The sequence below is a fragment of the Sphingomonas sp. TDK1 genome, from assembly GCF_001650735.1.
In the GTDB taxonomy this organism is placed as follows: domain Bacteria; phylum Pseudomonadota; class Alphaproteobacteria; order Sphingomonadales; family Sphingomonadaceae; genus Sphingomonas.
The window spans coordinates 488-54,521 of record NZ_LXVY01000011.1 but is presented as its reverse complement, the minus strand read 5'-3'; the positions used below and the strand labels follow the sequence as shown (position 1 = coordinate 54,521).

60 protein-coding genes and 1 tRNA gene (1 of these 61 only partly in view) are annotated in these 54,034 nt (G+C 68.8%); 13 read left to right on the top strand and 48 right to left on the bottom strand.

The features are described 5' to 3' along the window. Nucleotides 1-290, bottom strand: the start of a protein-coding gene (locus tag A7X12_RS09590; protein ID WP_064311421.1) for a dihydroorotase. Its footprint begins 1,036 nt before the window's first position; 290 of the gene's 1,326 nt are visible here — the first part of the coding sequence; it begins with the start codon at nt 288-290; the stop codon falls past the left edge of the window. Nucleotides 291-336: 46 nt separating this feature from the next. Between A7X12_RS09590 and ygfZ the strand changes: the two genes are divergently transcribed. After that, nucleotides 337-1,071 (top strand): CAF17-like 4Fe-4S cluster assembly/insertion protein YgfZ, encoded by a 735-nt coding sequence (ygfZ, locus tag A7X12_RS09585; RefSeq protein ID WP_064311420.1) that lies wholly within the window; start codon nt 337-339, stop codon nt 1,069-1,071. A 279-nt stretch (nt 1,072-1,350) separates the two neighbouring features. On the opposite strand, the gene A7X12_RS09580 is transcribed toward ygfZ, so the two are convergent. From A7X12_RS09580 to A7X12_RS09480, 21 genes are all read right to left on the bottom strand, one after another. Next, on the bottom strand, nt 1,351-2,472 hold the full coding sequence (locus A7X12_RS09580) for an OmpA family protein (protein WP_064311426.1): 1,122 nt from the start codon (nt 2,470-2,472) through the stop codon (nt 1,351-1,353). A 107-nt stretch (nt 2,473-2,579) separates the two neighbouring features. Then, the gene (locus A7X12_RS09575) at nt 2,580-3,080 is read right to left on the bottom strand and encodes a DUF2793 domain-containing protein (RefSeq protein WP_064311419.1); all 501 of its coding nucleotides are present in this window, start codon (nt 3,078-3,080) and stop codon (nt 2,580-2,582) included. Then, on the bottom strand, nt 3,077-5,251 hold the full coding sequence (locus A7X12_RS09570) for a phage tail protein (protein ID WP_064311418.1): 2,175 nt from the start codon (nt 5,249-5,251) through the stop codon (nt 3,077-3,079). Before A7X12_RS09570 ends, A7X12_RS09575 begins: the two co-directional genes overlap by 4 nt. Next, complete coding sequence (locus A7X12_RS09565; protein ID WP_064311417.1) at nt 5,251-5,634, bottom strand: hypothetical protein; 384 nt, start codon at nt 5,632-5,634, stop codon at nt 5,251-5,253. The genes A7X12_RS09570 and A7X12_RS09565 overlap by 1 nt, the downstream gene beginning before the upstream one ends. Beyond that, nucleotides 5,631-6,437: a DUF2163 domain-containing protein gene (locus tag A7X12_RS09560; protein ID WP_064311416.1), complete on the bottom strand. Its 807-nt coding sequence runs from the start codon at nt 6,435-6,437 to the stop codon at nt 5,631-5,633. The genes A7X12_RS09565 and A7X12_RS09560 overlap by 4 nt, the downstream gene beginning before the upstream one ends. Next, nucleotides 6,434-8,692: a DUF2460 domain-containing protein gene (locus A7X12_RS09555; RefSeq protein WP_064311415.1), complete on the bottom strand. Its 2,259-nt coding sequence runs from the start codon at nt 8,690-8,692 to the stop codon at nt 6,434-6,436. The genes A7X12_RS09560 and A7X12_RS09555 overlap by 4 nt, the downstream gene beginning before the upstream one ends. Beyond that, nucleotides 8,692-9,264, bottom strand: coding sequence for a hypothetical protein (locus A7X12_RS09550; RefSeq protein ID WP_064311414.1), 573 nt, complete (start codon nt 9,262-9,264; stop codon nt 8,692-8,694). The genes A7X12_RS09555 and A7X12_RS09550 overlap by 1 nt, the downstream gene beginning before the upstream one ends. Further along, nucleotides 9,257-9,451 carry a phage tail assembly chaperone gene (locus A7X12_RS09545; RefSeq protein WP_064311413.1) on the bottom strand — a complete coding sequence of 65 codons (195 nt, stop codon included), beginning with the start codon at nt 9,449-9,451 and terminating at the stop codon, nt 9,257-9,259. The genes A7X12_RS09550 and A7X12_RS09545 overlap by 8 nt, the downstream gene beginning before the upstream one ends. After that, entirely contained in the window at nt 9,448-9,762 is a 315-nt protein-coding gene (locus A7X12_RS09540; RefSeq protein ID WP_064311412.1) for a gene transfer agent family protein, read from the bottom strand. The genes A7X12_RS09545 and A7X12_RS09540 overlap by 4 nt, the downstream gene beginning before the upstream one ends. Next, nucleotides 9,759-10,166: a phage major tail protein, TP901-1 family gene (locus tag A7X12_RS09535; RefSeq protein WP_064311411.1), complete on the bottom strand. Its 408-nt coding sequence runs from the start codon at nt 10,164-10,166 to the stop codon at nt 9,759-9,761. The genes A7X12_RS09540 and A7X12_RS09535 overlap by 4 nt, the downstream gene beginning before the upstream one ends. A gap of 73 nt (nt 10,167-10,239) precedes the next feature. After that, nucleotides 10,240-10,644 (bottom strand): tail completion protein gp17, encoded by a 405-nt coding sequence (gp17, locus tag A7X12_RS09530; RefSeq protein ID WP_064311410.1) that lies wholly within the window; start codon nt 10,642-10,644, stop codon nt 10,240-10,242. After that, the gene (locus tag A7X12_RS09525) at nt 10,641-10,850 is read right to left on the bottom strand and encodes a hypothetical protein (RefSeq protein ID WP_064311409.1); all 210 of its coding nucleotides are present in this window, start codon (nt 10,848-10,850) and stop codon (nt 10,641-10,643) included. The genes gp17 and A7X12_RS09525 overlap by 4 nt, the downstream gene beginning before the upstream one ends. Then, entirely contained in the window at nt 10,835-11,401 is a 567-nt protein-coding gene (locus tag A7X12_RS09520) for a head-tail connector protein (RefSeq protein WP_064311408.1), read from the bottom strand. Before A7X12_RS09520 ends, A7X12_RS09525 begins: the two co-directional genes overlap by 16 nt. A 33-nt stretch (nt 11,402-11,434) precedes the next feature. Continuing rightward, nucleotides 11,435-11,701 (bottom strand): spike base protein, RCAP_Rcc01079 family, encoded by a 267-nt coding sequence (locus tag A7X12_RS09515; RefSeq protein WP_064311407.1) that lies wholly within the window; start codon nt 11,699-11,701, stop codon nt 11,435-11,437. 16 nt (nt 11,702-11,717) lie between these two features. Next, on the bottom strand, nt 11,718-12,743 hold the full coding sequence (locus tag A7X12_RS09510) for a phage major capsid protein (protein ID WP_064311406.1): 1,026 nt from the start codon (nt 12,741-12,743) through the stop codon (nt 11,718-11,720). 32 nt (nt 12,744-12,775) lie between these two features. Further along, a complete protein-coding gene (locus tag A7X12_RS09505) occupies nt 12,776-13,144 on the bottom strand; it encodes an HK97 family phage prohead protease (protein WP_064311405.1) in 369 nt (122 codons plus the stop codon). Then, nucleotides 13,141-13,449, bottom strand: a complete 309-nt coding sequence (locus A7X12_RS09500) for a DUF6127 family protein (RefSeq protein ID WP_064311404.1) — start codon at nt 13,447-13,449, stop codon at nt 13,141-13,143. Before A7X12_RS09500 ends, A7X12_RS09505 begins: the two co-directional genes overlap by 4 nt. Continuing rightward, on the bottom strand, nt 13,446-14,546 hold the full coding sequence (locus A7X12_RS09495; protein ID WP_064311403.1) for a phage portal protein: 1,101 nt from the start codon (nt 14,544-14,546) through the stop codon (nt 13,446-13,448). Before A7X12_RS09495 ends, A7X12_RS09500 begins: the two co-directional genes overlap by 4 nt. Further along, nucleotides 14,543-14,833, bottom strand: coding sequence for an EF-hand domain-containing protein (locus tag A7X12_RS09490; RefSeq protein ID WP_232318438.1), 291 nt, complete (start codon nt 14,831-14,833; stop codon nt 14,543-14,545). Before A7X12_RS09490 ends, A7X12_RS09495 begins: the two co-directional genes overlap by 4 nt. A 995-nt stretch (nt 14,834-15,828) precedes the next feature. Then, entirely contained in the window at nt 15,829-17,145 is a 1,317-nt protein-coding gene (locus A7X12_RS09485; protein WP_064311401.1) for a DNA-packaging protein, read from the bottom strand. Beyond that, nucleotides 17,142-17,654 (bottom strand): hypothetical protein, encoded by a 513-nt coding sequence (locus A7X12_RS09480; protein ID WP_064311400.1) that lies wholly within the window; start codon nt 17,652-17,654, stop codon nt 17,142-17,144. The genes A7X12_RS09485 and A7X12_RS09480 overlap by 4 nt, the downstream gene beginning before the upstream one ends. Before the next feature lie 410 nt (nt 17,655-18,064). On the opposite strand from A7X12_RS09480, the gene A7X12_RS09475 reads away from it, so the two are divergent. Together A7X12_RS09475 and A7X12_RS09470 are read left to right on the top strand one after the other, a co-directional pair. Beyond that, nucleotides 18,065-19,006, top strand: a complete 942-nt coding sequence (locus tag A7X12_RS09475; protein WP_064311399.1) for a winged helix DNA-binding protein — start codon at nt 18,065-18,067, stop codon at nt 19,004-19,006. A gap of 65 nt (nt 19,007-19,071) precedes the next feature. After that, a tRNA-Val gene (locus A7X12_RS09470) sits at nt 19,072-19,147 on the top strand. Nucleotides 19,148-19,156: 9 nt separating this feature from the next. Here the strand turns inward: A7X12_RS09470 and epsC are convergent. The 4 genes from epsC to A7X12_RS09450 form a co-directional block, all read right to left on the bottom strand. Further along, nucleotides 19,157-20,143, bottom strand: coding sequence for a serine O-acetyltransferase EpsC (gene epsC / locus A7X12_RS09465; protein WP_064311398.1), 987 nt, complete (start codon nt 20,141-20,143; stop codon nt 19,157-19,159). Then, nucleotides 20,106-21,398, bottom strand: coding sequence for a dicarboxylate/amino acid:cation symporter (locus A7X12_RS09460; protein WP_064311397.1), 1,293 nt, complete (start codon nt 21,396-21,398; stop codon nt 20,106-20,108). Before A7X12_RS09460 ends, epsC begins: the two co-directional genes overlap by 38 nt. A gap of 127 nt (nt 21,399-21,525) precedes the next feature. Beyond that, nucleotides 21,526-21,894 carry a hypothetical protein gene (locus tag A7X12_RS09455; RefSeq protein ID WP_064311396.1) on the bottom strand — a complete coding sequence of 123 codons (369 nt, stop codon included), beginning with the start codon at nt 21,892-21,894 and terminating at the stop codon, nt 21,526-21,528. A gap of 69 nt (nt 21,895-21,963) precedes the next feature. Further along, complete coding sequence (locus A7X12_RS09450; RefSeq protein ID WP_064311395.1) at nt 21,964-22,527, bottom strand: helix-turn-helix domain-containing protein; 564 nt, start codon at nt 22,525-22,527, stop codon at nt 21,964-21,966. 90 nt (nt 22,528-22,617) lie between these two features. Here A7X12_RS09450 and A7X12_RS09445 point away from each other — a divergent pair, with 90 nt between their 5' ends. Continuing rightward, nucleotides 22,618-23,058 (top strand): DUF6456 domain-containing protein, encoded by a 441-nt coding sequence (locus A7X12_RS09445; RefSeq protein ID WP_064311394.1) that lies wholly within the window; start codon nt 22,618-22,620, stop codon nt 23,056-23,058. Here A7X12_RS09445 and A7X12_RS09440 read toward each other — a convergent pair. Further along, complete coding sequence (locus A7X12_RS09440; protein WP_064311425.1) at nt 23,051-25,555, bottom strand: DUF2339 domain-containing protein; 2,505 nt, start codon at nt 25,553-25,555, stop codon at nt 23,051-23,053. The two genes, A7X12_RS09445 and A7X12_RS09440, sit on opposite strands and share 8 nt — an antisense overlap. A 99-nt stretch (nt 25,556-25,654) precedes the next feature. On the opposite strand from A7X12_RS09440, the gene A7X12_RS09435 reads away from it, so the two are divergent. The 4 genes from A7X12_RS09435 (at nt 25,655) to A7X12_RS09420 (ending at nt 30,161) form a co-directional block, all read left to right on the top strand. Further along, a complete protein-coding gene (locus A7X12_RS09435; RefSeq protein ID WP_064311424.1) occupies nt 25,655-26,320 on the top strand; it encodes a glutathione S-transferase family protein in 666 nt (221 codons plus the stop codon). Nucleotides 26,321-26,353: 33 nt separating this feature from the next. Then, entirely contained in the window at nt 26,354-27,307 is a 954-nt protein-coding gene (gene dapF, locus A7X12_RS09430) for a diaminopimelate epimerase (RefSeq protein WP_064311393.1), read from the top strand. A gap of 3 nt (nt 27,308-27,310) precedes the next feature. Then, nucleotides 27,311-27,685 carry a winged helix-turn-helix domain-containing protein gene (locus A7X12_RS09425; protein ID WP_064311392.1) on the top strand — a complete coding sequence of 125 codons (375 nt, stop codon included), beginning with the start codon at nt 27,311-27,313 and terminating at the stop codon, nt 27,683-27,685. 88 nt (nt 27,686-27,773) lie between these two features. Next, nucleotides 27,774-30,161 carry a TonB-dependent receptor gene (locus tag A7X12_RS09420; protein ID WP_064311391.1) on the top strand — a complete coding sequence of 796 codons (2,388 nt, stop codon included), beginning with the start codon at nt 27,774-27,776 and terminating at the stop codon, nt 30,159-30,161. Between the two features lie 27 nt (nt 30,162-30,188). On the opposite strand, the gene A7X12_RS09415 is transcribed toward A7X12_RS09420, so the two are convergent. The 4 genes from A7X12_RS09415 to A7X12_RS25055 form a co-directional block, all read right to left on the bottom strand. Further along, a complete protein-coding gene (locus A7X12_RS09415; RefSeq protein WP_064311423.1) occupies nt 30,189-31,664 on the bottom strand; it encodes an NAD(P)(+) transhydrogenase (Re/Si-specific) subunit beta in 1,476 nt (491 codons plus the stop codon). Between the two features lie 25 nt (nt 31,665-31,689). Beyond that, nucleotides 31,690-31,983 (bottom strand): proton-translocating transhydrogenase family protein, encoded by a 294-nt coding sequence (locus A7X12_RS09410; protein ID WP_064311390.1) that lies wholly within the window; start codon nt 31,981-31,983, stop codon nt 31,690-31,692. Between the two features lie 62 nt (nt 31,984-32,045). Beyond that, nucleotides 32,046-33,167: an NAD(P) transhydrogenase subunit alpha gene (locus A7X12_RS09405; protein ID WP_064311389.1), complete on the bottom strand. Its 1,122-nt coding sequence runs from the start codon at nt 33,165-33,167 to the stop codon at nt 32,046-32,048. A gap of 1 nt (nt 33,168) precedes the next feature. Next, nucleotides 33,169-33,306 (bottom strand): aa3-type cytochrome c oxidase subunit IV, encoded by a 138-nt coding sequence (locus A7X12_RS25055; RefSeq protein ID WP_084445288.1) that lies wholly within the window; start codon nt 33,304-33,306, stop codon nt 33,169-33,171. 160 nt (nt 33,307-33,466) lie between these two features. On the opposite strand from A7X12_RS25055, the gene A7X12_RS09400 reads away from it, so the two are divergent. Further along, nucleotides 33,467-34,900 carry a sigma-54-dependent transcriptional regulator gene (locus A7X12_RS09400; RefSeq protein ID WP_064311388.1) on the top strand — a complete coding sequence of 478 codons (1,434 nt, stop codon included), beginning with the start codon at nt 33,467-33,469 and terminating at the stop codon, nt 34,898-34,900. Here the strand turns inward: A7X12_RS09400 and folP are convergent. The 8 genes from folP to glmM form a co-directional block, all read right to left on the bottom strand. After that, on the bottom strand, nt 34,885-35,982 hold the full coding sequence (gene folP, locus A7X12_RS09395; RefSeq protein ID WP_064311387.1) for a dihydropteroate synthase: 1,098 nt from the start codon (nt 35,980-35,982) through the stop codon (nt 34,885-34,887). The two genes, A7X12_RS09400 and folP, sit on opposite strands and share 16 nt — an antisense overlap. 97 nt (nt 35,983-36,079) lie before the next feature. Then, the gene (locus A7X12_RS09390) at nt 36,080-37,210 is read right to left on the bottom strand and encodes a site-specific DNA-methyltransferase (RefSeq protein WP_064311386.1); all 1,131 of its coding nucleotides are present in this window, start codon (nt 37,208-37,210) and stop codon (nt 36,080-36,082) included. Between the two features lie 251 nt (nt 37,211-37,461). Beyond that, nucleotides 37,462-38,031, bottom strand: a complete 570-nt coding sequence (locus A7X12_RS09385) for a hypothetical protein (protein WP_064311385.1) — start codon at nt 38,029-38,031, stop codon at nt 37,462-37,464. 78 nt (nt 38,032-38,109) lie between these two features. Further along, a complete protein-coding gene (locus A7X12_RS09380) occupies nt 38,110-38,736 on the bottom strand; it encodes a ribonuclease HII (protein ID WP_064311384.1) in 627 nt (208 codons plus the stop codon). After that, nucleotides 38,729-39,889 carry a bifunctional hydroxymethylpyrimidine kinase/phosphomethylpyrimidine kinase gene (thiD, locus tag A7X12_RS09375; RefSeq protein WP_064311383.1) on the bottom strand — a complete coding sequence of 387 codons (1,161 nt, stop codon included), beginning with the start codon at nt 39,887-39,889 and terminating at the stop codon, nt 38,729-38,731. The genes A7X12_RS09380 and thiD overlap by 8 nt, the downstream gene beginning before the upstream one ends. A gap of 4 nt (nt 39,890-39,893) precedes the next feature. Continuing rightward, nucleotides 39,894-40,118 (bottom strand): DUF1272 domain-containing protein, encoded by a 225-nt coding sequence (locus A7X12_RS09370; RefSeq protein WP_064311382.1) that lies wholly within the window; start codon nt 40,116-40,118, stop codon nt 39,894-39,896. Between the two features lie 43 nt (nt 40,119-40,161). Continuing rightward, nucleotides 40,162-40,446 (bottom strand): hypothetical protein, encoded by a 285-nt coding sequence (locus tag A7X12_RS09365; RefSeq protein ID WP_064311381.1) that lies wholly within the window; start codon nt 40,444-40,446, stop codon nt 40,162-40,164. Nucleotides 40,447-40,475: 29 nt separating this feature from the next. Beyond that, nucleotides 40,476-41,816: a phosphoglucosamine mutase gene (glmM, locus tag A7X12_RS09360; protein WP_064311380.1), complete on the bottom strand. Its 1,341-nt coding sequence runs from the start codon at nt 41,814-41,816 to the stop codon at nt 40,476-40,478. A gap of 71 nt (nt 41,817-41,887) precedes the next feature. On the opposite strand from glmM, the gene A7X12_RS09355 reads away from it, so the two are divergent. After that, nucleotides 41,888-43,135, top strand: coding sequence for a dicarboxylate/amino acid:cation symporter (locus tag A7X12_RS09355; RefSeq protein WP_064311379.1), 1,248 nt, complete (start codon nt 41,888-41,890; stop codon nt 43,133-43,135). A 294-nt stretch (nt 43,136-43,429) separates the two neighbouring features. Here the strand turns inward: A7X12_RS09355 and A7X12_RS09350 are convergent, their stop codons facing one another. The 4 genes from A7X12_RS09350 to pgi all read right to left on the bottom strand — a co-directional run bounded on the left by A7X12_RS09350 (nt 43,430) and on the right by pgi (nt 47,677). After that, the gene (locus A7X12_RS09350) at nt 43,430-44,134 is read right to left on the bottom strand and encodes a GNAT family N-acetyltransferase (protein ID WP_064311378.1); all 705 of its coding nucleotides are present in this window, start codon (nt 44,132-44,134) and stop codon (nt 43,430-43,432) included. A gap of 301 nt (nt 44,135-44,435) precedes the next feature. Beyond that, on the bottom strand, nt 44,436-45,782 hold the full coding sequence (gene gorA, locus A7X12_RS09345; protein ID WP_064311377.1) for a glutathione-disulfide reductase: 1,347 nt from the start codon (nt 45,780-45,782) through the stop codon (nt 44,436-44,438). A 99-nt stretch (nt 45,783-45,881) separates the two neighbouring features. Next, nucleotides 45,882-46,184 carry an alkylphosphonate utilization protein gene (locus A7X12_RS09340; protein ID WP_064311376.1) on the bottom strand — a complete coding sequence of 101 codons (303 nt, stop codon included), beginning with the start codon at nt 46,182-46,184 and terminating at the stop codon, nt 45,882-45,884. Then, nucleotides 46,181-47,677 carry a glucose-6-phosphate isomerase gene (gene pgi, locus A7X12_RS09335; protein ID WP_064311422.1) on the bottom strand — a complete coding sequence of 499 codons (1,497 nt, stop codon included), beginning with the start codon at nt 47,675-47,677 and terminating at the stop codon, nt 46,181-46,183. The genes A7X12_RS09340 and pgi overlap by 4 nt, the downstream gene beginning before the upstream one ends. A gap of 105 nt (nt 47,678-47,782) precedes the next feature. Here pgi and lepB point away from each other — a divergent pair, with 105 nt between their 5' ends. From lepB to era, 3 genes are all read left to right on the top strand, one after another. Then, the gene (lepB, locus tag A7X12_RS09330) at nt 47,783-48,673 is read left to right on the top strand and encodes a signal peptidase I (RefSeq protein ID WP_064311375.1); all 891 of its coding nucleotides are present in this window, start codon (nt 47,783-47,785) and stop codon (nt 48,671-48,673) included. Nucleotides 48,674-48,675: 2 nt separating this feature from the next. Then, nucleotides 48,676-49,341, top strand: a complete 666-nt coding sequence (gene rnc / locus A7X12_RS09325) for a ribonuclease III (protein WP_064311374.1) — start codon at nt 48,676-48,678, stop codon at nt 49,339-49,341. Between the two features lie 256 nt (nt 49,342-49,597). After that, nucleotides 49,598-50,503 carry a GTPase Era gene (gene era / locus A7X12_RS09320; RefSeq protein WP_064311373.1) on the top strand — a complete coding sequence of 302 codons (906 nt, stop codon included), beginning with the start codon at nt 49,598-49,600 and terminating at the stop codon, nt 50,501-50,503. Nucleotides 50,504-50,556: 53 nt separating this feature from the next. On the opposite strand, the gene A7X12_RS09315 is transcribed toward era, so the two are convergent. From A7X12_RS09315 to A7X12_RS09295, 5 genes are read right to left on the bottom strand one after another with little or no spacing between them, the layout of a single operon-like run. Then, nucleotides 50,557-51,468 (bottom strand): hemolysin family protein, encoded by a 912-nt coding sequence (locus A7X12_RS09315; protein WP_064311372.1) that lies wholly within the window; start codon nt 51,466-51,468, stop codon nt 50,557-50,559. Between the two features lie 8 nt (nt 51,469-51,476). Then, the gene (gene ybeY, locus A7X12_RS09310) at nt 51,477-51,986 is read right to left on the bottom strand and encodes an rRNA maturation RNase YbeY (protein ID WP_064311371.1); all 510 of its coding nucleotides are present in this window, start codon (nt 51,984-51,986) and stop codon (nt 51,477-51,479) included. Continuing rightward, nucleotides 51,986-52,381, bottom strand: a complete 396-nt coding sequence (locus A7X12_RS09305; protein ID WP_064311370.1) for a type II toxin-antitoxin system VapC family toxin — start codon at nt 52,379-52,381, stop codon at nt 51,986-51,988. Before A7X12_RS09305 ends, ybeY begins: the two co-directional genes overlap by 1 nt. Next, entirely contained in the window at nt 52,378-52,629 is a 252-nt protein-coding gene (locus A7X12_RS09300) for a type II toxin-antitoxin system VapB family antitoxin (RefSeq protein ID WP_064311369.1), read from the bottom strand. The genes A7X12_RS09305 and A7X12_RS09300 overlap by 4 nt, the downstream gene beginning before the upstream one ends. Nucleotides 52,630-52,680: 51 nt before the next feature. Continuing rightward, nucleotides 52,681-53,685, bottom strand: a complete 1,005-nt coding sequence (locus A7X12_RS09295; RefSeq protein ID WP_064311368.1) for a PhoH family protein — start codon at nt 53,683-53,685, stop codon at nt 52,681-52,683. Nucleotides 53,686-54,034: the final 349 nt, after the last annotated feature.

Genomic DNA, 54,034 nt, shown 5'->3' with positions numbered 1-54,034 from the left:
TTGGGCTTGGTGTTCGGCATCTCGAACACCGCGGTCACCCCACCCAGCACCGCCGAGCGGCTGCCGCTCTCCAGGTCTTCCTTATATTCGAGCCCCGGCTCACGGAAATGCACCTGGCTGTCGATTACGCCGGGCAGCACGTCGAGCCCGGCGCAGTCGATCGTCTCGCCCGCATCGCCGACATCGCCGATCGCGACGATCTTGCCGCCGGAGACGCCGACATCCACCTCGGCGGGTCCGCTGGGGAGATGCACGCGTCCGCCGCGCAGCTTGAGTTCGACATTCGCCATGGCTTTGCCTCTTTCGTGAGCGTTCGCCGCGTCCTACCTGTTCGGCATGGACGATACCAGCACCTGGCTAGACGATCGCGCGCTGCTGCGCCTCACCGGCGACGATGTTCGCGGCTTCCTCCAGGGGCTGCTCACGCAGGACTTGGCAAGCGTCACGCCGGAGACGCCGCAATGGGCCGGGCTGCTCACCCCCCAGGGCAAGGCGCTGTTCGACTTTCTCCTCTGGGCCGATGGCGACGCGATCCTGATCGACTGCGAGGCGACCGCGCGGGATGCCCTTGCCCGCCGGCTGACCCTGTACCGCTTGCGCCGTGCGATCGCGATCGAGCCGATTGAGGGCGGCGTCCATTGGTCGCCTTCGACGCAGCCCGGTGCGGTTGCCGATCCGCGGCTGGCGGCGCTCGGCTATCGCTGGCTCGGCGATGCCACGGGGGATAGCGCCGCGCTCGCCTGGCGGACGCATCGCCTGGCGCTGGGGATCACCGAAGGCATGGACGAACTCGGCAGCGACAAGACGCTGTGGCTCGAATGCAATGCCCAGGAGCTGCACGGCGTCAGCTACACCAAGGGCTGCTATGTCGGCCAGGAGAATACCGCTCGGATGCACTACCGCGCCAAGGTCAACCGCCGGCTGGTCGTCGCGCCGCTCGGCGAACCGGGCGACCGCACCCGCGCCACCTATCCCGAGCTGGGCAAGATGGTCGAACTGCGCCGCGTCGAAGCGCTCGGCGACGCGCTGGTGCCGGAATGGCTCGCGGCGGCGCTCTCGCCGGAAGACTGACGGCGGCGCTGCGCTCGACCGCCCACCACCACGCTATCATCGCGGCGGAAACCGGGAGCCGTTGGGGGCTCCGTCGCCGCACGTGCCGATACCGAGAAGCAAATGGATCCCGGCTCCCGCCGGGAGGACGCGAGGTGAAATGATCCCCTCGCCCTGCCCCACTGCGTTGCCAAGCAACGGCCGTTTCCGCTCCCCGCGCGGGCGCAGCGCACAAAAAGAAAGGGAGACCGGTTGCCCGATCTCCCCTCTTTGCTTCCATCCCTTGCGGGAAGGCGGCAATTACATGCCCGAACCCGGACCGTAGGTGATTTCCACGCGACGGTTCTGGAGTTCGCGAACGCCGTCGGCGGTCGGAACGCGCGGGTTGCTTTCACCGAAGCCCTGGGCCGTCATAGCGGCGTCGGGAATACCCTTGCCACCCATGTAGCTGCGGACGGTGTCGGCGCGACGCTGCGACAGGCCAACGTTGTAGCTCGCCGAACCCGAACGGTCGGTGTAGCCGGCGATGACAACCTTGGTGTTGCTGCAATCGGCGTAGTTGCTGATCGCATTGTCCAGGATGCTCGCTGCTTCCGGCGTGATGTCCGACTTGTTCCAGTCGAAGAACACGATGTACGGCCCAGGCGTGCAGACCTTTGCTTCCGGAGCCGGGGGCGGCGGAGGCGGCGGAGCCGGCTCAGCAACCGGCGGCGGCGGCGGCGGCGGCGGCGGAGCTGCAGGCTCTTCCGGCGCACCGAAGTTGTAGGTCAGACCCACCAGCAGGCTGTGCGAGCGGTAACGGCCCTTCCACTGGTTGCCACCGATGTCGACCAACTTGACGTCGGGCGCGTTGAAGAAGCGATACTTCAGCGACACGTCGACATTCTTGTTGATCGGCGCGCGGACGCCGGCGAGCGCCTGCCAAGCGAACACGGTGTCCGAGTCGTTGACGGTGTCGTTCGCGCCGACGCGCAGACGATTCTTCACGCGGGCGACACCCGCACCGCCGCCGACGAAGCCCTGCAGGCCGTTGTCGTCGCCGAAGTCGAGCAGGCCGTTGACCATGAACGACAGCGCCGAGGTGCTGCCGCTGGCCTGTTCATAGCTGCCCGCGGGGGCAACGAGGCCCGGGCCGCTCGGAAGCAGCAGGGCGGTACGTGCGCTGTCGACGCGCGAGCGACGATAGCTGACTTCGGCTTCCGCGCGGAACGGACCGAAATCGTAACCGACTTCACCACCAACGTCGTAACCGACATGGTTGTTCTGCGTCACAGCATCCTTGTTGGCGCCAACGTCGAAGTGAATGTCCTCGACCAGCATCGCGCCGCCTTCAACACCCACGTACCACGAGTTATCGCGGGCGAGGGCGGGCGTGCTCAGCGCGGTCGTGGCGAGCGCCAAAGTGACGGCAAGCTTCCGCATCATAATCCCCTTTCATGGTCGTCCTAACGGACAGCCCAAACTCACTACTCAAACCAAAGTTTCGGCGCAAGCGCACAAAACCGCGGTATGTTGCACAAACGTCACAGTTAATCGCTCTCGATCAGTCCGTGACGGCGCAACGTTTGCAAGACCGCGGTAATCGCCCTTCTCGCCTCCGCGTCAACCGTCGCGCCGCCTGCAGGTTCCACGATATTTGGAGCTCTTGGGCCAACTGTTTGACGTCCCTCGATAAAAAGTCTTCCAAAGGTACGCCCTTGGTACCATTGCCCCTGATGGTGCACCGCAAAAGCCATGTCGGCGGCAATCCAGACGGTCATCCCTTCATTGGGTTCGAGAAACCGCCATCCTCCATCCGTCCAACCCGCCAGCGCGGCGGCGTGTCCCACCCAGGCGCCCTCCGGGGCCGCACCGACAACCCAGCATTGGCCAGGCTGCGGCGTGGTCGGGGGCGTGTTTTGCACTGCAGCGGCGCTCGCCTGGCTGGCAATATCCAGCAGCGCCAGCGCTTCGTTGTGGAACATCTCCTTCTGCGCCTGGCCCGGCTCCAGAAGCGGCAGCGCAAGGCGCGGCGTGGGCGAGAGAGTCATAGCGTCACCTCCTTGATACGAACCGTGCATTCCGCTGCCGGCGAGAGCCCGTGCATGCCCATTTGCCGAACCTTTATGGTTAACGATGTGTTTATGCCGGTAGCCGGGATCGTAAGTTCCGGCGCGGTCGTCTCGACCAACTGCGGGTTGCCGTCCCGCAAAATCTCCACCTGATAGCGCTCCGTCTCCTCGCCTAGCGCGGCATCGACTCCGTCCCGCCACGACCAGTCGACCCTGCTGCGGCGGGCCCAGCGCACCTGCAACGCCTGCGATCGGACACGAATCGTCAGCTGCACCGGGGACGGCGGCAGCAGGGAGATGCCGCTGCTCACAAGTTCCACGGGGGCAGTATCGGCAGGATCCTCCACGCCCTGGGCCAGCAGTCGCACCGCCCCGCCGATCGCCGGCACCGGCGCGATCGGCTTCAGCGATTCGCGGGCCACCAGCACGAAGCGGTCGCCCGGCCGCTGGGCGCCGATTGCCGCCTCGGTGCCGCGACGGCCGCGCCACAGCTCGGATAGCCGCCAGCGCCCCGCGCCCAGCGGCTCGGCGCGACCGAACTGCACCAGCTCGTCGCCCAGCATCGCCAGGTTCGCGCCTGCGTCGAGCGCCGCCATGGTCGCATTGGCAAGCGCACCGTCCGCCTGCACCAGATCGACCTCCGCGACGCTCGCCCGGTCGATCAGCGCCGCCCGGCCGCCGCCCGGCGGCGTGCGGACCGTGCCGAGCACGGCGGGATAGGCGGTTTCGCCGATTGCCGACCAGCTACCGCCATCCACGCTGGCCAGCAGCGCGGCCCGGCGCCAGCCGCTGCCGGTGCCCGCCGCCGCCACCACGATGCGGGGTGTCGTCGCCGGCACCTCGTCGATCGGCGGCAGCTCGAACGGCGCCAGCACCGTCCGCCCTTGCCGCGCATCGGGCGCCGCCACGGATCGCCCGGGGCTCGCCGGTGCCGCCATCGGGGCCGCGGTGATCGGCACGCATTCCAGCTTCACCACCATCTGTTCGAAGGTCCAGCGATCGACGCGCCACTGGCCGGGGCTGTTCGCGATGGTGATCCGCATGCCCGGCGCCAGCGTCAGCGCTTCCCAGCCGAGCGTCAGGGTCCGGCGCTCGCGCGCCAGTTCCGCGCGGGCGAGCGCACCGGCGGCCATCGCCTTGGCGGCGCCGGCATCGAGCACCGCGGGCAGGTCGATTCGCGTCTCGCGGGTTCCGGCGGCGCGGCGGGTCGCCTGCTGCACCCCTGCCTGATAGTCGCGCGCGGGATCATAATAGCCGATGCTCAGGCGGCGGGGCACGCTGTCCGCGGCTGCCAGCGTGCGCGCGCTGCGCCCGCCCCGTGCGGCGCCGGCTCCGGGTTCGGTTCCGGCACCGTCGTCCGGCACCGCCGCCGCATTGCCCAGCCCGGCGACCATGGCGAAGCGGTCCTCCCCCGCCCGCAGCCACGCGCCGCTCGCCGCGCAGAGCGCATCCAGCGTGGTGCGCACCGATTCCTGCGCCGAGAAGCCCGCGAGCGGCAGATCCAGCCCCTCGACCGCGACCCCGCCGATCGTCCGCGCGATCGTCCCCGCCGCGACGGGTTCGGGGTCGGCGATCACTTCGAAGGTGAGCTGCGGGATGCGGTTGCCGAAGCTCGCCAGCTCCAGGTCCTCGAACACCGCATAGGCCAGGCCGCGATGCGCCGGCGCGCGGCCGGCCCCTTCCAGCGCGGCGATCAGCGGATCGACCGGCTGATCCTCGCCGCCTGTATAGAGCCGAAAGCCGGTGCGGACCTTGAAGTCGCCCGCCGCGCCGCGCAGCAGCTGTCCGTCCGCCCAGATGCGGCCGATGCCGTGGATCCGCCGGGTCGAGAAGGCCACCGCGAAGGAAGCCGTATAGCTATAGGCGGTGGTCGAGGGCCGGCCCTTGCCGCCGCCCTCGGTGGCGCGGTGTTCGGTCAGGTCGGTCGCCCAGATCACGCATCCCGCCACCCGCACCGTGCCGAACAGCTTGGGGATAGCGCTGCCATAGCTCGAGCTCTGCACCCGCAGGTCGGCCAGCCGGGCGCCCTCGCGCGTGCCCGGCTTGGCGAATAGCTGGCCGTCGATCGCCGCGCCGATCAGCCCGCCGATCTGCGCCCCCATGCGGCCGCCGAACACCGCCCCCGCCACGCCCAGAACGATCGTCGCCATTATGCACCCTCCGCTCGCCAGCAGCTCAGCACCGGCCAGGGCACCGGGCCCGGCCGCTCCACCACGCGCCGCGCCATCGCATCGGCATGGATGATCCCGTCCTCGCTCCGGATCGCGAGATGCAGCTGCCCCGCCCCGCTCCGGCACAGCAGCACGTCCCCCGGCGCGGCGTCGGTCACCTCGACCAGCCCGGCCGCGCGGAGCGCCGCCGCCGCCCAGTCGAGATCGTCGGTGCGCAGCGCATAGCGATCGACCGCCGGGCGGCCGACAGCGAGCGCCGCCAGCCCAACACAGTCGAGCCCGCCCGCCGCATCCCGCCCGTGCAGCCGGAACCGCGCGCCGATCGCCGCCCGCGCCGCCGCGAGCACCGCGTCCCCGCTCATGCGCCGGGATACCGCGTCAGCAGGTCGTTGCCCGGCAGATAGGGCTCGCCCCGGAAGTTGGCGGCGTTGGCGAAGCGGCCGACACAGGTCTCGAACCGGCCGTCGCACCCCTCGACCAGCTCGACCAGCGCGCCCTGCCCGGCAAAGCGCGGCGGCCGTGCGAGCGTCACCCGCACCCCGTCGGAAGCGAGGATCGCGTCCTCCAGGCCGCCGTTCGCGCCGCCGAACCAGCGCAGCCGCCCGGCGCCATAGGCATTGGCCGCCGGCTCGGCGCCGTCCAGCGTCACCACCGCGCCGTCCACCCCGGCCACCCGCGCGAACCGCCGCCGGCCCGCCATCGCCACGCGGCACCGCGCATCCCCCAGCGCCGCCCGGCAATCGGGCGAGGTCGCCTCCGCCACCGGCGCGTCGAACGCCGCCGCCGCCCCGCGCAGCTCGGCGGTGATCGCCCCGTCGCGCGTCTCGATCGCACCGATCGTCCCCTCGCCGAGCGGGATCGTCGCGCCCGGCGCGGTCCAGTCGGTCGCGAACAGCGCCACCCGCGCGCCGTCCCACCGGCCCGCCAGCAGGTCCCCCTCGGAGATCGCATCGCCGCCCAGCACGCCCTGCACGTCCATGCTGTCCGCCTCCAGCGTCGCGCTGCGCTCCACCGCGCTCGGCGTCATGCCCGGCGCCGCGCGATAGAGCAGCCCGTCCAGCATCAGGTCCCGGTCGTGCGCGGTCAGCCCGATCGTCACCCCGTCGCGCCGCTCGATCCGCCAGCACAGCGTGACGCTGGTCAGCGCCCCCTCCAGCCAGCTCATTCGCGTATCTCCACCAGCGGCACCGATGCCGCAGCACCCGCCAGGAACGTCGCGCGGCTGACCCGCAGCTGGTCCTCGGCAAAGCGCACCGGCACGTCGAACAGGAAGGAGGCGGTCACCTTCGCCCCCGCTGCCGGCGCACTGGCGAGCGTCACCACGCCCCCCGCTCCCAGCGTGAAGCCCGTCACCGCCGCCCCGCCGACCTTCACCGCCAGCGTGCCCGCAACCGGCCGCGTGATCCGCCGCACGCTTTCGCCATAGGATTTCACCAGCTGGAACCGGGCGGTCGCCCCGTCGCCGGTGCCGATCGCCACCTCCTTCGCCTCGAAGTCGAACGGGTCGCGCAGGCGAAAGCCCCGCGCCGCGCCCATCCGCGCCCGGAAAAAGGCGAGCAGCGCCGCGATGTCCGCCTCGGAGCGGACGCCCGGCCCCACATCATAATGTGTCCGCGCCTGCGCCCAGGCGGCATTGCGCCGCTCGGCCCCGCCGGCGCTGGTGACGATCGCGGTGGAAAGCTCGGGCGCCACCTCCGCCTCGCGCCCCAGCGCGATCGGGAACAGCACGTCGTCAAAGGGAGTCACGTCCGTCTCCTGGTCGAAATGGAGGAAGCCGTCGCGCGCCACCTGGGGCAGCGCCCAGAGATAGGTCGCCGCCACCCCGCGCTGCCGCGCCGCGCCGGCCGCCTCGGCGATCGCGCGCCACTGCGCCTTGTCCTCGCCGCGCAGCACGAAGCCGGCGAGATAGTGCTGCCGCGCCGCCGGATAGCCGAGCCGCGCCTGCGCCGCCGCCACCGCCCGTTCGGACGCCGCCGCATTGCCCGCCGCCGCCCAGTCATAATCCTCGAGCTGGAGCACATCGAAGGCGGGCGATGCCCAGCCGAGCGGCAGGTTGGCGCGCGCCGCCTCGGGCATCGCCGGGTCCAGCACCGTCGGCAGATAGGCGAGCAGCAGCACCTTCGCGCCCGGCGCGGCCGCGCGCACCGCGTCGCGCAACGCCCATGTCGAGCCCGCGAGCAGCACCCCCGCCGCATCCAGCACCGCCGTGTCGACCGTGCCGCGCAGATTCTGCGGCGCGGGATTGCCCAGCGCCGCCTTGGCCGCCGCGTCGTGCAGGCAGATCCGCCCATCGGCCAGCACCCACCACCAGGGCTCGCCGATCTGGAACTGCACCGCCAGCCCTGCCGCCTGCGCGATGCCGACAAAGGCCAGCGCCACCGCGCGCAGATAGGCCATCGCCCCGCCATGCGCCGGCGAGAGCAGGGTCGAGGGCGGGCTCCACCCGGTCAGCGCCGCGCTGCCGTCCGCCGCCCGCTGCTTCCAGTCGCTCCAGCAATGCTGGTCGAGCAGCTCGTAGCTCAGCGACCAGATCACGCCATAGCCCAGCGCCTTCGCACGGCGCGCGAAGTCGGCATGCCAGGCCGCACAGGCCCGGTTGAGCGCGCCACCGGCCAGGCTGGCGTAGAAGCCGCCCGATGCCGGTTCGAGCCGGACATAATGGCTCATCCCCACATAATGGAGAATGTCGCCGCGATAGCCGAGATGGAGCATCGTGCGCAGCAGCCGCGCCGGCGTCTGGTTATAGGCGTCGTCATAGCCGGTCGCGATCGACAGGCCATGTTCGGGCACCACCGGCTCGCCGATCGCCAGCACCGATCCCGGCCCGTCGCAGGCGATGTCGCGCAGCTCCACCCAGGCGTCCGCCGGCGCCGCCAGCGCGGTCATATCGTCCGCGACATAGCCGGGCGGCACGAGCGAGACGAACATCCGGTCGACATCGCCCGCCCAGACCGGATCCGCCTCGCCCGGCAGCAGGAAGCCGCCCTGCACCGTGGCGAAATCGATCGTCACCTGCGCGTCGGCGGGGCTGCCCTTGGCATAGTTCCACAGGCGCACATACCAGGATCGCGGCGCCCCGTTCGCGTCCCGCCCCTCGATCGTCAGCACCGGGCCGTTCACCGCGTCCAGCGCGATCACGCCCGAGGAGCGCCAGCGGAACCGCAGCCGACAGTCGCGAAAATCGCGCTGCGTCGCATAGGCGAGCAGCGGATGGTCGTAGCGGTCCTCCGCTTCCCAGATCAGCCCGGCCAGGTCGCCGCGGCGCTGGAACACCAGGTCGACGCGCAGCGCATCGGGCGCGGTCGTCACGACGCTGGCCATCATCGGCCGGGGGAAGTTGACGGTCCAATAGGCGGGATCGAACCGGCTGATCACGCCCTCGGTCTGGCCGCGTCGCCGGTCGGCAAGCCACCAGCCCATCAGTCGAGCCCCGCCAGCGCGGCGCGTACCGCCCGCGCGACCTGCCGGCTCGATTGGGCCAGCGCCCTGGGCGCGGCGTCGGCCGCGGCGTTGACGGTGATCGACACGCGCATGTCGCGCCCGCCACCGGCACCCCGCGCGTCTGCCGCCACCTGGCCCGCGCTGGTCGGCACGAACAGTTCCGGCCCGCGCTCGCCCACCCAATAGGGGCGTCCGGGGCTCACCGGCCCGCCGGTCGCCCGGCCCGGCGCCCCCAGCAATCCGCCGAGCAGCGACAGCACCATCCCCTCGATGCCGCCACCGCCGCCGCTTCCTGCCGCCGGGAATCCGACGCCGCCCGACGCCCTGGCAATCTCGCCCAGCACCTTCAGCGCCACCCTGGCGAGATCGTCGAAGCCGATCTTGCCGGTGCGCGCCGCGCGCAGCAGCGTCGCCTCGATCGTCTTGCCGGCCTTGTCCACGCCGGCCTCCAGCGGCCCTTCCAGCGTGCCGCGCATCGCATCCACGTCGCGCGCGAAGCTGGCGGTATCGGCCCGTACCGACACCACCAGCCGTTCGATTTCCTCATCCATCGGGAAATTGCTCCTGCAATCGTGCGATCAGGTCCGGCGCCGGCGGCTCCCCGCCCGCGCCGCCCGCCGCCTGCACCAGCGCCGCCAGTTCGGCGGGCGTCGCCCGCCAGAACCGGTCCGGTCCCCAGCCAAAGGCGAGGCCCGCCAGCCCCGCCAGCCGCCGCGCGGCATCGGCGAAGCGGGTCACCGCCCGCCCAGTATCTGGCCGATCAGCGCCTTGAGCGCCGGGGTCACCGCCGCCAGCCCGGCTTCGACGATGCGCTCGGCGAAATGCTCGCGGGCCAGCGCCTCGGGCGGATCCTTCAGGCAATGCCAGAACAGGGCGACCATCTCGCCCAGCGCCAGCCGGCCGGCTGCCGCCCGCTCCACCAGCGCGAACAGCGGCCCAAGCTCGGCCTCCGCCGCCACCAGCGCCTCGAAGCTCGGGCGCAGCACCAGCGGGATGCCGCCCAGGTGCAGGCTCGCTTCCCCGCGCACCGGGTTCGCCGCGCCGCTCATGCGCTCACCACCGGGCCGGAGCTTTCGAGGCTCAGCGTGTAGCTGCGCTCGCCGTTGAAATCGCCGGCATAGTCAAGCCGCGTGACCAGGAACTTGCCGGTCATCGTGTCGCCGCTCTCGAAGCTCAGCCGATAATCGTCGAGCGTGCCCGCCAGCGCATTGGCCTTGACCCGCACTTCCGCCGCCGACCCGGTGAACACGCCCGCACCCGACACGCTTACCGATCGCACCCCCGCGCCGGAGAGCAGGTCGCGCCAGCCGCCCGAATCCTTGCTGGTGACCACCACCGCTTCGCCGTTCACGCTCAGCTGCGTCGTCCGCAGCCCCGCCACGGTGGCATAGGCCACCGGCGTCGCGCCATTGCCCACCTTGAGCAGAAAGGCACTGCCCTTCTCCGCCGCCATATCCCGTCTCCTTGCTGTTGAAGCGCGCGCCCGCACGCGGCGCGCAAATCTAGGCTCCTCCCGGGAGGAGCGGCTACGCTGCCGTCCGCAGCATCCGCACGCGGAACTCCACGACGGCGCTGAGCCGCATCTCGTCCTCCGCCACCACGCGGTTGCGCAGCAGCACGCGGCTGACGATCCGCCAGCCGCCGGCCAGCGCCGGGGACATCGCCCCCACCGCCGCCTCCACGTCTGCGGCGAGTCCGCGGACCCGCCCGCGCGTGGGCCCGCTATCCTGCACCAGCACGGCGATGCGCACCTCGCGCCCGTCCTGGTCCTTGGTGCTCCAGTCGGTCAGCACCGGCTCGTCGACCAGCAGATAGGGGCGCGCGGCGCGCACCGGCGGGGCATCGAACACCCCGTTGACCTGCGCGGCGAGCGTCGCCCGTCCCGCCAGCGCCGCGCGCACCGCCCCGGCGATTGCGTCCTGCGGCGTCATCGCAGCAGCCCTCCCAGCCAGCGCAGGGCCGGGTCGGCAAGCCAGCGCCGCCACAGCCGCCGGCCCGACAGGGTGACCCGCGTGCCCTCCACCGCGACCGAGACGCCCGGTACGCGCTCGCGCACCGCTTCGCCCAGTCGCCGCGCCACCCTTTCGGCGCGCGCCCGTCCGCCGGCTTCGCCGCGCGCCTTCAGCTGCTCCAGCATGACCGCCGCACCCCCGCCATCAGTTGCAGCCGCCGCCAGGGCCGCCAGAAGGCGACCACCGCCGCCGGGGGCGTGCCGGCCTCGCCCCGCCCCTCGATCAGATGCGCCGCGAGGAGGATCGCGCCCTGCGCCAGCGGCGGCGGCAGGTCCCCCCAGCCTGCCGCCGTGCCGGCGACGAAGGTGACGCGCACGCGCGTCGCCTCCGCCGTCGCCAGCAGCCGCACCCAGCCTTCGCTGCGCGCGTCGAGATCGATCGTATAGGCATCCACCGGCAGCGTGGTCGCCGCGCCGCCCAGCGTCACCCGCTCGACCGGGCCGATCGCGGTGACCGGGGCTACCGGCAGGCGCTGCCAGTCGGGCGATCGGTCGAGCCAGCATTGCCGGCTCCGCGCGATCCAGGCGGTGCCGGTGAAGCGCTCCCCCAGGGTCAGCGCGGCCTGCGTCGCGGCGGTGATCGCGGTGTCGACGGCGCTGCCCTCGATCCGCAGATAGTCCTTCACCGCCGCGCACGCGTCCGCGATCGCCGCCGCCGGAAAGGGCGGTGCGTCCATGTTTCGTCTCCCTCTGTTGGTGGGGCCGGTCGGTCAGTAAAGCGCCAGGATGTCGGCGGCGCTGGTCCCCGTCGCCCGCACATAGCGCGCGCGGAACGGCAGGATCGTGCCGCTGGGGACGTTCTTCCACACCGTATCGGCGTTGCCGACCGCGCCGCGCATCGTCACCGTGCCGCCGGTGCCGACGAACAGCGCCTTGGGGATGTCCGCCAGGGCCGCCGTGTCGCTCGGCACCACCGTCACCGCCTGGCTGGCCGGGGCCGACACATGGTCGGCCCGGTTCGCGAAATTGTCTGCCATGTCGCGTCCTCCCGGCTCAGCTGGCGGCGAACTTGAGGAGCTTGATCGCTTCCGAATTGCTCACCATCCCGCCCAGCCGCTTGGTCGCGTAGAAATGGACGAAGGGCTTGTTCGAATAGGGATCGCGCAGCAGCTGCGTCTCGCCGCGCTCGGCGATCAGATAGCCGGCCTGGAAATTGCCGAAGGCCACCGCAAAGGCATTGGCGGCGATGTCGGGCATGTCCTCGGCTTCCACCACCGGATAGCCGAGCAGGGTCGCCGGCTGCCCTGCGGCGATGCCCGGCTGCCACAGCAGCTGCCCGTCGCTGGTCTTGAACTTGCGGATCCGCGCCAGCGTCGCCGAGTTCATCACCCAGCTCGCCCCCTGGCGATAGGGCGCGCGCAGCGCCTGCACCAGGTCGATCAGCTTCTCCTCCGGATTGGCCGCGAAGGCGCCCGCCGCGCCCGTCGCCAGATATTGCAGCGTGCCGAAGGCGCGCGCGGCGTCCGCCGTGGTCGCGGTGGGCGAGGTCAGGAACCCCTTGGGCTGGTTCACGCCCGTCCCGCTGACGAACGCGGTCCCCTCCGACTGGGCGAACTCGCGCGCGATCTCCCCCGCCAGCCACGCCTCGACGTCGAACATCGCATCGTCCAGCATCGCCTGGCTCGCCGCCGGATTGGCGTAGAGCTCGCCGAACGGCGGCGCGACTTCGTTGAACACCGGCGTCGCGGTGATCGGCCGCGCCGCCGTCTCGGCCGCCCAGCCGCTGTCGAAGCCGCCGCTCGCGACCAGCTTGCGATAGCCGCCGCTGCCCACGCGCACCACCTTGGCGATGCCGCGGATCGGCGAGATCGCCTGCAGCGTCCCGTCGATCTGCGCGTCGATCTCGCGCGGCACCGCATAGCCGCCCTCCGCCCCGCTCGCGCCGGACAGCGCCTTGGTCTCCACCCCGCCCCGCAGATAGCCGTCGAACGCCGCGCTCGCCGCCGGCCGGCCGCCCGCCAGCATCGGCCGCACCGGCGGCAGCGTCACCTGTTCGAAGCTCGTTTCCATCGCGTCCATGCTCTTCTCCCACGCCAGAAAATTGGAAAAACTCAGCCCACCGCGTGCACCCGCGCGAGCGGCTGCATCGGCTCCGCCACCAGGCTCACCTCGATCAGATGGAGCGCCGTCAGCTCGCGCACCCGGCCGCGCCGCGCCGCCGCCACGCGGTAGCCGAACGAGAGGCCCGCCACCGCGCCCGCCCGCACCAGCGCCGCCAGCGTCGGATCCTCGACCCGGCCGATCACCCTAAGCCCCCGCGCATCCTCGCCGATCGCCTCGATCGTGCCGACCGGCCTGCCGCCATGCTGCCACAGCAGCGGCACCGGCCCCACCGGACCGAAGGCCCCCGCCCGCACCACGTCGCCGCCGCGATCCTCGCGATCGAACACCGCGGCATAGCCGGCGAAGCGCACGCTCATTTCAGCCAGCCAGGAAAGCCCAGCCGCATCGCCAGCAGCACCAGCACCAGCGCCGCCATGCTGCGCCCCACCCATTGCACCACCGCCTTGAGCATCGACTTCTTGGCATCGCGCCACGCGGCCAGCAGCTCGCGCAGTTCGGCCATGTCCTTGGCCGCGCCGCTGTCTTCCAGCCCCAGCCGGGCGAGCGCGCGGGTCGCCCCGGACGCGCCCGCCTCCTCGGCGATCGCCCGCAGCGTCGCCAGTTCGGCACCTTCGCTTTCGGCCTGCTCGATCAGCTGGGCCAGCATCGTTCCGTCGTTCATGACATCCCCACCAGCTTGCGTTTCTCGTCGTCGCTCAGGAAATTGGCGGCCGCGACCTGCCGCCACAGCCGCTCGCGGTCCTCGGCCAGCGCCGGCACGCCCTCCAGGTCCACCGCCAGCATCGTCTCGGGGAACCAGGCGGCGAGCCCCTGGGCCAGCCCGCCCAGCAGATGCTCGGCCATCGGCAGGATCGCCTGCCGCCACAGCGCGCGATTGGCCTCGCGGTAATTGGCATAGGCGGCGTCGCCCGGCAGCCCGAGCAGCATCGGCGGCACCCCGAACGCCAGCGCGACCTCGCGCGCCGCCGCCGCCTTCAGCCCGACGAAATCCATATCCGCGGGCGTAAGGCTCATCGCCTGCCATTTGAGCCCGCCTTCCAGCAGCATCGGCCGCCCGGCATTGGCCGCCCCGGCAAAGCCCGCCTCCATTTCCTCCTTCAGCCGGGCGAACTGGTCGGGCGGCAGCGCGGCGCCGTCGCCGGGATCATAGACCAGCGCCCCGCTCGGCCGCGCCGCATTGTCGAGCAGCGCCTTGTTCCATCGCGTCGCCGCATTGTGGATCGCGATCGCACCCGCCGCCGCATCCAGGCAGCCCAGCCCATAATGATCGTCGGCCGGGTGAAAGGCGCGCAGATGCACGACCTGCGGACGCCCGCCATCATCGGCCGCCAGCCGCGTGACATGCTCGCCCACCCGGTAGCGATAGGCGACCGGCCATCCGCGCGCGTCCGGCTCCACCGTCACCCGCTCGGGCCGCAGCGCATAGAGGGTCTGCACCCGGCCCTCGCCATCGGTGAGCAGCTGGACATAGCCATTGCCGTGCAGCAGCAACTGCGCCGCCAGCGTCTCCAGCAGCCGCTGCCCGCCCGACACCGCCGTCACCAGCGCCACCAGCGCGGGATCCGACCCGCGCAGCGGCGCGGCGCCGACGCTTTCCGCCACCAGCCGCACCGCGCGCTGGGCGACCGGATTCTGGCAATAGCCTTCGCGCAGCTGGACCTCGTAGCTGCGCGACCATTCGCCTAGGCTGCCCCAGCCGCCGCGCGCCAGCGCCGGCCGCCCGGCATCGCGCGCGGCCTTCCGCCCGAACCACTTCATCGCGCCAGCTCCGCAATGCGCAGCTTGCCGTCATGGTCGAGGTCGCGTGCCCAATAGGCGGCGGTAAGCGCTGCCCGCATCCCGTCCCAGAAGCCCCCGGTCAGTTTCGCCGGCGGGAACACCTTCTCGACCAGCGCCTGCACCTCGGCGGCATCGAGCATTCCGTCGCCGTCGCGATCGCCCGCCGCCACGGCGACGCCCGCGCCCACCGCAATCCCCGTCCGCGCATCGAGCGCGCACGCGCTCACCAGCAGGGCAAGCAGCCCCGCAGCCATGCATTTCCGCATCGAATATCTCCCGTGCAGCAATAGCCCGCCCCCCGCAGGGAAAGGCAGGAGGCTCGTCCCCAAATCCTCCCCGCCAGGGGAGGTGGCGCGCACCGCGCGACGGAGGGGGCGGTGTGCGACTCCCTGTCGCTCCAGCATCCTCCCCCTCCGTCAGGCTGCGCCTGACACCTTCCCCTGGCGGGGGAGGACCCATGCGCGCCTGCATTTCCGCGTCGAATGGTCCCGTCACGCAATCGCCCGCCCCGGAGGAAAAGGCAGGAAGCCCGTCCCCAATCCTCCCCCGCCAGGGGGAGGTGGCGCGCATCGCGCGACGGAGGGGGCGGTGTGCGACTCACGGTCGCGCCAGCGTCCTCCCCCTCCGTCAGGCTGTGCCTGACACCTCCCGCTGGCGGGGGAGGACCCATGCGCGCGCCTGCATTTCCGCTTCGACTGACTCCCGTCACGCAATCCCCCGCCCCGGAAGAAACGGCAGGAAGCCCGTCCCCCAATCCTCCCCCGCCAGGGGGAGGTGGCGCGCATCGCGCGACGGAGGGGGCGGTGTGCGACTCCCTGTCGCTCCAGCATCCTCCCCCTCCGTCAGGCTGCGCCTGACACCTCCCCCTGGCGGGGGAGGACCCATCCGCGCCCGCGTTTCCGCGTCGAATGGTCCCGTCACACAATCGCCCGCCCCGGAGGGAACGGCAGGAAGCCCGTCCCCCAATCCTCCCCCGCCAGGGGGAGGTGGCGCGCATCGCGCGACGGAGGGGGCGGTGTGCGACTCCCTGTCGCTCCAGCATCCTCCCCCTCCGTCAGGCTACGCCTGACACCTCCCCCTGGCGGGGGAGGACCCATGCGCGCGCCTGCATTTCCGTGTCGAATGACTCCCGTCACGCAATCCCCCGCCCCAGAGGAAAAGGCAGGAAGCCCGTCCCCAATCCTCCCCCGCCAGGGGGAGGTGGCGCGCATCGCGCGACGGAGGGGGCGGTGTGCGACTCACGCCCGGACGGCGTCCCCCCTCACACCACCCGCACCGCCGCGCGCCCGCGGCGCCCGAGCATCAGTTCGGTCAGCGCCCAGACCAGCGCATCGGCGCGGTCGGGGGAGCGTCCCGGTCCCTGATAGCCGCCCGCCGCCTGCAGCCCGGCCATCTCCGCCTCCAGCGCGGCGAAGGTGCCGGCATGCCACACCGCCCCTTTTTCGTAGAGCAGCGCCACCGGTTCCGCGCGCCTTGCCTTTCCCCGGCTGGCATGCACCAGCCGCAGCGGCAACCGCGCATCGGCGGCCTTCAGCACGCTTGCCACCATCGCCCCGCCCTGGTTGGCCTCCGCCACCACGCATTCGGCCTCGAACCGCGCGGCGCATTCGGCGACCGCCGCCGCCCAGCCTTCGGGGCGAAGCCCGGCGACGCTCGCATCGGCCAGCACATAGCCGTGCAGGTCCTCGCCCAGTCCCACCGCGACGATGCCGCACGCATCGCCCTCGGTGCCCGCCGGCGGATCGACCCCCACCACCACCCGCACGAGCCGCGCCGGGGCCTCCCGCCGCTGCCGCTCGATCAGGGCGAGCGGCCACAGCGCGCCCACCACATCGTCCATCATCTCGCCGTCCAGCTCCTGCCGGCCCAGCCGCGTGCCGGCATAATCGGCCAGCATCGCCTCCACGAAGCTGCGCGGCAGGTGCAGATTGTCGCGGGTCCGCCCGCGCGTCTCGTGCACGTCGGGCAGCGCCATCACCCGGCGCAGCAGCTTCACCGGGCGCGGCGTCGTCGTCACCACCACGCGCGGCGCATCGCCCTGCCGCAAGCCCATCATCAGATTGTCCCAGGCGGCATCGCCCACCCGCAGCGGCCATTTCGCCAGCTCGTCGCACCAGGCAAAGCCATGTTCGGGCCCGCGCAGCTTTTCCGGTGCCTCCGCCGAATAGACGAACGCCCGCGCGCCCGAGGGGAATCGCACTTCCCCCAGCGCGGCGTGCCACCGCACCGCCTCGTCATCGCGTGCGGCGGCAAGCAGCCCGGCCGGTCCCTCCACCATCACCCGTCGGGCATCGTCCATCGTCGCCCCGACCAGGGCGATGCGCGCCTTGGGCACCTCGCGCGCCATCTGGCTCACCCATTCGGCACCCGCCCGCGTCTTGCCGAAGCCGCGCCCGGCGCGGATCAGCCATACCCGCCAATCGCCTTCGGGCCAGAACTGGCCTTGATGCGCCCAGCGTTCCCACCATTCGTTGAAGAAGCGCAGATGGCTGCTCGAAAGCCCCTGCACCAGCCGCGCCCGCTCCGCCGGCGGCAGCATCGCCACCCGCGCGATCGCGTCGAAAGCCGCGCCGCTCATGGCTGGTCGCCCTGTTCGCGGGCGAGCCGCTTCTCCAGCATCTCCAGCTTCTGGAGCAGCGCCGCCTCGGCCTCCTCGCGCGTCGCGCGGACCACGGGACCATAGCCGCCGCGCCGGCGCCCGTCCGCCGCGGCGCGATGATGCCGCAGCAATTCCAGCGCCAGCTTGGGATCGAACGGGACCGCGGCCACCGCCGCCCCGTCTCCACCCGGTGCGATGTCGTTGACCGGCGGGCCGCCGCCGGCATGCGCCAGCAACTGCTCCTCCAGCCGTTCATAGCCCATCAGGATCGCCTGCCGCCACAGCTCGGCGAACTGGGGATCGCGGGCGCGGAGGCGATAGGCCCCCTGGTAGCTCATCTTCGCATGCGCGGCCGCGCGGGTGACGTTGCACGTCGCCGCCAGCATTTCGAGAAAGGCCGAACGCCTGGCCTTGGTCCATTCGTCGGGACGCTGCCTGCGCTGCTGCGTCCGCCGTTGCCCGCCCCGGGGACTGATCACCTCATCCATCGCGCCCTCCCGAAAACGCGGACGGGCCGCTGCACCTGCGTGCCCGGCCCGTCCGCTGGAGCCGCGCCCGGCGACTCACAATTCTTCAGCGTTCCCGTTTTGTGCCATATCATCGTCGCGATGTCAAGCGGAAATAACCCATATGGTACAGCCCATGGGCGCAGCGGGCTCGCGCGCCGGGCAGGACCAAGCCGGAAGGCGGTATGATATCGCCCAGGTGCAACAGCAAACGTTTCGCCAGCATTCGAAGTTCCTGTGCGTTCCGGCGCGCCGATCATCGCATCCGATGCGGAGAAAAGCCGCTTCTACAAGTAATGATTGCTCCGAACCGGAGATGATGCGACTCCTCCGTTTCGGAGCATCGCGGCACCTCTGGGGGAGAGAGGCCGGTCCATGGGGAGGGGAAAAACATGCATCAGGCAACCATTGCAAACGATTTGGTGAATCTTCGCTACGATCTTCAGGAAGAGGTGGCCCTTGTCGTCGCCGAACCGGGGCCGGCGCGGGGGGCCGCCTGCCTCGCGGCGAACCAGGCGGGTTTTCGGGTCCGTGCACCCGTCGATGCGGCGGAAGCGCTGGCGGACAATGCGGTGCTCGACGGGGTGCATCTGCTGCTGATCGAGAGCGCGGGGATCGACGCGGATCTGCTCGATCCGCTGCTGCTGCGGCTGGGCGCGATCGCCGAGGATCGCCGCATGCCGCTGATCGCCACGGTGCTGCCGGAGCAGCTGGACGGCGCGGCGGCGCTGCTGCCGCTCCACGCCGCGCTCCAGTGCAGGCCCAGCGATGCGGACCGGCTGGGCGCGGCGATCTTCGCGCGGAGCACCGCCACGCGGCTCAACGACAGCGTCGGCGAGGATGATTCGCTGCGCATGCGTCGCTTCCAGGAAGAGGTGGCGCGTATCGCCGATTCGCTCGCCCGGCTGACGCGCGATGCCGGGATGCAGCGGGGGGCGGCGGTGCGCAACGACACGCTGGTCTTCCGGAGCGATGCGCGCGTGCCCGACGTCTCGGCGCAGGATATCCGCCGGGTGATTCGCGCGCGGCGGCTGCGGTCGGATTTCTTCCAGGGCGATCTGTTCGCCGACCCCGCCTGGGACATGCTGCTCGACCTGTTCGCGTCGGAGCTGGAGTATCGCAAGGTGTCGGTTTCCAGCCTGTGCATCGCCGCGGCGGTGCCGCCCACCACGGCGCTGCGCTGGATCGGCACGCTGCACGAGGCGGGGCTGTTCGAACGCCATGCCGATCCCAAGGACCGGCGGCGCGCCTATATCGGGCTCAGCGCGGCGGCGCGGGGCGGGATCCTAGATTATGTCGCGGCGGTGCAGCGCGCGGGACTTTCGCTCGTTTGAGGGCTTGCCCTTCGCGTCCAGCTTTGGCATCGGCGTTCAACGTAGTCGCCCGCCGGGGCGCACGCGGGCGGTTAGCTCAGTTGGTAGAGCATCTCGTTTACACCGAGAGGGTCGGCGGTTCGAGCCCGTCACCGCCCACCACATTGATAACTAACGGTTCTCCAGCCGAGCGATCATGTCGCTTTGCGCATCGCCCTCCAATGTGACCGCCGCGGGCTGCACCAGAACGCTATGCGGCGGCACGTCATCGAGCAGCCAGACATTGCCGCCGATCGTGCTGCCGTGGCCAATCGTCACCCGGCCGAGGATCGTCGCGCCGGCGTAGATGATAACATCGTCCTCGATTATAGGGTGCCGCGCATAGCGGCTACGCGGCCCCGCCGGGGCGAGCCCGAGCGGGCTTCGCGCGCCCAGCGTGACGTGCTGGTACAGCCGCACATTACGCCCGATGATCGTCGTCTCTCCGATCACCACCCCGGTGCCATGGTCGATGAAGAAGCTCGGTCCTATCGTCGCCGCCGGGTGAATATCTATACCGGTCCGCGCATTGGCGAGTTCGGACAAGATCCGCGCGACGATCACCGCGCCCAGCCCGTGCAGCTGGTGAGCGATGCGATAATACAGGATGGCCAGCGCACCGGGATAGCTGATCAGGATCTCGTCGACACTCCGCGCTGCGGGATCGCCGACGAATGCCGCATCAACATCCTCATCGAGCAGGATACGGATCTCGGGAAGCGCCGCTGCGAAAAGGCGGACGAGGAGGTCTGGCTGGTCGGTGTCAAACGGACTGTCAACGTGCAGCTGCCAATAGTCGAATTCGGCGGCGAGCTCGGCGCGCAGGATGGCGAAGCCCCGGGTCAGCTGCTCGGCAACGAAATCATCCTCCCGTGCGATGCCGCCGCGAAAGCCGCCTAGCCGCGTCGGGAACAGCGCCGCAGCCATATGCTCGATAAAGCGGGCCAGCTCCGTCGGCGCCGGGAAGCGCGACAGCCCGCGATGCTCCGCCCGCCGCGCGCGCCACGCCGAGCGCACGCCGTTGAGCGCGGAGACCGCATCCGCGACTTCCCCCGCGAACGGATTCCCCGATACCACAGGATCAGGCCGCAACCGTGCGGACGGCGACGGCCGGCGCATCGGGAGCAAGCAACCCGCTCTGCCGCGCGACGATGGTCGGCACCAATGCCTGGCCGGCAACGTTCACGGCCGTGCGCCCCATATCAAGGATAGGGTCGATCGCCAGCAACAGCCCTGCCCCCTCAAGCGGCAAGCCCAGCGTGGACAGCGTCAGCGTCAGCATCACGGTCGCGCCCGTGAGACCCGCCGTCGCGGCGGAGCCGACGACCGCGACGAAAGCGATCAGCCCATAATCGGCGAGGTGCAGCGGTACCCCGAAGAACTGCGCCACGAAGATCGCGGAAACCGCCGGATAGATTGCCGCGCAGCCGTCCATCTTGGTCGTCGCGCCCAGCGGCACCGCAAAGGCCGCATAGGCCGATGGCACGCCCAGCCGCTCGACCACTTCCTCGGTCACCGGCAACGTGCCGACCGAAGAGCGAGAGACGAACCCAAGCTGGATCGCCGGCCACGCAGTTGCAAAAAAGCGCAGCGGATTCAGACCATTGGCGAGCAGTAGCGCCGGGTAGACGACCAGCAGCACCAGCGTCAGACCGATATAGACGGCGCCCGCAAAGGCACCGAGCGCCGACAGCGCATCCCAACCGTAGCGCACCACCGCATCCCCGATCAGCGCAGCAGTGCCGATCGGCGTCAGCGCGATCACCCAGCGCAGCAGCCGGCGGAAGATGACCAGCGCCGACGCGTTGAACTGCAGGAACGCGGCACCTGCCTCCCCCACCCGCACCGCTGCGGCACCGATCGCGATGGCCGCCACGATGATCTGCAACACGTTGAACGACAGGCCGGTGGTCGCCGCGCCATCCTTAAGGGTCGTGGCAGCGGTGATGCCAAGGAAATTGGCCGGCACCACCCCCTTCAGGAAATCGAGCCAGGAGCCGGTGCTGGACGGCGCCTTCGCCGCGCTGGCGGCAACGCCGGCGTGCAGCCCGGGCTGGAGCAACAGCCCCAGCGCGATGCCGATCAGCACCGCGATCAGCGCAGTGGCAGCGAACCAGAACAGCGTGCGCGCCACCAGCTTCGCCGCATTGTCGAGATCCCGCAGCGCCGCGATCGAGGCGACGATCGCGGTGAAAACAAGGGGCGGCACCAACGCCTTGAGCAACTGGACGAAGATCTGGCCGCCGGTGTGCAGCGCCTCGCCCAATCCGGCCTGCCCCGTACTGCGCACCGCAAAGCCAAGCGCCAGCCCGGCTACCATGCCAAGCAACACCTGAAGCGCGAAACGGGGGCGGGAACGGGTGGCGGTGGCCATGGACGAGCAGCTCCTTTGTCGAGCTGCCAAAATATCCCATCAATGCACTAGGAAAACAAAGTTTTGCTATCAGTGGCGCACGATCGGCTTTTTGCCCGGGCGGCCCGCCGACCGCCCGGGCACCGGATCAGTTCGCCTTGAAGGTCGGCTTGTCACCGGTGAACGCCACGGTGATGTAGCTGTTGTCACAGGCATTATAGCCGGACCAGACTGCCGTGCTCTTGTCCTCGAAGGTCGCGCGCACGTCGAACTTGCACGCGGTGGCGGCCTTCTCGAAATGCACGGTGGTCTTGCCGCCGGCCTTGACCTTGGTGTCCTTCTTGAGCTCCGGATCGACTTTGTTCTCGGTCCAGCTGGTCGTCCCCGTCGGCGCGACCTCGATCTTTTCGATCACTTTGCCGGTGCTGTTGACCAGCATGAAATCCCATTCATCGGCCAGCGCCGGGGTGGCGATGGTGAAAGCCGCTGCGGATGCGATGAACGCCAGTTTCTTCATGGTCTTCTTCCCTCCTGTTGCGCAGCATTTTGCGCCGAACGGGTGCAGCGGGCAAGGGCGTAACAATGCCTATAGCGCGCGGACCAGTCGCACCGCGACGGCAATCCAGGCCGGGTCCGTCACCACCTGCTGCCGGCCGCCCGCGCCGGGTGGGAGCAGCTGCAACCGGTCGCCCTCGCGACCGATCAGCCGCCCGAACAGGAAGCGCCCCGCCGGGCGCGGCACCAGCACGTCGCGGTTCAGCGCGCGGCCGAACTCGACAGGAGCAAGTCGTTCGCACCAGATCGCGTCGCCGGCGCGGTAGTCGCCGACGCTCGCCTCCACGGCAACCGCGACCGTGCCGGCGTCGGGCCGGGGCGGCACCAGCGTGGCGGGACGACGCGGGGCATAGGCGCCTTCCGCCTCCAGCACCGCGGCGACGGGCACGTCCGGCCTATCGGGCAGGTGCACGAGATCGGCTGCGTCGACCTCCAGCGCGGCGGCGATCCGGTTGAGCCAAGCCACCGACACCGTACGCGTTCCCGTTTCCAGCCGGCCGATGGTTTGCGCGGTGGTGGGCGGCACACACCGCCGAGCGACATCGTCAAGCGTGAGACCCTTGGCACGACGGACTTCGCGAATCGCGGTGATCATGTCCTGCTCCTAACCGATTTGGTTTTCTTCTTTCCTACAGGTGCGCCGCGATGGCAAGAGCGACGAAAGTCGAACAAAAGGAGATCATGCATGCGCGAGCTTGTAGAGCGGAAGACCGATCGTGGCGGCAGCGTAACCGTCAATCTGCGGGAGTCGACGCTCGCCTGGCTGCAGGCGCGCGGCCATGTCGATGCCCGGCAATATGAGGCCGGCGAACGGCTGCGGTGCGATTTCGAGCGCGCCGCAGTTGGCCCCAGCGTGACGATGCGGTGGGACCCCGCGCCGCGACGGGCAGGTGGTGCGCCACTCGATCCGCTGGATCCCAGCCTCGCCCAAATCGCGGCCAAACGCCGTTTCGACGCGGCGATCGCCGCCGTGGGCGGCGGCCTCTCCGACATCCTGTGGCGCGTGGTGTGCGCCGGCGAAGGGCTGACCGCCGCCGAAAAGGCGCTTGGCTGGCCCTCGCGCGCCGGCAAGCTGGTGCTGTGCCTCGCGCTGGACCGCGTGGCGGACCATTACGGCCTCAGCTGACGGGCTGCTCCGCCGCCGCGGGCCGGGCAAGGAAGCGGCTATAGGCCCAGCCGATCGCAATCAGGGCCACACCCAGGCCGAGGAAGGACAGGATTCGCAGCAGCCCGTCCAGCGCGGCGGCATCGACCAGGAACACCTTGAAGGTGGTTGCAGTCAGCAGCCCCAGCCCGGCGAGTCGCAGGTCGTGTCGGCTCGCCGCGATCCCGCGCCACAGCCAGCCCAGCGCCAGCACGAGCAGGACCGCCGAATAGCCGCCATTCTCCAGGCTGGACATCGGGCCGGTCAGCACCATGCCATGCGCGAGCCACCGCACCACCGCGAGCGCGGCGGCGATGCTGAGCAGTGCGGCAGGCACGCGCAGCTTGGGCAACGTCCAGCACCAGAAGGCGGCCAGGCCAAAATGCAGCGCCAGCAACGGCCCGGCGCGCTGCGCGACGAACGCGGCGTTCAACAGCACGCCGTCAAACCAGAGCAGACGCGCCAGCCCCAACAGCAGCAGCGCGCGTCCCAGCACGGGCAGCCTATTGCTGCGCAGCAATCCCCAGCCCGTACCCAGGCAAAGCTGGGTCAGCAGCGCCCGCTCGATGAAGCCCCAGGCCAGGAACTGCTCGATACTTGCGATTGCGAGCGGCTGCTTGGCGAGCACGTAGAGCATCAGCACCGCCAGCGCTGCGGCAACTGCCGAAGCGGCGCGACGCCAACGCCCGAACGCGCGCGGGTCGACGAGGAAAGCGATCGCTGCCAGCGTCGGCAAGGCAAGCTGGCGGAGCAGGTCGCCGGCAAGCGGCAATCCGGCATAGAGCAGCCGCTCGCCCCCGAGGCTCTGGCCGACGACGAGGGCGACCATGGCGAGGTGCACCGCGCCGCCGACGACGGTTGCGATCAGCGGCAGCACCGGCAGCGCGAACAGGGCCCGCGCCTGCACGCGCCGGGCCCACAAGGCGAGACCGCCCAGGGCCAGCGCGAACGCCACCGAGCGCCAGCCTGAAGGCAGCGCCTGCGCGATCGCGACGGTGGCGAGCAGTCCCGTCATCGCGGTCGCGGCGGTCAGTGCCGGGTCGTCGCGGTCGCGCGCAAGGCACCAGGCGAGGCGCGCGCAGGCGACGGCGGCGGCAAGCTCGCACAAGGTCCAGCCCAGGTCCGGCAGCAGGCCCTGGGCGAAGGCATGCGCCACCAGCACCGGCCCGCCGGCGCCGAGCAGCGCCATCAACACCCATAGCCGCCCCTTGCTCCAAAGCCACTGGCCGGCCCCGGCAAACAGCAGCGTCGCTACCACCGCGGCGACGGGCGCAGCGCCGTGATGCGGCGCGGTGAAGGCAAGCCCCTCCAGCGCGAGCAGCAGCACCAGACTCGCCAGCGCTCCCGGCAGATACAGGGGATCGCGCCAGGCGAGCACCAGCGTCGCGGCAGCAAGCACGAGGTAGAAGCTCCAGGCCAGCGGCCCGAAATCAAGGCCCGGCGCGATCGCGACCAGCTGCAGCAGCCCGACGAGCAGGGGCGCCAGCCGCAGCCAGCGATTGCGGATACCCGCCACCGGCAGTGCGGCACTCGCCCCGCCGGCCACCAGCATCGTGAACCCGCCGACCGAGGCAAGGCTGCCACGTCCATCCAGCACCGCGATCAAGAACTGCGCCCAGGCGAGCCCCGCGAAGCTCGCCGCGAAGGCGAGCCAGCCCCAGCGCCGATGTACCGCCAGCCCGAACAGCGCCGCGACGAACAGGCCGAGATAGACGAGCAGCGGCCCGATTCCCGCCGCGTCGAACCCGGCGACCAGCGGCGCGACGAACCCGCCGACCAGAGCCATGATCGCGGTGGGCGGACCGTGCCGCAGCGACAGGCCCATCGCGCCCAGGGTGACCAGCACCACCGCGCCAAACGCGGGGATCGGCGCGATCAGATGATAGAGCGCCGCCGCCATGTAGAGCGTTCCGTAGAGGCTCGCGATGCCCGCCCCCGCAAGCGCCTGGCCCAGCCGCGCGTCGTCCCGGGTCGCGGGCAGCCGCCGCACCGCTTCGCTGGCGGCGACGAGCAGCAGGCCGAACAGGGCCGCGATGCAGGTCCGCGCACCAGGCCCGAGCAGGCCCTGCTCGATCGAGTAGCGGACCAGAAAGAAGCCGGCGAGCACCAGTGCGACGCCGCCGATCCAGATCGGCAGCCGCCCGCCGACCAGCGTTTCGAAATTGAGCCGCGGCAGGGTGAAGGCGGGGGCGGAAGGGGTGGTTTCGGCCGCCGATGCCGCGTGCTGGAAGCGATGGTCCAGCTCGGGGGAGATGGACGCGAGATGTTCGGGCGCGGGTTCGATCGGCGCTGCGACGTCCGGCGCCACGACGTACGGAATCGCGGCAGCGCTGGTGGCGGCGGCACCGTCCCGCTGCAGCCGATCGACACGCGCTTCCATCGCCTGCAACGCCTGTTCGAGCCGGTCGATGCGACGCTTGAGCATGGCGATGGCCACGGCGACGCCGATGGCGATAAGCAGAAGGGGATAGCCGATCATCCGCGACAGCTTGGCACGGGTGGCCGGCAATGTCGCGCAAAGGCCGCGCAACCGCCCGGGAAATCGGCTATGCTGCGCGCCATCAGGAGAGGAATGCCGATGATCGTCTACGGTTCAACGCTTTCGCCCTATGTGCGCAAATGCATGGTGTTCGGCGCCGAGAAGGGCCTGGAACTGAAGCTGAAGTTCGCCGGCCCCGGCAGCCCGGACCCGGAATTTCGCGAGGTCAGCCCCTTCGGCAAGATGCCGGGCTTCCGCGACGGCGACTTCACCATCTCCGATTCGACCGCGATCGTGACCTATCTGGAAGCGAAGGTCCCCGAGCCCAATCTGATCCCGCTGGATCCCCAGGCCCGCGCCCGCACCATCTGGTTCGACGAACTCGCCGATACGCTGATGATGGCGGCCGGTGGTACCATCTTCGGCAACCGCTTCGTCAAGCCGCGGGTGATGCAGCTTCCCTGCGACCATGCCGCTGCCGACCAGGCGGAAAACGAGCAGCTGCCGCCGATCCTCGACTATCTCGAGCGCACCATCCCGAACAGCGGCTTCCTCGTCGAGGATCGCTTCACCCTTGCGGATATCGCGGTGGCGAGCCCGCTCGCGACGCTGGGCTGCATCGGCGTCTGTGTCGATCGCAGCCGCTATCCGCGGACGGCGGCCTATGTCGATGCGATCCACGCGCGCCCGACCTTCGCGACGATCATCGCCCGCGACCGCGCGCAGGTGGCGGCGATGGGTGGCGGCGTGCCGCGGGCGGCATAGCCAAAGCGCTGCCCGTTCCCTAGATGGGGCGGCATGCGCATCGCCTTCATCAAATGCCACGGATCGGGGAACGACTTCCCCCTGATCGACGCCCGCGACCTGACGCTCAGCGAGCCGCAATGGGCGACGCTTGCCCGGCTGCTCGCCGATCGCGCGGGGCCGGTCGGCGGGGACGGGCTGCTCGCGCTGGTGCCGGGGGACGACATCCACGCGTTCGGCATGCGGATGTGGAATTCGGACGGATCGGAGGCGGAGACCTGCCTCAACGGCCTGCGCTGCACCGCGCGGCTGGGCTTCGACGTGCTCGGCATCGACGCCGCGCAGGTGAAGCTCAAGACCAGTTCGGCCAGCGCGGCCCGCGAGTCAGCGATCGCGCCCGGCGTCGCGACGATCCGCACGCTGGTCGGGCCCAACGCCACGCGCGCCGTCGATGTCGGCCTGGTGGGCGCGCCCGAACAGGTGCTCGACGCCGCGATCGAGGGCCTGCCCAACCCGCGTCGCTTCACCGCCGTGGCGATGCCGAACCCGCATCTCGTGACCTTTGTCGAGGCGGTGGACGAAGCCGAGCTGGTCGCGCTCGGCAGCTGGTGCGAACGCCGGCCCGCCCTGCTCCCGGCCCGCGCCAATGTCTCCTTCGTCGAGCAGCGCGGGCCCACCAGCCTGTTCGTGCGGACCTTCGAGCGCGGCGTCGGGCTGACCGACAGCTGCGGCAGCGCCATGGCCGCCTCGGTATTGAGCGCCGCCCTCACCGGTCGCGTGCCGTTCGGCACCCCGATCACGGTATTCAACCGCGGCGGTATGGTCCGCGGCCAGGCCGAGCAGGACCGTCGCGTCATCCTGAGCGGCAACGCCACCTTCGAAGCAACACGAGCAGTCGACGTGGATTTCGCCACCGGCACGCTCGGCGCGGTGGAGACGCTGCAGGATCGCGACGCCGAGCGCGCGGCATGGGACGCCATGCTCGCCGGCCTGCGCGAGACGGCCTGAGCGATGAAGATCGGCCCGCTCTGGCTCAAGCTGCAGATCGCCTGCGGCGAGGCGCTCGCGTTCGGCCCCGGCAAGGCGGATCTGCTGGAGGCAATCTCTGCCACGGGCTCGATCTCCGCCGCCGCGCGGAAGATGGGCATGAGCTATCGGCGCGCCTGGCTGCTGGTCGACGAGATGAACCGCTGCTTCGATCCCCCCCTGGTCGAGACGTTGCGCGGGGGCGGGCTGGAGCGCGGCGCCCGCATGACGGAAACCGGGACGGCCGTGCTGGAGGCCTATCGCGAGATGGAGCGCGACGCCGCCCTGCTCGCCGAACGCCCCGCCTATGCGCGCCTGAAGGCGCATCTCCGCGACACCCCGATCGCACCGGAGACCTGATACCGAAGTTCTATATTCCACGAAATATAGTCTCGATATACGAGCGAACATAAAGCGTGGGAGCCTCCCGCGCAAAAGGGGTTCGTTCATGTATCGCTACGTCACTGTTTTGCTGGGCACCGCCGCCCTGATCGCCATCGCCGTGCCCGCGCATGCTCAGTCCGATGCGACCGCCGGCACCCAGGCGTCCAACCATAGCGCCGATCAGCTGGCCGAGGTCGTGGTGACCGCCCGCCGCCGCGCGGAGGATGCGCAGCGGGTGCCGGCATCCCTGTCGGTCGTCGGCGGCGACCTGCTCGACCAGAGCTACACGGTGAACACCCAGGCGCTGACGACGCTGATCCCCAGCCTGAACTATAGTTCGGCCAACCCGCGCAACACCGCCTTCACCATCCGCGGCCTGGGTTCGAGCGTCGTCGCGGTGAGCCAGGCCAATGACGGCCTGGAGCCGGGCGTCGGCTTCTATGTCGATCAGGTCTATCACGCCCGCCCCGCCACCGCCGCCTTCGACTTCGCCGACATCGCGCAGGTGGAGGAACTGCGGGGCCCGCAGGGCACGCTGTTCGGCAAGAACACCACTGCCGGCGCGCTCAACATCACCACGCGCGCGCCCAGCTTCACCCGCGAGGGCTTTGTCGAGCTTTCCTATGGCGACTACAACTTCGTCCAGGCGAAGGGGTGGGCCTCGGGGCCGATCTCCGACGTACTCGCCTATCGCATCTCCGGCGTCTCCACCCGGCGCGACGGCGTGCTCGACAATGTCCGCACCGGCGTCGCCGCGAATACGCTGGGCACCCAGGCGGTTCGCGGGCAGCTGCTCTACAAGCCCGACGAAATGCTGCGGGTGCGACTGATCGCCGATTTCACCAACTTCCAGGCCTATTGCTGCACCCAGGTCTATCTGCGCACCGGCACCAGCCTGCGCGCCGCCGGTCGCCAGTTCGGCGGTCCGACGGGTCTCGCGGCGCAGTTCGGCTATGCGCCGCCCAGCACCAATGCCTATGACCGCAAGGTCGATATCGACGGTCCCCTGAATACCGACACCAACGAAGGCGGCGTCAGCGCGATCGTCGACTGGAACCTGGGACCGGCGACGCTCACCTCGGTCAGCGCCTGGCGCTTCTGGAACTGGGATGCGGAGAACGACCGCGACTATACCAGCATCCCGGTGCAGCTGTCGCAGCACATCCCCTCGCGCCAGGACCAGTACAGCCAGGAGTTCCGCCTCGCCTCGAACGGCGAGCGCGCGCTCTCCTATGTCGGCGGCCTGTACGTCTTCGGGCAGAAGATCGTCGGCCGGCCGATCAGCATCTACGGCCCGGCCGCGGCGCGCTATCTGATCGGCACCACCACCGGCACCAACGCCACGCCCGTGCCCGCCAACCTGCTCGACGGCTATGGCCAGGACGGCCGCACCGATTTCCATACAATGAGCTATGCCGCGTTCGGCGAGGTGAACTGGCGGATCCTCTCCGACCTGACGCTGACCGGCGGCCTGCGCTACACCCAGGAAGACAAGGACGGCAGCTACAATACCATCGTGTCGGGCGGCTCGGCGACCGCCAACGCCGCACTGACGGCAGCGCGGCTCGGCGTGCTGCGCCCGCAGCGCTACACCGCGCACGACAATGACGGCAGCCTCTCCGGCCGCGGCAATATCGCCTGGCAGGTGACGCCGGGCTCCATGGCCTATGCGAGCTATGCCCGTGGTTTCAAATCGGGGGGCATCAACATGTCGGGCCTTCCGCTGGATAACAACAACCAGCCCGTGCTCGCCACCGCCGTGGTGAAGCCCGAGCGCAACGAGACCTATGAGATCGGCTTGAAGAACAGCTTCTTCGGCCGACGGCTGCTGCTGAACGTCGACGGCTTCTACACCAAGGTCCACAATTTCCAGGCGACCGTGGTCGAGAATTCGCTAACCCAGACGGTGCAGCTGCGCGGCTATCTCTCGAACATCCCCGAGGTGACGGTGAAGGGGATCGAGGCGGATGCGACGGCACTGCTGCTGCCCGGCCTGACCCTGCGGGGCAGCCTCGCCTATTCGGACGGCCGCTATACCGACTATCCCGCCGGCCCCTGCCCGCTGGAGGTGCAGACCGCCGCCACCACCCAGTGCAGCCTCACCGGCAAGCGGCTGGCATCGCTGCCGCGTTTCGCCTTTACCGCGGGGCTGGATTACGTCCGTCGCGTTGGCGCAGGCGCGGTGTTGCTGCATGTCGATACCGCGTCGCGGAGCAGCTATAACGGCGATCCCGGGCTGTCACGCTTCACGATGATCGACGGGTACAACCTCACCAATGCCAGTATCGGCTATCGCCTGCCGAACGGCGTCGAGCTGATCGTCTTCGCGCGCAACCTGTTCGACGCCAACTATATCCAGAATCTGACGATCCAGGCCGGCAATTCCGGCCTGATCGTCGGCACGCCCAGCGATCCGCGGACGATCGGCGGGACGATCCGCTTCCGCCTCTGAGGCGGGGCGGATCGCCCGGGGCGACCGTCAGTCGAGCGACTTGACGATCTCCTCGACCATCTTCTTGGCGTCGGCCAACAACATCATCGTGTTGTCGCGGTAGAAGACCTCGTTGTCGACACCCGCATAGCCGACGCCACCCATGCTGCGCTTCACGAACAGCACCGTCTTCGCCTTTTCGACGTCGAGCACCGGCATGCCGTAGATCGGCGAGGACTTGTCGGTCTTGGCCGCCGGGTTGGTCACATCGTTCGCGCCGATCACAAAGGCGACATCCGTCTGGGCGAATTCCGAGTTGATGTCCTCCAGCTCGAACACCTCGTCATAGGGCACGTTCGCCTCTGCGAGCAGCACGTTCATGTGTCCCGGCATACGGCCGGCGACCGGGTGGATCGCATATTTCACGCGCACGCCGTGCGCCTTCAGCTTGTCGGCCATCTCGCGCAGCACATGCTGTGCCTGCGCGACCGCCATGCCGTAGCCGGGAACGATGATGACCTGTTCGGCCTGGGACATGAGGAAGGCCGCATCCTCGGCGCTGCCGCGCTTCCACGGCCGGTCGACCGCCGCGGCGCCCCCGGCGGACGCACCCGCATCGCCGCCGAAGCCCCCGGCGATCACGCTGAGGAAGCTGCGGTTCATCGCGCGGCACATGATGTAGCTGAGGATCGCGCCCGAGCTGCCGACCAGCGCGCCGGTGATGATCATCGCCGAATTGTGCAGCGTGAAGCCCATCGCCGCGGCCGCCCAGCCCGAATAGCTGTTCAGCATCGATACCACGACCGGCATGTCCGCACCGCCGATCGGGATGATCAGCAGGAAGCCGATGGCAAAGCTGAGCGCCGTCACCGTCCAGAAAATCCACGGGCTCTGATCCTGCGTGAAATAGGCGATCAGGCCGAGGATTGCGGCGAGCACCCCCAGGTTGAGGACGTGGCGCGCGGGCAGCAGAATCGGCTTGCCGCCCATATTGCCGTTGAGCTTGAGGAACGCGATCACCGATCCCGAAAAGGTGATCGCGCCGATCGCGACGCCGAGCCCCATCTCGATCCGGCTCTGGAGGAAGATCACGCCATCGGACGCGATGCCGAACGCCCCCGGATTGAGGAAGGCCGCACCTGCGACCAGCACCGCCGCCAGCCCGACCAGCGAGTGGAAGGCCGCGACGAGCTGCGGCATCGCCGTCATCGCGATCCGTCGCGCGGTGACGATGCCGATCGCCGCGCCGATGCCGATCGCCGCCAGAAGCTCGATCAGCGTGAGCGTGTCCAGCACCGGTGTGCCGTAATTCTCGCAGATCGCGCCGGTCGGACAGGGCGGCGCGATGCGCGGCACATGCGTGACCAGCGTCGTTACCACCGCGATCGTCATGCCGATCATGCCGAGCCGGTTGCCCCGCTGGCTGGTGGCCGGGCTCGACAGCCCGCGCAGCGCCAGGATGAAGCATATCCCGGCGACGAGATAGGCCAAGGACGCCCATGGGTTGGCAGCGAGATGTTCCATGCTCAGCATTCCCCCCGATGGCGCATCACCGCGCCTTCTTCTTGTACATGGCGAGCATCCGCGCCGTGACGGCGAAGCCGCCGAAGATATTGATGCTGGCGAGGACCACAGCGAGCAGCCCCAGCAGCTTGGAAACCGTACCGCCGCTGCCCAGCCCCGCCGCGGCGGCGGCGATCAATGCGCCGACGATGATGACCGAGGAAATGGCATTGGTCACCGCCATCAGCGGCGTGTGCAGCGCCGGGGTGACCGACCAGACGACGTAATAGCCGACGAAGCATGCCAGCACGAAGACCGACAGGATCGAGATGAAGTCCATGATCTACTCCTGATCCGCGTGCATCGGCGCGGAAAGAAACTTCCCCAAAGGCGGAGGGTTGTTCACGACAGCAGCCTCTCGTGCACGACCTTGCCGCCTTGGGTCACACGGACGGCCGTACCGATTTCCTCGTCGAGCACGGGCTTGCCGGCGTCCTTGTCCCAGAAGGCCGAGAGGAAGTTGAACAGGTTGCGCGCGAACAGCGCCGAGGAGTCCGTCGCCAGCCGGCTCGGCACGTTGCGGTGACCGACGATCTTCACGCCGTGCCGCTCGACGATCTCACCGGGCACGGACCCTTCGACATTGCCGCCCTGCTCCACCGCCAGGTCGACGATCACGCTGCCGGCCCGCATCGTCGCGATCTGCGCGTCGCTGATCAGCCGCGGCGCGGCGCGGCCCGGGATCAACGCCGTAGTGATGACGATGTCCTGCTTGGCGATATGCGCCGAAACCAGCTCGGCCTGCGCCGCCTTGTAGGCGTCGCTCATTTCGGTGGCATAGCCGCCCGATCCCTCGCCCTCGATCCCGGCGACGGCTTCGACGAAGATCGGCTTGGCGCCCAGCGACAGGATCTGCTCCTTGGTGGCCGAGCGTACGTCGGTGGCGGAAACCTGCGCACCCAGCCGGCGCGCCGTCGCGATCGCCTGGAGCCCGGCGACGCCGACGCCCATCACGAACACCTTGGCGGCGCTGACCGTGCCCGCTGCGGTCATCATCATCGGGAAGGCGCGGTCGTACTCGGCGGCCGCGTCGAGCACCGCCTTGTAACCGGCGAGATTCGATTGCGAAGACAGGATATCCATCGATTGCGCGCGGGTGATTCGCGGCATGAATTCCATCGCCAGCGCCTCGATTCCCATCGCGGCATAGCGATCGGTCCGGACCCGCTCGCCGAAGGGGTTGAGCCCCGCGACCAGCCACGCCCCCGGTTTCATCCCGGCGAGGCTGTCCGGATCCGGACCCTGTACCGCCAGAACAATGTCCGCATCCGCAAGGACTTCCGCCCGCGCGCCGATCGTCGCCCCGGCGTCGCGGAACGCCGCGTCGCTGTACGACGCGGCGTTCCCCGCCCCGGTCTCGACCGCGACCGATGCCTTCAGGTTCATGAATTTCTTGACGGTCTCGGGCGTAGCCGCGACACGTCTCTCCGCGACTGCCGCTTCCTTTAGTACCGCGATCTTCACGTCAGCGGGCAATCAGGAAGACGACGAAAGCAGCGATGAGGAAAACCGCCACCGTGCCCCACTTCATCAATGCAGTGAAACCGTTGAAGGTTTCGAGATGCGATTGGATCTCGCCAGTGCTCTCACCCGTCTCAGCCATTGATGCACTCCTCTCCTAGGTGCGTAATGTCTTATACCGCTGCTTCGGCGCCCCTCAACCCCGCCGCCCCAAGAACAAATTCGGCCCTGCTTAAGCCGAACTTTACGCCTATGGCTTAACCGATGCGGCTCGAAACGGGACATTGGGGACGGAATTCGGCATGACGCGCAACGGGCAACGTCTATTGTTGCTGATCGATTCGGAGCCGGCCCAGCGGCGTCTTGTCGCCGCGATCGCTTCGCGGCGCAGCTGGCGGACCATATTTGCCGATGACGCGGAGGGCGCGCTGGCGACGCTCGGCACGCCCGACGGCCTGGCGGTGGACGCCATCCTGCTCGATCATCCAGCCTCCGATTCGGACGCCGCCTTCCTGATCGCGGAGCTGCGCGCCCGCCGGCCGCATCTGCCGATCCTGGTGCTCGCGGCAAACGGCTCGGTCGCCGCCGCGGTCGGTGCGATGCGCGCCGGGGCAAGCGACTTCCTGGTGAAGCCGATCGCTTCCGAGCGCCTGCTTGCCGCGCTGGAAAGCGCGATGGGCGGTAGCAGCGCGGGCGAACTGCGCCCGCTCACCGAAAAGCTCACCGCCAATCTCGGCTTTGCGGAAATCGTCGGCTCGGCGCCGCAATTCCGCGCAGCATTGGCCGTCGCCGCCAAGGCCGCGCGCGCCCGCGTGCCGGTGCTGATCGAGGGCGAAAGCGGCGTCGGCAAGCACGTCGTCGCCGAGGCGATCCACGGCGCATCGCCGCGCGCCCGCAACGAGCTGGTCTGCGTCAATTGCGGCTCGATCCCGGCCAATCTCGTCGAGTCGGAACTGTTCGGGCACGAGGAAGGCGCCTTCACCGGCGCGTTCGAACGCAAGATCGGTCGCCTGCAGGATGCCGATAGCAGCACCATCTTCCTCGACGAAGTCAGCGAAATGCCGCTGGAGGCGCAGGTCAAATTGCTGCGCATGCTGCAGACCAGCGAGATCCAGCCGCTCGGCGCGCGCCATTCGCGCGAAGTGGACGTCCGGGTGATCGCCGCCAGCAACGTGCCGCTTCTGGCCGAGGTGGAGGCCGGCCGCTTCCGCGAGGACCTCTATTATCGCCTCAACGTCGTCCAGGTGACGATCCCGCCGCTGCGCGAACGCGCCGGCGACATTCCCGCGCTGGTGCGCCACCTGCTCGCGCGAATCGCCGAGCAGCCGGGCCTGCGCGCGCTCACCATCACCGACGATGCGCTCCAGCTGCTTACCGCCTATGACTGGCCGGGCAATGTCCGCCAGCTGCAGAACGCGTTGTTCCGCGCAGCGGTGCTCTGCGACGAGGAAGGACTGACCCGCGAGGACTTCCCGCAGATCGCCCAGATCGCGCAGGGCCGCCCGATGTCCGCTCCGGGCGGGGCGACAGCGAACAACGGCGGCACCGGCGGCATCTCGCTGTTCCGCCCGGACGGCAATCTTCGCCCGCTCGATGAAATCGAAGCGGACGTGATCCGCCTCGCGATCGGCCATTATCGCGGGCGGATGACCGAAGTCGCCCGCCGCCTCGGCATCGGCCGCTCGACGCTCTACCGCAAGCTCGGCGAGCTGGGGATCGATCAGACGGCGGCGTGAGGCGCGGTGAGCGCGGCATCCTGCATGCCGCGCCACACCCGCAGCGCCTGGACGCTTTCGAACACGTCGTGGACGCGCAGCAGCTGCACGCCCAGCGCGGCGCCCTTCAGCGCCAGCGCCAGCGAACCGCCCAGCCGCTGTTCGGCCGGCGCCTCATTTGCCAGCGCGCCGACCACGCGCTTGCGGCTCGCGCCCAGCAGGATGGGACAGCCCAGCCCGTGGAACAGCGCCAGGCCGTTCATCAGCGCGAGATTGTCCGTCAGCGACTTGCCGAAGCCGATACCGGGATCGATGACGATCCTCGAACGATCGACGCCTGCCGCCACTGCGGCCTCCACGCGCGCCTCCAGCCAGTCATAGACCTGCAGCAGCGGATCGGCGTAATCCCCCTTGCCCTTGGCCCCATGTTTGGGATCGGTTGCGTGCATCAGCACCACGGGGCAGCCCGCGCGCGCCACCACGTCCAGCGCACGATCATCGTAGAGCAGCGCCGAGACATCGTTGACGAGGTGCGCGCCCGCCGCGAGCGCCGCCTCCATCACGGCGGCCTTGCGGGTGTCGATCGAGATCGCCGCGCCGCTCGCCGCCAGCCGCTCGATCACCGGCACGACGCGGGCGATCTCGTCGCCTTCCCAAACCGTTGCGGCACCGGGCCGCGTGGATTCGCCGCCGATGTCGAGGATCGCCGCGCCGGCGATGCTCATATCGACGCCCGACTGCGCGGCCGCGGCGGGGTCGCCAAGATGCTTGCCGCCATCGGAAAAGCTGTCGGGCGTCATGTTGAGGATCGCCATGACCTGGGGCTGATCGAAGCGCAGCGTGCGCGGCCCGAGGGTCAGCGGCGGACGGGCCGCGGTGATGCGCGCGGCGATGGGTGCCAGACGCGGATCGGCCTCGGCTTCCGCGACGGAGACGGCACGCTGGAGGGTGCGCCGGCCATGTTCCACCGCGATCAGCTCATAGGCGGAGAACCACAACAGCCCCCCCGCCAATCGCGCGACCTCGCCATCGCGACCGATCGGCGTGTCGACGAACTGGATGGGGCGGAGGTACAGGCGGGCGGCGGGGGGAAGATCGAGCATGGCGCCGTGCTACCGGCGCAACGCTCGCAATAAAAGCGCAACCCTCTCAACCTTCGCTCCCCTCCCGCTTGCGGGAGGGGGACTTGCGGAAGGCAGCTTAAGGCTGCGTGGCCAAAAGGTAGGTCTGGCGCAGCGCGTCGATCGGCTTGAGACCGCCCTGCTCCTCGTAATGCCAGAAGGTCCAGCCGTTGCAGCTCGGCGCGCCCTGGAGGGTCGCGCCCAGCTTGTGGATCGAGCCTGCCTGCCCGTCGCAGCTGAGCGAGCCGTCCGCGCCCACCGTGGCCCGCCAGCGCGCCTTGTGGTCGCTGAGCACGGTGCCCGGCGCGAGATAGCCATTCTCGACCAGCTGGCCGAACGCCACGCGCGGCGCGGCCTTGGGCGCCTGCATCGTCTGCAATGCGCTTTCGTCGAGCGGCAGGGCGGCGGCGATGCGTTCCAGCGCCGCCTCGACATAGACGCCCTCACGATCGATGCCGATCCAGCGCCGGCCGAGGCGCTTCGCCACCGCACCCGTGGTGCCGGTGCCGAAGAAGGGATCGAGCACCACGTCGCCGGGCTTTGTGCAGGCCAGCAGCACGCGGTACAGCAGCGCCTCGGGCTTCTGCGTGGGGTGAACCTTGGTGCCGTTCTTCTTCAGCCGCTCCTGCCCGCTGCAGATCGGGAATTCCCAGTCGCTGCGCATCTGCAGTTCGTCGTTGAGCGTCTTCATCGAACGATAGTTGAAGGTGTAGCGCGACTTCTCGCCCTTCGACGCCCAGATCAGCGTTTCGTGCGCGTTGGTGAACCGCGTGCCCTTGAAATTGGGCATCGGATTGGCCTTGCGCCAGATGATGTCGTTGAGGATCCAGAAGCCCAGGTCCTGGATCGCCGAGCCCACCTTGAAGATGTTGTGATAGCTGCCGATCACCCAGATCGTGCCGTCGTCCTTCAGGATGCGCCGCGCCTGGGCCAGCCATTCGCGGGTGAACTTGTCATAGGCCGCGAGGCTGTCGAACTTGTCCCACTCATCGGTCACCGCGTCGACATGGCTGCCGTCGGGACGGTTGAGGTCGCCGCCCAGCTGCAGATTGTACGGCGGATCCGCGAAGATCATGTCGATCGACTTGTCGGGCAGCCCGCGCATCGCCTCGATGCAATCCTGGCGCAGGATCGTGTCCAGCGGCAGCACGGCCGGCGCCTGCTTCGCGACGCGCGCACCCGCCCGTTTGACCTTCTCCAGCACGCCCATGAATCATTGCCCCTTCGCTCAAAAGGCATCCCTATTCGGGGCCGAGCGACTCCTCCGTCAAGAGGGGGGATCGCCGGGTGGTGACCCCAAGCAGGCCCTTGGACGGGCGGAACATTTCGGCACCCGCCATATCTTGAGTCAAGAAGTTATCCACAGGCCCAAGCACTGGTAGGTGTGGCGCGAAAGACTCAGTTTCCATCCGGCGAAAATTTTCCCGGCCTGTGGATAAGCTGGAACGTTCCGCAAACGATTCAACCGATCGCAATGGCCTCGCCGCCGCCCGCAACGCTGGCCGCAAGCCGGGCGCGGGCCTGGGTGAACAGGCCCATTTCATACAGTGCCTGCGCCTCGCGGCCGAACCATTCGGCCTCGCCGCCGAATCGGATGCGTGCCGCCACGCACAGCGCCACCCGAACCTCCCAGGAGGTGCCCTGCGCCTGGATCGCGGTCCGCAGCGCCTTGCGGCTGGCGCGCGCACCCAGCATGTCGGAGGGCAGCCGCGTCGCAAGCGCCCGCTCGCGCCACGGCGCGATCTCGCCGAGATCCGCATAGCTGCTGGCCAGCGCGGGATCGCGCAGCGTCTCGAGGAAGGCGACGTGCAGCGGATGGGTGGGATGGGTCAGCGCAGCATCGTCGTCGAAGCGGAAGCGGATCGCCCCCAGCCCGCGCGATTCGGCATAGCGGACCATCGCCGCCATCTCGTGAAAGCTCGCCGGGCCGATGATCGCCTCGCGCAGCAGTTCGGCCAGCACCGGATCGTAGCGCGTCACGGGCTGAAACCCGCCGGCCGACCCCCGTATCATGCTGCCCAGATATGCCATGCCCGCTCCTCCCGCTGCTATCCTCTCATTGTAGGACAGAGGCGGGGCCTGCGGGTGCACTAGGCAAAATTTGCCGGGTTATTCGGCGGCGATTTGCCCGAAGTCGAGATGCGCCTGCGCTACCGGCGCGAAGCTGCGGCGATGGTGCGGCGTCGGCCCCAGCGTGCGCAGCGCTTGCTGGTGCGCCTTGCCGCCATAACCTTTGTTCGACGCCCAGCCATAGCCGGGGAATTGCGCGTCCAGTTCCACCATCATGCAGTCGCGCCGATGCTTGGCGACGATCGAGGCTGCGGCGATGGACAGGCACAGCGCGTCGCCGCTGACCACGGCCTCGCTGCGGTGATCCCATTTGGGGCAGCGATTGCCGTCCACCAGCACGAAGGCCGGCGGGAAGCCCAGGGACTCCACCGCGCGCGTCATCGCCAGCATCGTCGCCCAGAGGATGTTGAGCCGGTCGATCTCCTCGACGCTGGCGATCCCCACCCCCACTTTCGCGCAGGCAAGCAGTTCCTCGCACAGCCGGGCGCGCTTGGCGGCGGTCAGCGCCTTCGAATCGTTGATGCCCTCGGGGATGCAATCCGGGTCCAGCACCACCGCGGCGGCGACCACGGGCCCGGCGAGCGGACCGCGGCCGGCTTCGTCCACCCCGGCGACCGGGCCGGCGTGGAGCTGGAAATAACGGGTCTCGTAGGAAAGGTCAGGCATCGTCCTCGATCCGCCATGGCGGAAAGCGGCGCATCTCGCCAGCCTGATAGAGACGAACCGCGTTGCCGGCGGGATCGCGTAAGCGTGCCTCGCGCCAGCCCCATTTTTCGTCCCTGGGTTCCTGCTCGAAGCGGAAGCCCTGCTGCTGGAGATAGGCGACGGTCACGTCGAGGTCGCCGCATTCGAAATAGACGACCGGGGCGGTATACGCCTCGTCGGTCGCGATCGAGAAGGTGGCGCCGCCTTCGGTCTCGAACCGGGCGTAGCGGGGGGATGCCCGCACCACCTGCCGCAGGCCGAGCAGCCGGTAGAAGCGCTCGCTGGCGGCGAGGTCCTTGGCCGGCACCGTCACCTGGTTCAGCATCGGCTCGAAAAAGCTCATGTTGAGGTCGAGCCGCACCGCCTGCTGCGCCATCGGACCAGGGCCGCGCCCCACCCCTTCGGCCTCGCGCATCGCGATCCGCACGAAGCGCCGCGCGCGGCTCACCGCCTCGGGCAGGTCCCATTCGCAGGCGAGCCCGCAGGCGATCGCCGAGGCGAGCGTGCAGCCTGTGCCATGTGTGTTCGCGGTGTCGATCCTGGGATCGCGCCACTCGATCTGCGGCGGATCCTCCGGGTCGGCGGAGTAGAGCGTGTCGACCACCTCCGGCCCAGCGCCATGCCCGCCCTTCACCAGCACCGCGCAGCGATGCGCCGCCACGATCTCCTGCGGATCGCGGCCCAGCGCCTCCAGCTCGGGCAGGTTGGGCGTCACCACCGTCGCGCGGTCCATCAGCCGTTCGAACGCGGCGACGGTCGCCTCGTCGGCGAGCCGCGCACCGCTGGTCGCGACCATCACCGGATCGAACACCACCGGCACGCCGGGCAGTTCGTCCAGCCGCTCGGCCACCGCCAGCGCGGTGCGGGCAGAGCCGATCATGCCGATCTTCACCGCGTCCACGCCGATATCGCGCACCACCGAGTCGATCTGCGCGAGCACCATATCGGTCGGTACGGGGTGCACGGCCTGCACGCCTACCGTGTTCTGCGCGGTGATGGCGGTGATCGCCGTCATCGCGTGCCCACCCAGCATGGTGACGGTCTTGATGTCCGCCTGGATTCCGGCGCCACCACCGGAATCCGAACCTGCGATGATCAGCACGCGTGCGCCCATGGCCTTATCCCTTGTGCTTGCGCTCGGTGGATGCCGGATGCCGTTTTAGCGCGTCGCCGACCCGCGCGGGACGATCGAGCAGTTCGCCGCCGCAATTGGGGCAGCGCTCGTCCATCGCGTCGGCGCATTCTGCGCAGAAGGTGCATTCGAACGAGCAGATGAACGCGCCGCCGGTATCGGCGGGGAGGTCGACGCCGCAGCGTTCGCAATCGGGCCGCATTTCCAGCATCGGGCAACCTTCTAGTCACCTTGCCGCGGGAGGCAAGCGCCGCTCAGCGCGGCGGGTTGAAGGCAACGATCAGCACCGCGATCAGGAGCGCCGCCAGCCCGGAAAGAAAGGCCTTGTCCGCAATGTCCTCCGTGCGCGTCGACTCCGGCGAGCGGATCGCGAGATAGGAGAGCAGGCAGCTGATGGCGAAGCACAGGCACGCGCCCATCGCCACCTCGTCCGCGATCGTCTGATCGGCGACCTTGGTCAGCTTGAGGCCGGTGATGATGAGCAGGGCGATGCCTAGCAAATTCGACGCGGCGCCCAAAATGTGCGGAGAGCGATCCATGAAGCTACCCTTAGGCGACGCCTGACCGTTTACCCCGCCGCCACGCGCACCGCGTCGCAGATACGGTCCACCACCGTCTCCACCTGCCCCTTGTCGTCGCCTTCGGCCATCACGCGGATCACCGGCTCGGTACCGGAGGCGCGGATCACCAAGCGGCCGCGCCCCTTCAGCTCTGCCTCGGCGGCGGCGATCACGTCCTTGACGCGCCCGTCCTCCAGCGGCTTCCCTCCGGCGAAGCGGACGTTCTTGAGCAACTGCGGCAGCGGCTCGAAGCGGTGCAGCACTTCGCTCGCCGGCGCCCCTGCGCGAACGATCTCCGCCAGCACCTGCAGCGCCGCCACCAGGCCATCGCCGGTGGTCGCATAGTCGGAGAGGATGATGTGCCCGCTCTGCTCGCCGCCGACATTGTAGCCCGAGCCGCGCATCTTCTCGAGCACATAGCGGTCGCCCACCTTGGTGCGCACCAGGCCGAGGCCCTGCGCGGCGAGGTGCCGCTCCAGCCCCAGGTTCGACATCACGGTGGCGACCAGCCCGCCCCCGGCCAGCTTGCCCTGCCGCGCCCAGCCGGTCGCGATCAGCGCCATCAGCTGGTCGCCGTCGATCACGGTGCCGGTCTCGTCCACCACGATCAGCCGGTCGGCATCGCCGTCGAGCGCAATGCCCAGCGCCGCGCCCGAGCCGACCACCGTCTCGCTCAGCACCTGCGGCGCGGTGGAGCCGACACCGTCGTTGATGTTCTTGCCGTTGGGGCTGACGCCGATCGACACGACCTCCGCGCCCAGTTCCCACAGCGCCGAGGGTGCGACCTGATAGGCCGCGCCATTGGCGCAATCGACGACCACCTTGAGGCCATCGAGCGTCAGGTCGGAGGGGAAGGTCGATTTGGCGAAGTGGATGTAGCGGCCGCGCGCGTCCTCGACGCGGCGGGCGCGGCCGATATCGGCGGAAGGAGCCAGCGGCACGTCGCCGTCGATCAGCGCCTCGATCGCCTCTTCATCGGCATCGGAAAGCTTGAACCCGTCCGGCCCGAACAGCTTGATGCCGTTGTCGAAATAGGGATTGTGGCTGGCCGAGATCATCACGCCCAGATCGGCCCGCATCGAATGGGTGAGCATCGCCACCGCAGGCGTCGGCATCGGGCCGACCAGCACCACGTCCATGCCCACGCTGGTGAAGCCGGCAACCATCGCATTTTCCAGCATATAGCCGGAAAGTCGGGTGTCCTTGCCGATCACCACGCGATGGCGGTGATCGCCGCGGCGGAAGTGTGCGCCGGCGGCCATGCCCACCTTCATCGCCATCGCCGCCGTCATCGGTGCAAGGTTGGTGGCGCCGCGAATGCCGTCCGTGCCGAAATATTTTCTTGCCATGCGTCTCGTTCTCGCGCCCTTGTGGCGTTGTGTGCGTGCTGTGATAGCGGCGAAAATCTCAAAGGGCGAGCATGTCGCAACCTACCCGTATTCTTCTTTCCCTGCTGGCCGGGCTCGCGGTCGGCGCCGCATTGGCGGCTTTTTCCCCGCAATGGGGTCTGACGATCGCCGGTTGGGCGCAACCGGTCGGCCAGGCATGGCTCAACGGCCTGCAGATGACGATCGTGCCGCTGGTCGTGGCGCTGCTGATCACCGGCGTCACTGCGACGGCCGAAGCGGCTGCCGCCGGCAGGCTCGCCGGCCGGGCGATCGCGCTCTATGTCGTGTTGCTGTTCTGCTCGGCGCTGCTCGCCGCGTTGCTGACGCCGCTGTTCCTCAAGATCGCGCCGCTGCCGCAGGAATCCGCTGCCAGCCTGCGCGCCGCACTGACCGGCGCCGAGAAGATCGGTCCTGTGCCGCCGCTGGGCGAGTTCCTCGCCGCCATCATTCCCGCCAATATCGTCAAGGCGGCAGCGGAAAACGCCTTCCTGTCGCTGATCATCTTCTCGCTGGTCTTCGCCTTCGCGATCACGCGGGTCGCGACGGAATCGCGCACGCTGCTCACCAACTTCTTCGTCGCGGTACGCGACGTGATGCTGGTGGTGATCGACTGGGTGCTGTGGATCGGTCCCGTCGGCGTGTTCGCGCTGGCGCTGGTCGTCGGCGCCAAGGCGGGCACCGGTGCGTTCGGCGCGCTGCTCCACTATATCCTGATCGTTTCGGCGGTGGGGCTGGTCATCACGCTGCTCGCCTATCCCGCAGCCGTGCTCGGCGGCCGCATCGGTCTGGGCCGGATGTTCCGCGCGGCGCTGCCCAGCCAGGCGGTGGCGCTCAGTACCCAGTCGTCGCTGGCGACGCTGCCGGTGATGATCGAGGGCGCCGAAGAAGTCGGCGTGCCGGTCGCGGTCTCGGGCGTGACCATGCCGCTGGCGGTGGCGATCTTCCGGTCGACCGGGCCGGCGATGAACTTTGCCGTCGCCATCTATGTCGCGGAATGGTTCGGCGTGCCGCTGCACCCGACGACTCTGTTCGTCGGCGCGGTCGTGGCGATGCTGACCTCGCTGGGTTCGGTCAGCCTGCCGGGCACGGTGAGCTATGTCAGCGCGATCTCGCCGGTCGCTGCGACGATCGGCGCACCGATCACGCCACTGGGCCTGCTGGTCGCGGTGGAGACGCTGCCGGACATCATGCGCACCGTCGGCAACGTCACCTGGGACCTCGCAACGACGATCTGGCTATCGCGCAAAGCGGAAGCACCCACAGCCGTAGCGGCCGAATAGCGGCCGGATCAGGATTGGCCGGACGTTACCCGAGGCCTGATCGGCCGACGCTTTACCTAAGCGCCTCTAGAGCGGGGGCGGAGGCGACGTTGCTTGCTCACGCCAGCGAAGACGGGGATTTGCAGATCCTGACGTTCGACGTTGGTGCAGTAGACTATTTCGACTTGCGCGAGGCCGATGCGCGTCAAGAAGTGCAGATGAAGGCCGGTGACCGTTTGGCGGCCGGCAGGGCATCGTTGCTCGTGGCGAGGAGCCGTCGTCCCGAACATGATTGGGAAATGGGAAAGTGTTCGCTTACTCCCCAGCGGCCACAATCCACTTGCCGAACAACACCAGTCCGCACGCCTTTGCCAATGCGACCGACGCGTGGTTGTCCATCTGGCATCGATACTGCGGCTCATATCCCTGCTGGCGGGCAAACCCGTTGATCGACTGAACGGCGGCACGCGCATGCCCTTTACCGCGCGCATCAGGGAGCGTCAGAACGCCCAGGTCAGCCATCGGGCTGTCCTTCCACAAGATCGCGCTGGCGGCGGTTACCAGACGCTCACCCTCGAAGCAGCCGAACACGGCCCAGTGGTCAAGCTCGACATAGGCATCTTCCCGATCGTGCTTCGATGCTGCTGCATAAAAGGTATCAAACGCCGCCCGGTCCTCTTCGGTGAGCTGCCGAGCAGACGCTAGGCTACCTGCTTCTGGACCCGCATTGGCAGGTAGGTAGAAGAGAAAGTCTGGATCGTGGAACGTGATACCCTCGTTTTCCAAGCGCTCGCGTAACGCCGCGACGCTTGCCATGCGTGCCTTGAGGTCGATCGCGGAAGCTAGCTCGGGCGTGATCGCGGCCTGTACAGAGCCATCCATTCCCAGCAGCATCATCGCCGGACGCTTGCGGTCGAGCGTCGGGACTACCGACAGGATGAAATTGCCATGCGTCTCGGCCAAAGTGCCTTCGAAGGCGCTACGCCAATAATCCAGAATGGGCCGGGGAAAGTCAGACATTCGACTGCGGTAGCATTGTCAGCCTATGGCCGGTAGCAGCCATGAGCCATCCCGACTGGGAAGCTGCGTTGCGATCTGCGCCCCGCGGCCCATCCCCATTCCGTTCGAGCCGTTCACTTTGCCGAGGTCTGCTCCCCATTGCTCTTTCCCGAATAGTGCTTCGGAGCGGATAAACGGGAATGATCGCCTCGACGATCCCGAGGTTTCGGGAACGCAGACGCCCTGAAGGTCCGCAACTGAGGCGCTTTACGCCGCGCCATCCGTGGCGGCGCGGCTGCCGCCGGGCAGCCGCGCGCGCGCCTTACTTCAGCAGCACCAGTTCCTCGGCCATGGTCGGGTGCAGCGCCACGGTGGCGTCGAACGCGTCCTTGGTCAGCCCGGCCTTCACCGCCACGGCGGCGGCCTGGAGGATTTCCGGCGCGTCCGGACCGATCATGTGCAGGCCCACCACGCGGCCGGTCACGCCATCGCAGATCATCTTGTACAGCGCACGCTCGTGCCGGCCGGCCAGCACGTTCTTCATCGCGCGGAAGTCCGAGGTGTAGACTTTCACCGAACCCAGCGCATTGCGCGCCTCGCCCTCGGTCATGCCCACCGCCGCGATCGGGGGGTGGCTGAACACGGCGCTCGGGATGCAGTGATAATCGACCTGGTGCGGCTTGCCGCCGAACAGCGTGTCGGCAAAGGCCTGGCCCTCGCGGATCGCTACCGGGGTGAGCTGCACGCGATCGGTCACGTCGCCCACCGCGTAGATGCTGCCCACGGTGCTGCGATTGTCCGCGTCCACCTTCACGGCACCGCGGCCGTCAAGCTCCACGCCCACCGCTTCCAGCCCAAGGCCCTTGGTGTTCGGCACGCGCCCGGTGGCGAACATCACGCAATCGACTTCGATCGGATCATGCCCGCTCATCGAAACGAGCAGGCTGCCGTCCGCCTGCTTCTCGATCTTCTCGAACTCGGCGAAGAAGCGGAAATCGATGCCCTTGGTCATCGAAATCTGCAGCAGGCGATCGCGTACCTGCGAGTCATAGCCGCGCAGGATCACGTCGGTGCGGTTGACCAGCGTCACCTTCGAGCCGAACTCGTTGAAGATGCCCGCGAACTCGTTGGCGATATAGCCGCCGCCGGCGATCAGCACCCGCTTGGGCAGCGTCTCCAGGTGGAACACTTCGTTCGAGGTGATGCCATGCTCGCTGCCGGGGAAGCTCGGCACATGGGGATGCGCGCCGGTGGCGATCAGGATCGTCTTGGCGCTGACCACCTTGCCGCTCGCCAGCGTCACCTCGTTCGGGCCGGTGACGGTGGCACGCTCATGGAAGATCTCGACGCCGTTATTCTCCAGCCCCTGGGTATAGAGGCCGTTGAGCCGATCGACATCGGCAAGCACATTGTCGCGCAGCGTCGGCCAATGGAAATGGCAATCGGGCACGTCCCAGCCGAAGCGGCGGGCGTCCTTCAGATCCTCGGCGAAATGCGCGCCGAAGATGAGGAGCTTCTTGGGCACGCAGCCACGGATCACGCAGGTGCCGCCGACGCGATACTCCTCCGCAACCGCGACCTTGGCGCCATAAGCCGCCGACATGCGCGAGGCGCGCGTGCCGCCGGAGCCTGCGCCGATCACGAACAGGTCGAAGTCAAAGTCGGACATGAGTCACTCCGGAGGTGCGCCGGCGCGGAAGGCCGGAAAAAGGGGTCGAGGGAAAGATAGGGTGCGGCGGCCGAAAACAAGGGCCGCCACCTCCCGCCGTCACCGCTTGCGGACGAACTCCGCGCGCAGGACCAGCCCCTTGATGCCGTCGAACTTGCAGTCGATCTCCTGCGCGTCGCCGGTCAGGCGGATCGACTTGATCAGCGTGCCGCGCTTGAGCGTCTGGCCGGCGCCTTTCACGGTCAGGTCCTTGATCAGCGTCACCTGGTCGCCGTCCTGCAGCAGGTTGCCGACCGAGTCGCGCACTTCCACCGTATCGGCGGCCGCTGCCTTCGCTGCGGCCTCGGCGGCGGGGATCCATTCCCCGCTCGCCTCGTCATACACATATTCTTCTTCGCTCATGCGCCGAATGCCCTTTGAATCAGATCGTTGGTGGAGGGATCGAAGTCGAGCCCGCCCTTGTCGGCCGCCTTGGCCATTTCCTTGCCCAGCTCGACGCCGAACTGGTCGAACGGGTTGATGCCGAGCAGCACCGCGTTCACGAACACGCGGTGCTCGTAGAAGGCGATCAGCGCCCCCAGCGTGCGCGGATCGAGGCTGTCGAGCAGCAGCGTCGCGCTCGGCCGGTCGCCCGGATAGGCGCGCGCCGGATCCGCATGCCCCTTGCCGGCCATCAGCGCCGCGCCCTGCGCGAACATGTTGAGCAGCAGCTGGCGATGATGGTCTTCCGCGAGGGCGTCGCCCGCCTCGATCACGCCGACGAATTCGAGCGGCACCAGATGCGTGCCCTGGTGAAGCAGCTGGAACACCGCATGCTGCGCATCGGTGCCGACGCCGCCCCAGGTGATCGCCGCGGTCGGGTAGGTCACCGCTTCACCCTGGGCGGTGACGCGCTTGCCGTTCGATTCCATCTCCAACTGCTGGAGATAGCTCGGCAGCAGCTTCAGCCGCTCGTCATAGGCGAAAGTCGCGCGGGTCTCGCAGCCGCGCGCCTGGCTGTAATAGAGGTCCGCGAACGCCGCGAGCGCAGGCGCATTTTCGTGCAGATCGGTCAGGCGGAAATGGCGGTCCATCTCGGCCGCGCCTTCGAGCAGTTCCTCGAACGCATCCCAGCCCAGCGCCAGCGCCGCCGGGAAACCGATCGACGACCAGAGAGAATAGCGCCCGCCAACGCTCTCGGAGAAGGGCAGCACGCGCGTTTCGTCGACGCCCCATTCCACGGCCTTGTCCGGCGAGGCGGTCAGCGCAACCACCTGGCCATACGGATCCTCGACGCCGCCCTCGGCCATCCAGGCAAGCGCGCTCTGCGCGTTGAGCATGGTCTCGGTGGTGGTGAAGGTCTTGCTGGCGATGACGAGCAGCGTCGCCTGCGGATCGAACACGTCCATCGCGTTTTCCAGCGCCACGCCGTCGACATTGGAGACGATCGCCACGTCGTAGCGGTCCATGTCGCGGCCCAGCGCATCGACCAGCAGGTCCGGGCCCAACGCCGAACCGCCGATGCCGATGTGGAGGATGTGGCGGATCGGCCCCAGCGCCTCGGCCTCGATCGCGTCGATCAGCGCGCGCATCCGCTCGTGCTGGCCACGGGCGCGGGCGACGCTGTCGGGCGCGCCCTCATAGCGTTCGGCGGTGTGCTCGGCGGCGCGGCCCTCGGTGACGTTGACCACCTCGCCGCCGAACAGCGCGTCGCGCTTGGCCGTGAACTCCATTTGCTGCGCCAGCGCGGCAAAGGCCGCAATGGCGTCGGCGGTCAGGTGCGTCTTCGACCAGTCGAAATGGATGCCCGCAACGTCGGTGCTCAGCCGCGACAGCCGATCGGCGTCGGCAGCAAACAGGTCCGTCAGCTTGGTGGCGGGGAGGGATCGGATCGGCGTCCAGTCGGGCAAGGCCATGTTCATCTCCTTGGTGGCAGGGGTTCCCCTATCGTCCCGAACCGGCCCGTTCCAGCCTCATTCCGCCGCTTGACCTCCCCGCCGCGCCCTAGCAGAGCAGTCCCCATGGAAACGCCCTCCACCGCCGACACCGGCGCCTCGCGCCCTGAAACCAGCCAAGCGCCTGCCGCGAAACCGGAAAAGCCGAAGTCCGAGTGGCGCGACCTCGCCACCTTCCTGGTCAAGCTGGCGCTGATCGTGTTCGTCGTGCGCAGCTTCATCTTCTCGCCATTCAGCATTCCGAGCGAGTCGATGCTGCCGCGGCTGTTGATCGGCGACTATCTGTTCATCACCAAGTGGAACTACGGCTATTCCAAGCACTCGCTGCCGTGGAGCCTGCCGCTGATCCCGGGCCGGATCTTCCCCGGCACCCCGGCACGCGGCGACGTGGTGGTGTTCAAGGCGCCGAACCATAACGGTGAGGACTGGATCAAGCGCGTCATCGGTCTGCCGGGCGACACGGTGCAGATGGTCAACGGCCAGGTGATCCTGAACGGCAAGCCCATCCCCAAGCAGCGCATTGCCAATTTCGTGCTGCCGATCTCGCCCAACTACCCGGTTGCCGGCCCCGAGACCGAAGGCCGCGGCTGCGCGCCGACGATGGTGCAGACCGATGCGACGGGCAAGCAGGTCTGCAGCATGCCGATGTTCCGCGAGACGCTGCCGAGCGGCAAGCAGTATAACGTGCTCGACCTGGCGACGCTGGATCAGGACAACACGGTCACCTACACCGTGCCCGCTGGCCATGTGTTCCTGATGGGCGACAATCGCGACAATTCCACCGACAGCCGCTTCCCGCAGCCGCCCTATGGCCGCGGCATCGGCTTCGTGCCGATCGAGAATATCGAGGGCAAGGCCGTCGTGAACTTCTGGTCGACCGACGGCAGCGCCAACTGGTTCCTGCCCTGGACCTGGTTCACCGCAGCACGGTGGAGCCGGATCGGAGAAGGCTTCTGAGCGTGCCCGATCTGGGCGGCTGGGTCGAGAAGACGTTCGGCCGCCCCGCGAAAGACCTGCCCGCCTTCCAGCGCGCGCTGACCCATGGCAGCCAGGCTGCCGGCAACTACCAGCGCCTGGAGTTCCTCGGCGACCGCGTGCTTGGGCTCGTCGTCGCCGAATGGCTGTTCGAGCGCTTCCCCGAGGAGCCCGAGGGCGCCCTGTCCCGCCGCCTCAATTCGCTCGTGACCGGGCCGGTCTGCGCCGACGTCGCGCGCGAACTGGGGGTGGTGCCGCATCTCCGCCTCGGCAAGCAGGCACGCGACGATGGCGCGGCGGACAGCGACAATGTGCTGGGCGACGTGATGGAAGCGCTGATCGGCGCCTGGTATCGCGAGGCCGGGCTCGATGCGGCGCGCGCCTTCGTGCGCAAGGCATGGGGCAACCGGATCGACGAGCATGCCAAGGCGCCCAAGCATCCCAAGTCGGCGCTCCAGGAATGGGCCGCCGCGCGCAACCGCCGCCCGCCGGAATATGAGATCGTCGACCGCTCCGGGCCGAACCACGCGCCGCGCTTCACCGTGAAGGTGTCGATCGGCAAGCTGGCGGAAGCCAGCGCCGAGGGCAGCAACAAACAGGAAGCCGAGACCGCCGCCGCTGCGGCATTGCTCGCGAAGCTGGGCGGCTGAAACGTCTTTAGCCCCTCCTCCTTGGAGGAGGGGTTGGGGGTGGAGGGATTCCAGAACGCAGGTTGGTCTCTGTGAGACACGGCCCCACCCCAACCCAGCGTCAGGCCGGTCCGCCTCCCAGGCGGACCTGAACCGCGCGGGGCGCGGTTCACCTGCCGCTCCTGAAGGGGAGGGGCTAGCCCGCTGCAACCGCCACCTTTGTCAAACCCGCGAGCCCCCTCGCCCCCGTCCCCATTCCCAAGTACAATCGGAACCCATGACCGAACCCAACACCCAATCCTGCGGCGTCGTCGCGATCCTCGGCGCACCGAATGCCGGCAAGTCGACGCTGGTCAATGCACTGGTCGGCCAGAAGGTCGCCATCGTCAGCCCCAAGGCGCAGACCACGCGGGCCCGCGTGATGGGCATCGCGATCGAAGGCGACACCCAGATCATCCTGGTCGACACGCCGGGCATCTTCGAGCCCGAACGCCGACTCGATCGCGCAATGGTGGCGGCGGCCTGGGACGGCACGGACGGCGCAGACCTGGTCGCGCTGGTCGTTGACGGCAAGGGCGGCATCGGGCCCAAGGTCCATGCGGTGATCGACAGCCTGCGCGGCCGCAAGGGCCGCAAGATCCTGATCCTCAACAAAGTCGACATCGCGGACAAGCCGCGCCTGCTCGGCCATGCCGCCAAGCTCAACGAGGCGCTGCCGTTCGACGAGACCTATTTCGTCTCGGCACAGACCGGCGACGGCGTGCCGGAGCTCAAGGCAGCGCTGGCCGGCGCAATGCCGCAGGAGGCGTGGCATTTCCCCGAGGACCAGGTCTCGGACGCGACCGATCGCATGCTTGCCGCCGAAGTGACCCGCGAACAGCTCTATCTCCAGCTCCATGCCGAGCTGCCCTATGCCAGCGCGATCGAGACAGAAAAATATAGCGAACGCGAGGACGGCTCGGTCGAGATCCACCAGCAGATCCTCGTCGCGCGCGACACCCAGCGCGCGATCGTGCTGGGCAAGGGCGGCCAGCGCCTCAAGGAAATCGGCAGCCGCGCCCGTGCCGAGCTGTCCAAGCTGCTCGGCGTGCCGGTCCATCTGTACCTGCACGTCAAGGTCAATCCGAAATGGGAAGAGGATCGCGGCCTCTATCGCGAGATCGGACTGGAGTGGGTCGACTGATCGCCCGCTAATGCGTCGCCCGCATCCCCTTGGCGATGCGGGCGCCGCAGGATTCAGGCCGCGTCTTCCACCCGCACTTCGGGAGGATGCAGCCGCAGGCGGTTCACCTTGCGCTCGTCGGCGTCGATCACCTCGAGCTTCCAGCCGCTACCATGCTCCAGGCATTCGCCGACCGCGGGCACATGCCCCGCCAGCACGAAGGCGAGGCCGCCGATCGTGTCGACATCCTCTTCCACTTCGGCGAGGCGTGGATCGACCGTCTCGGCGACATCCTCCAGCTCGGCGCGGGCATCGGCCTCCCAGCCGCCGCCGTCGATCGGCACGATCAGCGCGGCGGGCGCCTCGTCATGCTCGTCCTCGATCTCGCCGACGATTTCCTCGATCAGGTCCTCGATGGTAATCAGGCCCTCGGTGCCCGAATATTCGTCGAGCACGATCGCGAGGTGCGTGCGCTTCACCCGCATCTGGGCGAGCAGATCGAGCGCGCCCATCGATTGCGGCACGTAGAGCGGCTGGCGGATAAGCCCGGCGATGCTCGGCGGATAGGCCTCGCCCTTGGCCAGGATCTCGAACACGTCCTTGATGTGGACCATGCCGATGATCGTATCGAGCTCCTCGCGATACACCGGCAGGCGGCTATGGCCTGCCTCGGCGAAGAGCTGGACAAGATCGGCGAAGCTGGTCTGCTCCTCCACCGCGATGATGTCCGCGCGGGGAACGCCCACATCGCCGGCATCACGCTCGCCGAAATGCAGCAGGTTCTTGAGCATCTGCCGCTCGATCGGGGCGAGATCGCCGGCCGGCGGGGTGCCGCCGTCGCTCTCATGCTCCTCGATGGCTTCTTCCAGCCGCTCACGCAGCGTCTCTTCCTGTTCTTCGCCGAACAGGAGTGCGCGCAAACTGCGCCAGATGCCGCCATTTTCGTGTCGGTGTTCGGGCGAGCCGGTACTAGGGCCCTCGTTCATGCTGGTGTTCAATCCTCGCGTACGGGATAGGGATCGTGCAGGTTCAGCGCCGCCATGGCGGCCTGTTCCATCGCCTCCATGGCTTCCGCCTCGCCATCCTCGATATGGTCATAGCCTAGCAGATGCAGCATGCCATGGACAATCAGATGCGTGGCATGATCTTCCACGGAAATGCCGCGCTCGCCGGCTTCGGCCGAACAGACGCCGTGCGCAAGCACGATATCGCCCAGCAATACTTCGCCATCATCGCTGTTCTGCGTGACGGCATCGAGCAGATCGGGCTGGATCATCGGGAAGGACAGCACGTTGGTGGGCTTGTCCTTGTCGCGATACTGGCGGTTGAGCGTGTGGACTTCGTCGTCGCTGGTGAAGCGCACCGCGACTTCGATCGCGGTGGGCGCACCCTGCCAGTCGGCATAGGGGGTCTGCGCGATTGCCGCCTCGGCTGCACGCAGCGCGAGCGCTTCCCAATCGCTGGCGGGCCAGGGGGATTCGGGAAGGGCGGCAACGTCGAGCATCAGGCGAGGTCCGTCTTGGAGAAGTCGTCGCCTTTGTACAGGAGACGCGCATCATGCGATTTGGCGCAGGCATAGGCGAAGCAATCGCCCATGTTGAGTCCGGCAGGATGGCGCCCCTTGCCGAACTGCTGATAGGCATCCAGCGCCAGTTCCAGCTCCCGCGCACCGATCGGCACCAGCGTCAGCCCTAGCTGATCGGCATGGAGCGCTGCTTCCTGGTGTGCCGCGGTAATGTTCATTTCGCGCGAACGCGACAGGGCGGCGACGGTTTCCCAAGCCGCCATCGCCGACCAGAGCGCCGGCGCGCCCTCGACAGCCTCGACCACCAGCCGATCGCGTTCGGGCTCCTCGGCGATGATCGCGACCATCGCCGATGCGTCGACGAACAGCGTCAAGGCTCGCCCCACAGCTCATCAAAAAAGGCCTTGTCGGCCGGCAGCCCGGTCGGCGGCGGCAGCGGATGGGCACGCCGATGGGCGTCGAGCTTGCGGAGCACGTCCTGCGCGCGTCCCTTGGCCTCCAGCTCCGCCTTGCGCCGCAACAGGCTGTCGCGCACCGCTTCGGTCTTGGTGGTACCGAGCGCGGCCGCGACCTCAGCCGCAAGCGCCGCGGTGTCCGGGTCCTTGATGTAAAGCGATGCCACGCCGCGCCTCCGAAAGGGATATCCCGAATGTAGGACGGGATATCCGAGCCTTCAACCGTCGCCCTCATAGGCAGCGACGATGCGGCCGACGATCGGGTGGCGCACCACGTCGCCGACGCCGAAGCGGACCATCGAGATGCCCTCCACGCCCTCCAGCCGGCTCACCGCATCGTTGAGGCCCGAGGCGTTCGGGCCACCGGGCAAGTCGGTCTGGTTGGGGTCACCGCAGATCACCATCCGGCTGTTCTGGCCGAAGCGCGTCAGGAACATCTTCATCTGCATCGGCGTGGTGTTCTGCGCCTCGTCGAGGATGACGAACGCGTCCGCAAGCGTGCGCCCGCGCATGAAGGCGATCGGCGCGATCTCGATCTCGCCCGAGGCGATGCGCCGCTCGACCTGCTCGGCGGGCAGGCAGTCATAGAGCGCGTCGTAGATCGGGCGGAGATAGGGATCGACCTTCTCCTTCATGTCGCCCGGCAGGAAGCCCAGCCGCTCGCCGGCCTCCACCGCGGGCCGCGACAGGATCAGCCGCTGGACGCTGCCGGTAATCAGCTGCGCGACCGCCTGCGCCACCGCCAGATAGGTCTTGCCGGTGCCCGCAGGCCCGAGCGCGAAGATCAGGTCGTTCGAGGCGAGCTCGCGCATGTAATGCGTCTGCGTCACCGAGCGCGGCACGATCGTCTTCTTGCGCGTGCGAATCATGATGGAGGGCTTGGGCGCATTGCCGGTGGGCTCGGCACGGACGATGCCGGTGAACATCGGCTCGCTCGACATCGCGATCACGGCGTCGATCAACCCGCCATCCACTTCCTCGCCGCGAATGACCCGGCTGTGCAGTTCCTGCAGCACCTCGCGAGCATGGGCCACGGCCTCGGTGCCGCCTTCGATCACCACCCGCTGGCCGCGCGCGTGGATATACACGCCCAGCCGCTCCTCGAGCATCAGCAGGTTGGAATCGAACTCTCCGAAGAGCTGCGGCAGGAGCTGGGGCTTGTCGAAGGTCACCTCTACCCGGGAACGTTCGCCGGACTGGGCGGGGACAGGCTTGCGGCTCATGCGGTCCTTTCGATGTTGGCGACGGGCGCGGGGATCATGCGGCCCCGGAGGGGCAAACCTTGGCATCGTGCGGAGGTTCCTTGGCGCATGTCGACAGACAAGATGGCAGACGGAAAGGCAGCTGCACAGGGGGGATCGCAGCGCTCCGGCAATGCGCCCCATGTGTGACGCGGTTGCGACACCCCCCCCCCCCCCCCCGCCCCCCCCCCCCGCCCCAAGTACCGAAACGGGATCGGCACCCGCGATTGCCGTCTTGGAAACGACCGCCGCGACGGGTACCCGCACCGTCACACATCAGTAACAATCAAGGTTTGCGATGAAGTATCTGCTTCGGGGCGCGTTCGCATGC

Coding starts and splice junctions, on each gene's coding strand:
- ygfZ (WP_064311420.1), top strand. CDS start 337: ATGGACGATACCAGCACCTGGCTAGACGATCGCGCGCTGCTGCGCCTC.
- A7X12_RS09580 (WP_064311426.1), bottom strand. CDS start 2,472: ATGCGGAAGCTTGCCGTCACTTTGGCGCTCGCCACGACCGCGCTGAGC.
- A7X12_RS09575 (WP_064311419.1), bottom strand. CDS start 3,080: ATGACTCTCTCGCCCACGCCGCGCCTTGCGCTGCCGCTTCTGGAGCCG.
- A7X12_RS09570 (WP_064311418.1), bottom strand. CDS start 5,251: ATGGCGACGATCGTTCTGGGCGTGGCGGGGGCGGTGTTCGGCGGCCGC.
- A7X12_RS09565 (WP_064311417.1), bottom strand. CDS start 5,634: ATGAGCGGGGACGCGGTGCTCGCGGCGGCGCGGGCGGCGATCGGCGCG.
- A7X12_RS09560 (WP_064311416.1), bottom strand. CDS start 6,437: ATGAGCTGGCTGGAGGGGGCGCTGACCAGCGTCACGCTGTGCTGGCGG.
- A7X12_RS09555 (WP_064311415.1), bottom strand. CDS start 8,692: ATGGGCTGGTGGCTTGCCGACCGGCGACGCGGCCAGACCGAGGGCGTG.
- A7X12_RS09550 (WP_064311414.1), bottom strand. CDS start 9,264: ATGGATGAGGAAATCGAACGGCTGGTGGTGTCGGTACGGGCCGATACC.
- A7X12_RS09540 (WP_064311412.1), bottom strand. CDS start 9,762: ATGAGCGGCGCGGCGAACCCGGTGCGCGGGGAAGCGAGCCTGCACCTG.
- A7X12_RS09535 (WP_064311411.1), bottom strand. CDS start 10,166: ATGGCGGCGGAGAAGGGCAGTGCCTTTCTGCTCAAGGTGGGCAATGGC.
- gp17 (WP_064311410.1), bottom strand. CDS start 10,644: ATGACGCCGCAGGACGCAATCGCCGGGGCGGTGCGCGCGGCGCTGGCG.
- A7X12_RS09525 (WP_064311409.1), bottom strand. CDS start 10,850: ATGCTGGAGCAGCTGAAGGCGCGCGGCGAAGCCGGCGGACGGGCGCGC.
- A7X12_RS09520 (WP_064311408.1), bottom strand. CDS start 11,401: ATGGACGCACCGCCCTTTCCGGCGGCGGCGATCGCGGACGCGTGCGCG.
- A7X12_RS09515 (WP_064311407.1), bottom strand. CDS start 11,701: ATGGCAGACAATTTCGCGAACCGGGCCGACCATGTGTCGGCCCCGGCC.
- A7X12_RS09510 (WP_064311406.1), bottom strand. CDS start 12,743: ATGGACGCGATGGAAACGAGCTTCGAACAGGTGACGCTGCCGCCGGTG.
- A7X12_RS09505 (WP_064311405.1), bottom strand. CDS start 13,144: ATGAGCGTGCGCTTCGCCGGCTATGCCGCGGTGTTCGATCGCGAGGAT.
- A7X12_RS09500 (WP_064311404.1), bottom strand. CDS start 13,449: ATGAACGACGGAACGATGCTGGCCCAGCTGATCGAGCAGGCCGAAAGC.
- A7X12_RS09495 (WP_064311403.1), bottom strand. CDS start 14,546: ATGAAGTGGTTCGGGCGGAAGGCCGCGCGCGATGCCGGGCGGCCGGCG.
- A7X12_RS09490 (WP_232318438.1), bottom strand. CDS start 14,833: ATGCGGAAATGCATGGCTGCGGGGCTGCTTGCCCTGCTGGTGAGCGCG.
- A7X12_RS09485 (WP_064311401.1), bottom strand. CDS start 17,145: ATGAGCGGCGCGGCTTTCGACGCGATCGCGCGGGTGGCGATGCTGCCG.
- A7X12_RS09480 (WP_064311400.1), bottom strand. CDS start 17,654: ATGGATGAGGTGATCAGTCCCCGGGGCGGGCAACGGCGGACGCAGCAG.
- A7X12_RS09475 (WP_064311399.1), top strand. CDS start 18,065: ATGCATCAGGCAACCATTGCAAACGATTTGGTGAATCTTCGCTACGAT.
- epsC (WP_064311398.1), bottom strand. CDS start 20,143: ATGCGCCGGCCGTCGCCGTCCGCACGGTTGCGGCCTGATCCTGTGGTA.
- A7X12_RS09460 (WP_064311397.1), bottom strand. CDS start 21,398: ATGGCCACCGCCACCCGTTCCCGCCCCCGTTTCGCGCTTCAGGTGTTG.
- A7X12_RS09455 (WP_064311396.1), bottom strand. CDS start 21,894: ATGAAGAAACTGGCGTTCATCGCATCCGCAGCGGCTTTCACCATCGCC.
- A7X12_RS09450 (WP_064311395.1), bottom strand. CDS start 22,527: ATGATCACCGCGATTCGCGAAGTCCGTCGTGCCAAGGGTCTCACGCTT.
- A7X12_RS09445 (WP_064311394.1), top strand. CDS start 22,618: ATGCGCGAGCTTGTAGAGCGGAAGACCGATCGTGGCGGCAGCGTAACC.
- A7X12_RS09440 (WP_064311425.1), bottom strand. CDS start 25,555: ATGATCGGCTATCCCCTTCTGCTTATCGCCATCGGCGTCGCCGTGGCC.
- A7X12_RS09435 (WP_064311424.1), top strand. CDS start 25,655: ATGATCGTCTACGGTTCAACGCTTTCGCCCTATGTGCGCAAATGCATG.
- dapF (WP_064311393.1), top strand. CDS start 26,354: ATGCGCATCGCCTTCATCAAATGCCACGGATCGGGGAACGACTTCCCC.
- A7X12_RS09425 (WP_064311392.1), top strand. CDS start 27,311: ATGAAGATCGGCCCGCTCTGGCTCAAGCTGCAGATCGCCTGCGGCGAG.
- A7X12_RS09420 (WP_064311391.1), top strand. CDS start 27,774: ATGTATCGCTACGTCACTGTTTTGCTGGGCACCGCCGCCCTGATCGCC.
- A7X12_RS09415 (WP_064311423.1), bottom strand. CDS start 31,664: ATGGAACATCTCGCTGCCAACCCATGGGCGTCCTTGGCCTATCTCGTC.
- A7X12_RS09410 (WP_064311390.1), bottom strand. CDS start 31,983: ATGGACTTCATCTCGATCCTGTCGGTCTTCGTGCTGGCATGCTTCGTC.
- A7X12_RS25055 (WP_084445288.1), bottom strand. CDS start 33,306: ATGGCTGAGACGGGTGAGAGCACTGGCGAGATCCAATCGCATCTCGAA.
- A7X12_RS09400 (WP_064311388.1), top strand. CDS start 33,467: ATGACGCGCAACGGGCAACGTCTATTGTTGCTGATCGATTCGGAGCCG.
- folP (WP_064311387.1), bottom strand. CDS start 35,982: ATGCTCGATCTTCCCCCCGCCGCCCGCCTGTACCTCCGCCCCATCCAG.
- A7X12_RS09390 (WP_064311386.1), bottom strand. CDS start 37,210: ATGGGCGTGCTGGAGAAGGTCAAACGGGCGGGTGCGCGCGTCGCGAAG.
- A7X12_RS09385 (WP_064311385.1), bottom strand. CDS start 38,031: ATGGCATATCTGGGCAGCATGATACGGGGGTCGGCCGGCGGGTTTCAG.
- A7X12_RS09380 (WP_064311384.1), bottom strand. CDS start 38,736: ATGCCTGACCTTTCCTACGAGACCCGTTATTTCCAGCTCCACGCCGGC.
- thiD (WP_064311383.1), bottom strand. CDS start 39,889: ATGGGCGCACGCGTGCTGATCATCGCAGGTTCGGATTCCGGTGGTGGC.
- A7X12_RS09370 (WP_064311382.1), bottom strand. CDS start 40,118: ATGCTGGAAATGCGGCCCGATTGCGAACGCTGCGGCGTCGACCTCCCC.
- A7X12_RS09365 (WP_064311381.1), bottom strand. CDS start 40,446: ATGGATCGCTCTCCGCACATTTTGGGCGCCGCGTCGAATTTGCTAGGC.
- glmM (WP_064311380.1), bottom strand. CDS start 41,816: ATGGCAAGAAAATATTTCGGCACGGACGGCATTCGCGGCGCCACCAAC.
- A7X12_RS09355 (WP_064311379.1), top strand. CDS start 41,888: ATGTCGCAACCTACCCGTATTCTTCTTTCCCTGCTGGCCGGGCTCGCG.
- A7X12_RS09350 (WP_064311378.1), bottom strand. CDS start 44,134: ATGTCTGACTTTCCCCGGCCCATTCTGGATTATTGGCGTAGCGCCTTC.
- gorA (WP_064311377.1), bottom strand. CDS start 45,782: ATGTCCGACTTTGACTTCGACCTGTTCGTGATCGGCGCAGGCTCCGGC.
- A7X12_RS09340 (WP_064311376.1), bottom strand. CDS start 46,184: ATGAGCGAAGAAGAATATGTGTATGACGAGGCGAGCGGGGAATGGATC.
- pgi (WP_064311422.1), bottom strand. CDS start 47,677: ATGGCCTTGCCCGACTGGACGCCGATCCGATCCCTCCCCGCCACCAAG.
- lepB (WP_064311375.1), top strand. CDS start 47,783: ATGGAAACGCCCTCCACCGCCGACACCGGCGCCTCGCGCCCTGAAACC.
- era (WP_064311373.1), top strand. CDS start 49,598: ATGACCGAACCCAACACCCAATCCTGCGGCGTCGTCGCGATCCTCGGC.
- A7X12_RS09315 (WP_064311372.1), bottom strand. CDS start 51,468: ATGAACGAGGGCCCTAGTACCGGCTCGCCCGAACACCGACACGAAAAT.
- ybeY (WP_064311371.1), bottom strand. CDS start 51,986: ATGCTCGACGTTGCCGCCCTTCCCGAATCCCCCTGGCCCGCCAGCGAT.
- A7X12_RS09295 (WP_064311368.1), bottom strand. CDS start 53,685: ATGAGCCGCAAGCCTGTCCCCGCCCAGTCCGGCGAACGTTCCCGGGTA.